Origin of the sequence: Marinobacter sp. M5B, from assembly GCF_042604615.1 — a bacterium.
GTDB lineage: Bacteria > Pseudomonadota > Gammaproteobacteria > Pseudomonadales > Oleiphilaceae > Marinobacter > Marinobacter salarius.
This window is the reverse complement of sequence record NZ_CP156894.1, coordinates 1729516-1787186: the sequence shown is the minus strand read 5'-3', so window position 1 is coordinate 1787186 and position 57671 is coordinate 1729516. Positions and strand designations below refer to the sequence as shown.

General features: G+C 53.5%; 50 protein-coding genes and 1 pseudogene (2 of these 51 only partly in view). 28 read left to right on the top strand and 23 right to left on the bottom strand.

Features of this window, described 5'->3' with window-relative positions; translation table 11 throughout:
• Nucleotides 1-938, top strand: the 3' portion of a protein-coding gene (locus AAGD24_RS08045) for a sensor histidine kinase (protein WP_151981727.1). Its footprint begins 418 nt before the window's first position; the window shows 938 of its 1356 coding nt (coding positions 419-1356); its start codon lies beyond the left edge, outside the window; its stop codon occupies nucleotides 936-938.
• 209 nt (nucleotides 939-1147) lie between these two features.
• Nucleotides 1148-1816: a response regulator transcription factor gene (locus AAGD24_RS08040; RefSeq protein ID WP_072676521.1), complete on the top strand. Its 669-nt coding sequence runs from the start codon at nucleotides 1148-1150 to the stop codon at nucleotides 1814-1816.
• A gap of 59 nt (nucleotides 1817-1875) precedes the next feature.
• On the opposite strand, the gene AAGD24_RS08035 is transcribed toward AAGD24_RS08040, so the two are convergent.
• Nucleotides 1876-2115, bottom strand: coding sequence for a hypothetical protein (locus AAGD24_RS08035; RefSeq protein WP_072676519.1), 240 nt, complete (start codon nucleotides 2113-2115; stop codon nucleotides 1876-1878).
• Between the two features lie 302 nt (nucleotides 2116-2417).
• Between AAGD24_RS08035 and AAGD24_RS08030 the strand changes: the two genes are divergently transcribed.
• Nucleotides 2418-3740 carry a sensor histidine kinase gene (locus tag AAGD24_RS08030; protein WP_273622966.1) on the top strand — a complete coding sequence of 441 codons (1323 nt, stop codon included), beginning with the start codon at nucleotides 2418-2420 and terminating at the stop codon, nucleotides 3738-3740.
• Nucleotides 3741-3827: 87 nt separating this feature from the next.
• On the opposite strand, the gene AAGD24_RS08025 is transcribed toward AAGD24_RS08030, so the two are convergent.
• The 8 genes from AAGD24_RS08025 to AAGD24_RS07990 all read right to left on the bottom strand — a co-directional run bounded on the left by AAGD24_RS08025 (nucleotide 3828) and on the right by AAGD24_RS07990 (nucleotide 17323).
• Nucleotides 3828-7025 carry an efflux RND transporter permease subunit gene (locus tag AAGD24_RS08025; RefSeq protein WP_273622968.1) on the bottom strand — a complete coding sequence of 1066 codons (3198 nt, stop codon included), beginning with the start codon at nucleotides 7023-7025 and terminating at the stop codon, nucleotides 3828-3830.
• A 14-nt stretch (nucleotides 7026-7039) separates the two neighbouring features.
• Nucleotides 7040-8290, bottom strand: a complete 1251-nt coding sequence (locus AAGD24_RS08020; protein WP_273622969.1) for an efflux RND transporter periplasmic adaptor subunit — start codon at nucleotides 8288-8290, stop codon at nucleotides 7040-7042.
• Between the two features lie 24 nt (nucleotides 8291-8314).
• Complete coding sequence (locus AAGD24_RS08015; protein ID WP_085681218.1) at nucleotides 8315-9532, bottom strand: TolC family protein; 1218 nt, start codon at nucleotides 9530-9532, stop codon at nucleotides 8315-8317.
• Nucleotides 9533-9759: 227 nt separating this feature from the next.
• Entirely contained in the window at nucleotides 9760-10104 is a 345-nt protein-coding gene (locus AAGD24_RS08010; RefSeq protein WP_007151691.1) for a P-II family nitrogen regulator, read from the bottom strand.
• 17 nt (nucleotides 10105-10121) lie between these two features.
• On the bottom strand, nucleotides 10122-13229 hold the full coding sequence (locus tag AAGD24_RS08005) for an efflux RND transporter permease subunit (RefSeq protein WP_085681220.1): 3108 nt from the start codon (nucleotides 13227-13229) through the stop codon (nucleotides 10122-10124).
• 14 nt (nucleotides 13230-13243) lie between these two features.
• Nucleotides 13244-14428 carry an efflux RND transporter periplasmic adaptor subunit gene (locus AAGD24_RS08000; RefSeq protein WP_273622977.1) on the bottom strand — a complete coding sequence of 395 codons (1185 nt, stop codon included), beginning with the start codon at nucleotides 14426-14428 and terminating at the stop codon, nucleotides 13244-13246.
• A gap of 49 nt (nucleotides 14429-14477) precedes the next feature.
• Nucleotides 14478-15779: a TolC family protein gene (locus tag AAGD24_RS07995; RefSeq protein ID WP_085681224.1), complete on the bottom strand. Its 1302-nt coding sequence runs from the start codon at nucleotides 15777-15779 to the stop codon at nucleotides 14478-14480.
• A 290-nt stretch (nucleotides 15780-16069) separates the two neighbouring features.
• Entirely contained in the window at nucleotides 16070-17323 is a 1254-nt protein-coding gene (locus tag AAGD24_RS07990) for a DcaP family trimeric outer membrane transporter (protein ID WP_273622979.1), read from the bottom strand.
• Between the two features lie 332 nt (nucleotides 17324-17655).
• Between AAGD24_RS07990 and AAGD24_RS07985 the strand changes: the two genes are divergently transcribed.
• Nucleotides 17656-17952 carry a hypothetical protein gene (locus tag AAGD24_RS07985; protein WP_085681226.1) on the top strand — a complete coding sequence of 99 codons (297 nt, stop codon included), beginning with the start codon at nucleotides 17656-17658 and terminating at the stop codon, nucleotides 17950-17952.
• Nucleotides 17953-18137: 185 nt separating this feature from the next.
• Nucleotides 18138-19451: an ATP-binding protein gene (locus tag AAGD24_RS07980; protein ID WP_273622981.1), complete on the top strand. Its 1314-nt coding sequence runs from the start codon at nucleotides 18138-18140 to the stop codon at nucleotides 19449-19451.
• A 30-nt stretch (nucleotides 19452-19481) separates the two neighbouring features.
• Here the strand turns inward: AAGD24_RS07980 and AAGD24_RS07975 are convergent, their stop codons facing one another.
• The 4 genes from AAGD24_RS07975 to AAGD24_RS07960 form a co-directional block, all read right to left on the bottom strand.
• Complete coding sequence (locus tag AAGD24_RS07975) at nucleotides 19482-21020, bottom strand: hypothetical protein (RefSeq protein ID WP_273622982.1); 1539 nt, start codon at nucleotides 21018-21020, stop codon at nucleotides 19482-19484.
• Nucleotides 21021-21093: 73 nt separating this feature from the next.
• Nucleotides 21094-22500: a hypothetical protein gene (locus AAGD24_RS07970; protein WP_085681232.1), complete on the bottom strand. Its 1407-nt coding sequence runs from the start codon at nucleotides 22498-22500 to the stop codon at nucleotides 21094-21096.
• 248 nt (nucleotides 22501-22748) lie between these two features.
• Nucleotides 22749-23738, bottom strand: coding sequence for a porin (locus tag AAGD24_RS07965; RefSeq protein ID WP_273622983.1), 990 nt, complete (start codon nucleotides 23736-23738; stop codon nucleotides 22749-22751).
• Nucleotides 23739-23883: 145 nt separating this feature from the next.
• Nucleotides 23884-24231, bottom strand: a complete 348-nt coding sequence (locus AAGD24_RS07960; protein WP_273622984.1) for a hypothetical protein — start codon at nucleotides 24229-24231, stop codon at nucleotides 23884-23886.
• A gap of 183 nt (nucleotides 24232-24414) precedes the next feature.
• Between AAGD24_RS07960 and AAGD24_RS07955 the strand changes: the two genes are divergently transcribed.
• From AAGD24_RS07955 to AAGD24_RS07920, 8 genes are all read left to right on the top strand, one after another.
• A complete protein-coding gene (locus AAGD24_RS07955; protein ID WP_273622985.1) occupies nucleotides 24415-25311 on the top strand; it encodes a cation transporter in 897 nt (298 codons plus the stop codon).
• Nucleotides 25312-25315: 4 nt separating this feature from the next.
• Nucleotides 25316-25852 (top strand): signal peptidase II, encoded by a 537-nt coding sequence (gene lspA, locus AAGD24_RS07950; RefSeq protein WP_273622986.1) that lies wholly within the window; start codon nucleotides 25316-25318, stop codon nucleotides 25850-25852.
• Nucleotides 25853-25864: 12 nt separating this feature from the next.
• Nucleotides 25865-26215 (top strand): DUF3703 domain-containing protein, encoded by a 351-nt coding sequence (locus tag AAGD24_RS07945; RefSeq protein WP_228210855.1) that lies wholly within the window; start codon nucleotides 25865-25867, stop codon nucleotides 26213-26215.
• A 101-nt stretch (nucleotides 26216-26316) separates the two neighbouring features.
• On the top strand, nucleotides 26317-27231 hold the full coding sequence (locus tag AAGD24_RS07940; protein WP_085681243.1) for a cation diffusion facilitator family transporter: 915 nt from the start codon (nucleotides 26317-26319) through the stop codon (nucleotides 27229-27231).
• A gap of 14 nt (nucleotides 27232-27245) precedes the next feature.
• Nucleotides 27246-27707: a hypothetical protein gene (locus AAGD24_RS07935; protein WP_151981748.1), complete on the top strand. Its 462-nt coding sequence runs from the start codon at nucleotides 27246-27248 to the stop codon at nucleotides 27705-27707.
• A gap of 208 nt (nucleotides 27708-27915) precedes the next feature.
• Nucleotides 27916-28554 carry a thioredoxin domain-containing protein gene (locus tag AAGD24_RS07930; RefSeq protein ID WP_273622988.1) on the top strand — a complete coding sequence of 213 codons (639 nt, stop codon included), beginning with the start codon at nucleotides 27916-27918 and terminating at the stop codon, nucleotides 28552-28554.
• A 19-nt stretch (nucleotides 28555-28573) separates the two neighbouring features.
• Nucleotides 28574-29416 carry a cytochrome c oxidase assembly protein gene (locus tag AAGD24_RS07925; protein WP_151981752.1) on the top strand — a complete coding sequence of 281 codons (843 nt, stop codon included), beginning with the start codon at nucleotides 28574-28576 and terminating at the stop codon, nucleotides 29414-29416.
• Complete coding sequence (locus tag AAGD24_RS07920) at nucleotides 29413-30036, top strand: SCO family protein (protein ID WP_273622989.1); 624 nt, start codon at nucleotides 29413-29415, stop codon at nucleotides 30034-30036. The genes AAGD24_RS07925 and AAGD24_RS07920 overlap by 4 nt, the downstream gene beginning before the upstream one ends.
• A gap of 65 nt (nucleotides 30037-30101) precedes the next feature.
• Here the strand turns inward: AAGD24_RS07920 and AAGD24_RS07915 are convergent, their stop codons facing one another.
• The gene (locus AAGD24_RS07915; RefSeq protein WP_273622990.1) at nucleotides 30102-31406 is read right to left on the bottom strand and encodes an MFS transporter; all 1305 of its coding nucleotides are present in this window, start codon (nucleotides 31404-31406) and stop codon (nucleotides 30102-30104) included.
• Between the two features lie 112 nt (nucleotides 31407-31518).
• Nucleotides 31519-31797, bottom strand: a complete 279-nt coding sequence (locus AAGD24_RS07910) for a metal-sensing transcriptional repressor (RefSeq protein ID WP_126810364.1) — start codon at nucleotides 31795-31797, stop codon at nucleotides 31519-31521.
• A gap of 80 nt (nucleotides 31798-31877) precedes the next feature.
• On the opposite strand from AAGD24_RS07910, the gene AAGD24_RS07905 reads away from it, so the two are divergent.
• The 4 genes from AAGD24_RS07905 to AAGD24_RS07890 all read left to right on the top strand — a co-directional run bounded on the left by AAGD24_RS07905 (nucleotide 31878) and on the right by AAGD24_RS07890 (nucleotide 34557).
• Nucleotides 31878-32249, top strand: a complete 372-nt coding sequence (locus tag AAGD24_RS07905; RefSeq protein ID WP_126810365.1) for a hypothetical protein — start codon at nucleotides 31878-31880, stop codon at nucleotides 32247-32249.
• A 48-nt stretch (nucleotides 32250-32297) separates the two neighbouring features.
• Nucleotides 32298-33032, top strand: a complete 735-nt coding sequence (locus AAGD24_RS07900; RefSeq protein ID WP_206512133.1) for a HupE/UreJ family protein — start codon at nucleotides 32298-32300, stop codon at nucleotides 33030-33032.
• A 15-nt stretch (nucleotides 33033-33047) separates the two neighbouring features.
• Complete coding sequence (locus AAGD24_RS07895) at nucleotides 33048-33728, top strand: hypothetical protein (RefSeq protein WP_273622992.1); 681 nt, start codon at nucleotides 33048-33050, stop codon at nucleotides 33726-33728.
• Between the two features lie 175 nt (nucleotides 33729-33903).
• Nucleotides 33904-34557: a hypothetical protein gene (locus tag AAGD24_RS07890; RefSeq protein WP_273622993.1), complete on the top strand. Its 654-nt coding sequence runs from the start codon at nucleotides 33904-33906 to the stop codon at nucleotides 34555-34557.
• A gap of 5 nt (nucleotides 34558-34562) precedes the next feature.
• Here the strand turns inward: AAGD24_RS07890 and AAGD24_RS07885 are convergent, their stop codons facing one another.
• Both AAGD24_RS07885 and AAGD24_RS07880 read right to left on the bottom strand, forming a co-directional pair.
• On the bottom strand, nucleotides 34563-35186 hold the full coding sequence (locus AAGD24_RS07885; protein WP_007151771.1) for an L-threonylcarbamoyladenylate synthase: 624 nt from the start codon (nucleotides 35184-35186) through the stop codon (nucleotides 34563-34565).
• A complete protein-coding gene (locus AAGD24_RS07880; protein WP_075194523.1) occupies nucleotides 35183-35527 on the bottom strand; it encodes a BolA family transcriptional regulator in 345 nt (114 codons plus the stop codon). The genes AAGD24_RS07885 and AAGD24_RS07880 overlap by 4 nt, the downstream gene beginning before the upstream one ends.
• 123 nt (nucleotides 35528-35650) lie before the next feature.
• Here AAGD24_RS07880 and AAGD24_RS07875 point away from each other — a divergent pair, with 123 nt between their 5' ends.
• The 4 genes from AAGD24_RS07875 (at nucleotide 35651) to AAGD24_RS07860 (ending at nucleotide 42896) form a co-directional block, all read left to right on the top strand.
• On the top strand, nucleotides 35651-37816 hold the full coding sequence (locus tag AAGD24_RS07875; RefSeq protein WP_273622996.1) for a DNA topoisomerase III: 2166 nt from the start codon (nucleotides 35651-35653) through the stop codon (nucleotides 37814-37816).
• A gap of 114 nt (nucleotides 37817-37930) precedes the next feature.
• Nucleotides 37931-38656 carry a response regulator transcription factor gene (locus AAGD24_RS07870; RefSeq protein WP_075194521.1) on the top strand — a complete coding sequence of 242 codons (726 nt, stop codon included), beginning with the start codon at nucleotides 37931-37933 and terminating at the stop codon, nucleotides 38654-38656.
• Between the two features lies 1 nt (nucleotide 38657).
• Nucleotides 38658-40295 carry a FecR domain-containing protein gene (locus tag AAGD24_RS07865; RefSeq protein ID WP_273622998.1) on the top strand — a complete coding sequence of 546 codons (1638 nt, stop codon included), beginning with the start codon at nucleotides 38658-38660 and terminating at the stop codon, nucleotides 40293-40295.
• A 33-nt stretch (nucleotides 40296-40328) separates the two neighbouring features.
• Complete coding sequence (locus AAGD24_RS07860) at nucleotides 40329-42896, top strand: CHASE2 domain-containing protein (protein ID WP_273622999.1); 2568 nt, start codon at nucleotides 40329-40331, stop codon at nucleotides 42894-42896.
• 46 nt (nucleotides 42897-42942) lie between these two features.
• Here AAGD24_RS07860 and AAGD24_RS07855 read toward each other — a convergent pair whose 3' ends face one another.
• Entirely contained in the window at nucleotides 42943-43404 is a 462-nt protein-coding gene (locus tag AAGD24_RS07855; RefSeq protein ID WP_227517763.1) for a fibronectin type III domain-containing protein, read from the bottom strand.
• A 480-nt stretch (nucleotides 43405-43884) separates the two neighbouring features.
• On the opposite strand from AAGD24_RS07855, the gene AAGD24_RS07850 reads away from it, so the two are divergent.
• Nucleotides 43885-49371, top strand: coding sequence for a hypothetical protein (locus AAGD24_RS07850; protein ID WP_219496095.1), 5487 nt, complete (start codon nucleotides 43885-43887; stop codon nucleotides 49369-49371).
• Here the strand turns inward: AAGD24_RS07850 and AAGD24_RS07845 are convergent.
• Together AAGD24_RS07845 and AAGD24_RS07840 are read right to left on the bottom strand one after the other, a co-directional pair.
• Complete coding sequence (locus AAGD24_RS07845) at nucleotides 49353-50210, bottom strand: hypothetical protein (protein WP_219496097.1); 858 nt, start codon at nucleotides 50208-50210, stop codon at nucleotides 49353-49355. The two genes, AAGD24_RS07850 and AAGD24_RS07845, sit on opposite strands and share 19 nt — an antisense overlap.
• A 361-nt stretch (nucleotides 50211-50571) precedes the next feature.
• Nucleotides 50572-50829 carry an MbcA/ParS/Xre antitoxin family protein gene (locus AAGD24_RS07840; RefSeq protein WP_273623705.1) on the bottom strand — a complete coding sequence of 86 codons (258 nt, stop codon included), beginning with the start codon at nucleotides 50827-50829 and terminating at the stop codon, nucleotides 50572-50574.
• Nucleotides 50830-51114: 285 nt separating this feature from the next.
• On the opposite strand from AAGD24_RS07840, the gene AAGD24_RS07835 reads away from it, so the two are divergent.
• The 4 genes from AAGD24_RS07835 to AAGD24_RS07820 all read left to right on the top strand — a co-directional run bounded on the left by AAGD24_RS07835 (nucleotide 51115) and on the right by AAGD24_RS07820 (nucleotide 52478).
• Nucleotides 51115-51240 (top strand): hypothetical protein, encoded by a 126-nt coding sequence (locus AAGD24_RS07835; RefSeq protein WP_257903138.1) that lies wholly within the window; start codon nucleotides 51115-51117, stop codon nucleotides 51238-51240.
• Nucleotides 51241-51262: 22 nt separating this feature from the next.
• Entirely contained in the window at nucleotides 51263-51508 is a 246-nt protein-coding gene (locus AAGD24_RS07830; protein ID WP_219496101.1) for a hypothetical protein, read from the top strand.
• A 183-nt stretch (nucleotides 51509-51691) separates the two neighbouring features.
• On the top strand, nucleotides 51692-52318 hold the full coding sequence (locus AAGD24_RS07825) for a hypothetical protein (RefSeq protein ID WP_219496104.1): 627 nt from the start codon (nucleotides 51692-51694) through the stop codon (nucleotides 52316-52318).
• Nucleotides 52319-52352: 34 nt separating this feature from the next.
• Nucleotides 52353-52478: a hypothetical protein gene (locus AAGD24_RS07820; protein WP_257903139.1), complete on the top strand. Its 126-nt coding sequence runs from the start codon at nucleotides 52353-52355 to the stop codon at nucleotides 52476-52478.
• Between the two features lie 214 nt (nucleotides 52479-52692).
• Here the strand turns inward: AAGD24_RS07820 and AAGD24_RS07815 are convergent.
• Nucleotides 52693-52810: pseudogene (locus AAGD24_RS07815) on the bottom strand (transposase); the annotation flags it as partial.
• Between the two features lie 89 nt (nucleotides 52811-52899).
• Here AAGD24_RS07815 and AAGD24_RS07810 point away from each other — a divergent pair.
• On the top strand, nucleotides 52900-54045 hold the full coding sequence (locus tag AAGD24_RS07810; RefSeq protein ID WP_219496105.1) for a hypothetical protein: 1146 nt from the start codon (nucleotides 52900-52902) through the stop codon (nucleotides 54043-54045).
• 84 nt (nucleotides 54046-54129) lie between these two features.
• Here AAGD24_RS07810 and AAGD24_RS07805 read toward each other — a convergent pair whose 3' ends face one another.
• Nucleotides 54130-56436: a DEAD/DEAH box helicase family protein gene (locus AAGD24_RS07805; protein WP_379867317.1), complete on the bottom strand. Its 2307-nt coding sequence runs from the start codon at nucleotides 56434-56436 to the stop codon at nucleotides 54130-54132.
• Nucleotides 56437-56548: 112 nt separating this feature from the next.
• The gene (locus AAGD24_RS07800) at nucleotides 56549-56983 is read right to left on the bottom strand and encodes an antitoxin Xre/MbcA/ParS toxin-binding domain-containing protein (RefSeq protein WP_219496107.1); all 435 of its coding nucleotides are present in this window, start codon (nucleotides 56981-56983) and stop codon (nucleotides 56549-56551) included.
• 502 nt (nucleotides 56984-57485) lie between these two features.
• On the opposite strand from AAGD24_RS07800, the gene AAGD24_RS07795 reads away from it, so the two are divergent.
• Nucleotides 57486-57671 carry the 5' end (the start) of a hypothetical protein gene (locus AAGD24_RS07795; RefSeq protein ID WP_219496117.1) on the top strand. Its footprint extends 438 nt past the window's final position, so only the first 186 of its 624 coding nucleotides appear in the window; it begins with the start codon at nucleotides 57486-57488; the stop codon falls past the right edge of the window.

Genomic DNA, 57671 nt, shown 5'->3' with positions numbered 1-57671 from the left:
ATACGCCGATTGTAGTGATCGTGTCCGAGGATCTCGGCGCACTGAAACGCAGCCAGGCAGAGTTGCACGCGTGGACGGCCATCGTCTCTATTCTGCTGATTCTGCTCCTGGTCGTTGTGATCTGGTTCGGTATCAATTTGTCCATGCGCCCTGTCGTCGAGCTAAAGGCTACGCTAAAGCGACTTCAAGATGGCAAGGTTTCTCGGATTCATGTTCAGACGCCTGAGGAGTTTCGACCACTAGTCCAGCAGCTCAACCAATTACTCGATTCGCTTGATCAACGACTGGAACGGTCAAGGGATGCGCTGGCGAATCTCTCTCACAGCGTCAAGACCCCGATTGCGGCCGTCCGGCAGGTTCTTGAGGACACCAGCCGTCCACTCTCCAACGATCTCCGCCTTCAGATGACCGCGAGACTCAATGACATCGACAAACAGCTTGAAGCCGAGATGCGCCGAAGTCGCTTTGCAGGACCACAGGTTGGAAAAAGCGCTTACCCTCTGAAACAGGCGCGGGATCTACTTTGGATGCTGGGGCGGCTATACCCGGAAAAGTCCTTTGAACTGTCGAGTTCTCTGCCGGAGGAAGCCCGCTGGCCGATTGAGGAACACGACCTGAATGAAATCATGGGCAATCTCCTGGACAACGCAGGCAAATGGTCAGAACGATGTGTAGAGCTGTCACTTGTTCAGAATTCCGGAACATTGAAGATCTGCGTGACAGACGATGGGGCAGGCGTCCACGAGGCAGAAATCAGCAAGCTGGGTCAACGGGGATTGCGGCTGGACGAGCAGACCCCAGGCCATGGCCTTGGGCTGGCGATTGTTCGAGAAATTGTCGAACGCTACAGTGGAACCCTCCACTTCTCACCTGCTCCGAAAAGTGGGTTGTCCGTGATAGTTGACCTTCCCAGGGCGGTGCCGGTGATCAATCGTTGACCCGGCCACCTGGTATGTGGTTAAGCGATCACATGTGGATAGTGTTTGTATAGAAAACTTTCCTCACAGTAATGCCTTTTTCAAGCTAGATTCAGCTTCGTCTGTTGTTATAGCGGGTCGCTTGAAGTCCGATCTCTTAGCTAATTTTGATTTGCTCTCGAGAAGGGCGACAGCCACAATTTTCCAACATCCAGAGACGGCGCTTATAGATGAAGGTTCTAATTGTCGAAGACAACGCGGTACTCGCAGAAAAAATCTCCGTTTGGCTTGCGAAGGAAAACTTTACTGTAGATGTTGCCCAAAACGGAAAAGAGGCAAATTTCTTCGTAGAGACAAGCAGTTATCAGGCGATCATTCTGGATATAGGACTGCCCGACGAGAACGGGCTTTCTTTGATGCAAAAATGGAGAAGCAACGGCAAAGATGAAGCCATCCTGATTCTAACTGCCAGGTCCAACTGGACAGAGAGAGTTGAAGGCTTGAATGCCGGGGCAGACGACTATCTTCCAAAACCGTTCGAATTTGATGAACTGAAAGCTCGACTTAGCGCCATCATAAGAAGAAAAGACGGGCGAACAACTGATAAGATAGCGGTTGATGGGTTTCTTCTAAGTTCAACCTACAGAACGCTAACAACCCCTGATCATAAAGAATTCAGGCTAACCGCAACAGAGTATCGCCTTCTTCAATGCTTCCTTCGATCTCCTGACAGAGTCTTTTCCCAGGATGATCTTGTTGAATCACTTTACAATATCGAAAGATGCCCAACGCGAAATGTTGTTCAGGTATATATTGCGAGGCTTAGGAAAATACTTGGGAAAAAAAGAATAAAAACGTTGAGAGGGCAAGGTTACTATTTCGCGAGAGAGACCCACTAAAAAATTTATACTGCGAGTCACGTCAGTAACTCTCACCTGACTCGCAGAAAACCAAAAAATTACTGTTTCTTCAATAGATCAGCAACTAGCTCCTTGATTACTCGATGCTCTTCCTTCAACTTCTTGACCGTCTCGCTTTCTTCAGAACGATAGTCGGAGGACCGTTCATCGATGCTCTTATCAGGGTAGCTTCTTGCCTCATTATACCTATCTGCTTGTCCGCCATTGCTGCCTGCGAGGGCTATGGAAGCCCCGGTTCCTAGAAAAGATGCTATTAAAATTACAGACACTTTTTTCATAAACAGCTCCGATATGTCATTCTATTCAACCAACGAAATTCAATCGCCTCACGCAGTTAGTAGAACATCGAAACCTTAAACACATTTGAATGTGGACGTATTTTAAAGATTTTCACATTCCGTAAACTACAGGCCCACAGCTATTCAGGCAGATTTTGACAAGACTAAACGAACGACCAAAGCACAACCCCTCCAGCGTCAGGTGAGTTGCGACACGCATCAATCCCATCTATGCTTTCAAGCTCAGTCGCCTCTCTAGCCCTCAGCTAGCTCCTCCCGCTCAATCGACCATAACTAATACCATGACAGCGCAGAAAAGCATCCGAAAAACTGCACTCCAATATGGCATCGTTTTCAGCCTCTTGTATTTTCTACTAATTTTTTTCTCGCACACTTATGTAATAGAGCAGCTTTCGAACGAGTCCAGAAAACATCGCCTTGACAAGGAGGTGGAGAGTTTTCAAACCATCATTGAAAACGAAGTTCCGACGCCCGACGAGATTGGCAGCATGATTGATCGATTCCAATTGCTACTGGAGCACGCCCTCGTCGTCGAAATGAAAGACGGAAGCATCATTGCCAGTAGCAACATAGATCAAACAACGTTGCGCATGGTTTCAAGAAAGCCGGCGGGCTTTGTAGAAATATCCCAAGGTGCAGATGGCCTTCTTGGATTGAAACGAGGTGTCGGAATTGATAGTCCGCTTTCGTCAGTCACCATCCTGGAAATGGAAAGCGGACTAGCTGAGCGATCCAGTGGGGCTCACCTGACCTTGCTGGCTGCCTCCGCATTATTACTTGTTGTTCTCTTGGCTCTGGTAGGCACCACTACTTACCTCGCTTTGAAACCGATCGAACACATCAAGGAAGACATGAGGAGACTGCAATCTGGCAAACAACCTCGTTTGAATCCTGACGCACCAGAGGAGTTCAGTCCGCTGATCAAACAGTTCAATAACCTACTTGAACTAGCAAGTCGTCGCCTTGACCGCCATCGCCGCCTCAATTCCGATCTTTCTCACATGGTCAAGACCTCGATCTCTGCCAATCTCGCAATCTTGTCAGACACTGGTTCATTACCTCCGTCCCGCGACGACATAGAGTTCATGACCTCCAACCTAAAGGATCTAAGCCGGTCCTTGAACTACCGCATGAGCAAGGCAGATATCTCCGGCAGGCAGATGGGGCAAACATGTTTGCCGATTGAAATAGCGAACAACGTCATTTCTGTCATGGAAAAAATCTTTCCCGATAAGAGTTTCCGTATTAATACATCCTTGCCGAATAACTTCAGTTGGCCCATGGAGCGTCAGGACCTATCAGAGTTATTCGGTAACCTGCTCGAAAACGGCGGGAAGTGGAGTCAGGCTGAGATTGACGTTTCAATAAGCCAGACCGATTCCGGGCTAACGATAGAAGTTGCAGACGACGGCCCTGGGATTACTCCAGAAGCGGCCTCAAAAGTGATGGATAGAGGTTCCCGGCTTGACGAAACCGTTTCTGGATTTGGATTGGGACTGTCCATCGTGTCCGAAATACTAGAAGACAATTTCGGACGGATGAACATTGGCCCCTCAGAAACAGGGGGCGCCAGAATTACAGTTGTGCTTCCTTTCCCAGAGTAGAGCACAACCATAATTCCTCCGCCCCGCTATGACGGAGGGATTACCCTCCCCTGCTCGCGATCAAAACTGTGTATTTCCACCTCTCTTCTACCGTTGCATATCATCGAGTTTAGCCCTTGAGAAGCGCGTGAATAGAGCCGGTAAAACAAAAAGCGTTAGGAAAGTCGCAGTCACGAGACCACCTACAATCACGCTGGCCAGTGGCTTCTGGATTTCCGCACCCACGCCCGTCGACAATAGCATCGGTATCAAACCGAGTGCCGAGGTTATTGCTGTCATCAAGACAGGGCGCAAACGGGAGACGGCACCTTCAAACACCGCGGCATCCACGCTTAACCCATCCTGTATTCGCTGATTGATGCTTTCGACCATAACGACCCCGTTAAGCACCGCCACACCGAACAGCGTGATAAATCCAACGGAACTGGGCACTGAAAGATACTGACCGGAGATCCAGAGTGAAAAGACGCCACCAATAACGGCAAGCGGCACGTTGACCAGAATCAACAATGCTTGACCGACCGAACTGAAAGCAAAGTACAGCAACAGCGCGATCAGGCCCAGAGATACAGGTACCACAATGGTCAACCGCTCCTGTGCTCGCTGCTGGTTTTCGAACTGACCACCAATATCAACCGAATAGCCGGGGGGAAGGTTCACTTCTGACGCGATGGTATCCTGAATATCGGCAACCACACTGCCCATGTCACGACCCTGCACATTGGACTGAATGACCACACGGCGCTGCACGTCATCGCGACGCACCTGAGGCGGGCCGGACTCAATAGACACATCGGCCACATCACCGAGTCTCACCCAGGCTCCGGACGGCGCCTGTAACCTGAGATCGGCAATGGCATCCCGGTCTTCCCGGAAACGTTTGGCCAGACGCACATAGATATCATACCGCTCATTTCCGTTGATGATCTGGCCAGCGGCGGCACCACCCAGTCCATCCCGGACGACACTCATCACATCAGACACGGCGAGTCCGTACCGGGAGAGTGCCTGACGGTCAGGCTGAACCACCAACTGCGCTTCACCAGCAATCTGCTCCATGGCCACGTCTCGTGTTCCCTGAACTGTTCGGACCGCCGCTTCGATCTGTTGGCCTTTCTCCGCCAATACATCGAGATCCGGGCCAAAGAGTTTGATGGCCAACTGCGCACGAACACCAGACAACAATTCATCAACCCGAGTCGCAATAGGCTGAGAAAAGTTAAACAGTAGCCCCGGGTGCTGTTCGAGCTTCTCCTCAAACAGGGCCTGCAATTCATAGCGATTGCTGGCGCTGGTCCATTCCGAAGTTGGTTTCAAGCCAATATAGATCTCTATATTGTTAACGGGCTCTGGGTCGCCGCCTATTTCTGCTCGACCAGCCCGGGACAGAGCATAAGTCACTTCTGGAAATTCCATCAACATGGCTTCCAGTTTTGGCGCAACTTCAAGCGCCGTATCAAGGCTTGATGAAGGGGCAAGCGTCACCCGGAGGTTGATCGTTCCTTCTTCCAGCTCAGGGACAAACTCAGTGCCGAGTCGAGGCACGACCAGGGCCGCCAGCACCACAAGAACAGCGGCAGCACCGACAACAGATCTGGTGTGTTTCAGCGACCAGTCAAGGCCCTTGCGATAGAGCTTCTCAAGAGGTTTTAGAACGAAGCTTTCCCTCTCCCGAATACCCTTGCGAAACACAAAAGAAGCCAACGCAGGCACAACGATGAGAGCGACGATCACAGCGGACACAATGGCCAGCATGATGCTGATCGCCATTGGCTGGAAAAGCTTGGCTTCCACACCTTCAAAACTGAACAGAGGCATGAAAACGACCAGAATAATCGCCGTCGCGAAAAAGATGGGGCGCGCCACTTCCCGGCCGGCTTCCTGGAGTCTAAGCGCAATGCCATGATCATCGTGTGACGCGTCCAACGGATCGGGGTCGTTTTCAACCAATTCATCCCGATGGGCGTCATGCTCAGCATCGGGATGCGTCAGATGTTTGAACATGTTCTCGACCATAACAACAGAGCCGTCCACCAGCATGCCAATTGCCACAGCAATGCCGCCCAGAGACATCAAGTTGGCCGAGAGGCCGAACCAGGCCATGATCATCAGCGCAATACCGATTGAAATCGGTATAGAAAGCAGCACGAGCGTTGTTGCCCGAAGATTCATCAGACACAGGGCAAGCACGATCGCAATGAACACAAAAGCCAACAGAAGCGCATTGGTCACCGTCTCTACGGCCTTGGTCACCAGATCCGCCTGGTTGTAATAGGGCTCAAAACGAACCCCACTCGGAAGCGCCTGATTTATGCGATCAATGCGGGCCTCGATGCCGTCGATGGTGGCTTTTGTATTGGCCCCCATTCGTTTGAGTACAATGCCAGAAACCACTTCACCCAGTTGTTCAACTTGACCGTCTTCATCCTTCCGGGTCATGGTCACCGCACCCTGGCGAACTTCAGTGCCCAGCGCTACTTGGGCGACATCGCTCACCGTCACTGTAATGCCATCACTGGTTTTAACGGGCACTTGACGGATCTGCTCCAGCCCCTGCTCGCCATTACCCAGCCAGCCCATACCGCGAATAACCAACTGCTCCTGTCCGCGGCCCATATACCAGCCCCCAACATTGGAGTTGTTGTTCTCCAGGGCGTCCATGACGTCGTTCTGTGATAAGTCATAGGACAGCATTCGCGCCGGGTTCAGGTTGACCTGGTATTGACGGACCTCCCCGCCAAACGACAGAATCTCTGTTACCCCTTCGGCGGGTATCAGCAACAGCTTGACCAGCCAGTCGTGCAAGCTGCGTAATTCCATTGCGTCGTACCCAGAATCCGGGTCAGCTATTAGCAAGTACTGGTAGACCTGGCCGAGACCGGACGTATTCGGGCCCATTTCAGGCACCCCGACCCCGTCCGGAATCAGCTCCCGCGCGGCCTGCAACCGCTCGAAAACCAGTTGGCGCGCGAAATAGATATCCGTGCCCTCTTTAAAGACCACGGTGACACCAGACAACCCGGTTTTGGAGATGGACCGAACCTCCTCAACATTCGGCAACGCATACATCACCGCTTCAATGGGATAGGTGATCAGCTGCTCGACTTCCTCAGCCGCAAGTCCGGGCGCCTCTGTATTAACAGCAACCTGGACGTTTGTAACGTCGGGGAAAGCATCAAGGTTCAGTTTTGGTATCTGAAACGCGGCCGTGGCGATAAGCACTGCAAGCGCAATAAGAACCAACAGGCGGTTCTGAACCGCCCAGTCGACAACTCGGTTGAACATAATGGCTCCCGGAATCAGTGGTTGTGTGGGTCAAAGCCGCCTTTGGCAATTTCAGAGGCCACAAAAAACGCGCCCCGCGAAACGATCCGTTGGCCCGCAGTCAGGCCGAAAATTTCACGGAGTCCGCCAATTGAGCGACCCAGTTCCACTTCCACAGGCTCATACTCCGCTTCAGCCTCTTCCACATAAACCGTCCAGTCGCCATCGGCGCCTCGCATCAACGCACTCTCCGGCACCGCAAGCACCGGCTCCGTGGTTTTAAAAAGGAAATACACATCTGCAAACATTCCGGGATGGAAACGATCTTCAGGATTGTCCAGCTCCAACCGAACAATCCGCGTGCGGGTCACAGCGTCAATGGTATGAGCTTCCTGGGATACCGTTGCCACAGCTACACGACCTGCGACTCTTACTTCCGCTTCTGCCCCTTGCTTAAGGACAATGTCGGAGTTTGCTGGCAGGTGAGCCTCTACCCAAAGTTCGCTTTCATTAGCCAAAGTCACCAGCGGTTGGCCTGCCTCAACTCTTTGTCCTTGCTCAAACTCATCGGTCAGCACTGCGCCATCCACGCGAGCCCTGAGCGTGTATTCACCGAGACTACCTACGCCGCTGGCCTTCAACGCACCAATGTCATCATCGTTTAGCCCATAAGCAAGCAGAGTCGCCCTCGCCCCTTCAATATTGGCTTTCGCGGTATTGAACCGTTGATCACCGACCACGGAACGACCCAGCCCGCTGATTCGCTCCCATTCAGGAAAAGCTTTCCTGTAATCAGCCTGCGCTTGTGCCACCGTCTCACTGAACAGGGTTACCAGTTGCTGACCTTTGGTTACGTGCTCACCCAACTCCACGTGACGTCTCAACACCACCGAGGCAACCCGGGGGGACACGTGATAGCTGGTATAGCCGTTGGTCAGCAGCTCACCGGGAGCGTAGATTTCATAGTCAACGCGCTTGCTCTCGAGGGTTGCTACCTCAATGCCGGCGAGCTCTTTCTGTTTGGCATTGATGCTTGCGGTAGCTGCTTCTTCATGACCACCATCGCTCTCCTCTTCGTGGCCATGACCTTCTTCCTCTTCATGCTCACGTTCTTCAGCATGCCCGCCCTCATACTCATCCTCTTCACCGGTGCCTTCTCGATGATTGTCGCCACCGGCGGCATGATCATGGCCCGCCTCGTTATGAGCATCTTCCTCTGCCTGCACCAATGAAGGGGGAGCTATAAACAGCGTCAAAACAAATACTGAAATCAGAGTTTTTTTCATGATGAATATCCAGTTTCCAGAATATTATTGGAAGGGGGTGGTCAGTTCGCCAGACTGGCTCAATAGCTCAATCAGGCCCAGCTGCGCCAGCTTTTCCAGTTCAATACCGGTTTTCAGGCTCTCCGCGCGCTGGCCCAGCGCCTGGAGATACTCAGAGGTGGAGAGGTCGCCGACCTGCCACTGCTTCTCAAGCAAATCGGCACTTCGCTGTACACGCCCCTGGGATAGTTCTTTCCATCGACGGAGTTGCTTGTCGTATCGCTTCCAGGAAGCGCGAGCGCCTGCCAGGTCGTATTGTTGTTTCCGGTAGAGCGCCTGAAACCGCGCTTCGGCCTCCAGAGCCCGTCGATTCGCAGCCCGGATTTCAGCGCTGTAGTTATTACGGACGTTCAGAGGGATCGAGAATGTCAGGCCAACCACGTTCTCGCCGCCGTCACGCCCTCCGCTCAGCCCTACTGTCGGCGATGCTGTGGCTTTGCGTCTGGCAACCTCTGCCTCACTTTTCAGCACCTGCCACTCGGCTCGAGCGGCTGCAATTGACGGGTGTGCCAGCAGATCAGCCTCACCAATCTGGGACTCCAGCGCTGACCATATATACTCAGGGATTCCCCCATCCTGAAACCTCCAGTCCGGCAGACGTTCTCTAACCTGAGTTTCTGCCCGATCAACTGCGGCCTTTGCCTGGGCGACTTCGCTCAACTGACGGGATAGATTTAAAAACAGAAGCTCTGCGTCGGCACGCCCCAGATCACCTGCCTGCTGGCGCTGTTCAACCTGGTCCAGCAAGGCATCCAGGCGCTGCTGTTGGGATTCAGCAATTTCCTCAAACAGCGTAGTAGCGCGCCACTCGACAAGCGCAAACAATGATTCAGACGTTTGTGTCAGAACTGCTTCGCTCAAGCCAGCTTGCGCAGAAAGCCTGATCAGCTTTGCCTTCTCCTTTAATACGCCCTGTTGATCAGACCAATCGATCGTTTGTGACAGTCCTGCCTCAAAGTTATTCTCACTGCCCGTTCTGTCTGCTCCCACGGACAATTCCGGGTTATACAGCGGTTGTTCGCTTGCCTCAGCGTCCTCTTTCCGCGCTGCCGCCTGCTCTGTCGCTGCCAGTACCTCCGGGTGCTTGCTTATCTGGCCATTGAGCCAATTCGCCCAATTAACAGTCTCCGCTTGACCTAACAGAGGAATGGATAATAGTACTGAACACAGCAACGCCCGAGGCGAGTGCTTGCTTGCCTTCATCGTCTTTCTCCCGAAGCGATTAATAGCCAAAAATCATAGGTGTAAGGCGCCTATGACGAGGTAGGAAAAGATCGAGATAATAAGTGCAAACTTTGAAATGAGCTTGAATTCGGAAAAACAGTTCAGATATGAGTCGCTAAAAACTCTTTGTAACGCTTCTCAATGAGGCTAAGAACGGCAGCTCGCGACCAATCGCCGCGATGCCACCGTCTCATTCCAGGAAGGGGCTAGATTGAAGTGGGTTGGAGTGCGCTTTCGTCGGTCGCACCGTCTTCAATACGAACGGCCTGGACCAGGCGGGATACAAGTACCTTGCCATCCCCCGGGTGCCCATCCCGGGTCCTGCTCGTTCGCACAATGATGTCCACAACTTCATCGGCAACAGCATCGGTCGCTACATCTACTTCCAGCTTGACCATCTGCACTTTCTCCAGAGGCGATTCATCGCCAACCAGATGACCAAATTCGTTGAGAGACACGACAGCAATGCTTGCCACCCCCTTAACTTTGGCCAGAGCATCAACCACATGCTCTGCCATCACTTCTCTGACATACGCTTTTATTTCATACATAAACCGCCTCCTGACTATCAGACTTCAACGTCACGACGTTCGGATGCAAACCACTGATACACGCTGGGCAACACTACCAACGTCAGCAGCGTTGACGTGATCAGACCGCCAACCACAACCGTTGCCAGTGGCCGTTGGACATTAGAGCCAATGCCATCTGCCAGCAGCAGGGGAATCAGCCCCAGAATAGCCACAGAGGCTGTCATCAGAACCGGCCGCAAACGGCGTTGAGCGCCCAGCTTGACTGCTTCAATGACTTCGTAGCCTTCGTCCCGCAACTGATTGATGTAGCTCACCATTACCACACCGTTCAGTACGGCTACGCCAAACACCGCAATGAACCCCACAGCAGCGGGCACGGAGAGGTAAAGCCCCGTCACAAACAACGCGACAATGCCACCAGTAACCGCAAAGGGCACATTCATGAAGATCAGCGCCGCATAGCGAAGACTACTGAATGCAGAAAAGAGAAGCAGGAAAATAAGCGCCAGAGTAATGGGCACAACGATCGCTAGCCGCGCCATGGCCCTTTCCTGGTTCTCAAACTGACCGCCGAACTCCACGAAATACCCCGGCGGCATATCCACTTGCTCCTCGATCCGCTTGCGCAAATCCTGAACAACACCACCCATATCGCGACCACGCACGTTCATCTGCACGTACTGACGGCGACTGGCATTGGAGCGTGAAATTTTCTTGGGGCCTGCGTACATTTCAACATCGGCCACCCGTGAAAGCGGGATAAGCTCGCCACTGTTGCCCCTGAGGGGAAGCTTTCTGATTTCATCGATGGACCCGCGATAGGACTCTTGCAGCCGGGCGAAAATCTCAAATCGACGGACACCGTCGAAGACCAGCCCGGCGCCTTTACCACCTATACCGGTTTCAACCGTACTCATCAGGTTATCGACGCTGATGCCGAACTGCGCCAGCACTTCACGGTCGGGGCGAATAACGATCTGTTTTTTACCCGCACTCTGCTGAGCGCGGACGTCCGTTGCACCCGGCACCTCTTGCGCCAGTGCCGCCACTTCTCTGCCGATCCGGCCCAACTCGTCCAGGTCGTCGCCGAAAATGCTGGCAACCAGTTGCGCCTGAACGCCTGACAGGAGTTCGTCGGTTCTGAGCTGAATCGGTTGGGACAGATTGTTGGCAAGCCCGGGAACCCGCTCATCCAAAGCATCCGCAATCCTGCTTTGGAGATCCTCGTAGCTCACGTCCTCTCGCCACTGATCCAGGGGCTTCAGATTGACAAGCGTCGCAACAACGTTCACAGGTTCAGGATCACCACCGACCTCGGCACGACCGATCCTGGCATAGGTGCCGGTGACCTCTGGAAATTCGTCTACAACGGACTGAATCCTTTTGCCATATTTGATGGCGGATTCAAGACTGGCTCCAGGAGGCAATGTCGATCGAATCTGGAACGTGCCTTCCCTGAGCGTGGGCACAAATTCGCTCCCGAGATAGGGAAACAGCAGAAGACTGCCGGCAAAAGCAATGACGGCAACGCCCATCACAATCTTAGGGGCTTTGACGACAGTATTCACTACCGGCTTGTATAGCCGGTTCAGGAACAGAACCAGCTTCGGCTCTTTGTGACGCCCGCCCATCTTGAATGACAGGGAGGCCAGAACAGGCACCAACGTCAATGCGAGTAACAGCGCACCGATCAACGCAAAGCTGATGGTGTAGGCCATGGGCGAAAACAGCTTGCCCTCAACGCCCTGTAGCGTAAACAACGGAAGAAAAACGATGATAATAATGCCAATCGCAAACACGATCGGACGGGCCACTTCCCGGGCTGACTCACCTACAAGCCTCAGAACGCTGATCTTTTCATCGGATCGCTCCTCAAGGTGTCGGAAGATGTTCTCTATCATCACGACAGCGCCGTCCACCATCATGCCGATGCCGATAGCCAGCCCCCCCAGACTCATCAGGTTGGCCGACAGGCCCGACATGCGCATAGCAATGAACGCAAAGAGTACAGACAACGGCAACGTCGCCACCACGATCAGTGTGGAACGAATATTTCCTAGGAACAGATAGAGAAAAACCAGCACCAGAACCGAGCCTTCAAGCAGCGCTTTCTCGACAGTGCCTATAGCCTTGCCCACCAAGTCTGCCTGAGAGTAATACGCTTCTATTTTCAGCCCTTCGGGAAGTGACTTGTTCAGATCATCGATTTTTGCGTTGACATCCTCTAGAACCTTACTGGTGTTGGTGCCAATCAATTTCATCACGTAGCCGCCCACGGACTCCTCACCTGAGGACACCTCTGCGCCACGGCGAATTGCCGGTCCAAGGCCTACCTCCGCCACATCCTTGACGTAAATAGGAGATTCTCCCTCACTCTTGGACACAATGATGTTCCGGATATCTTTGATGCCTGCGGTACCGGAGTTGACCCAGCCGTAACCACGGACAATGTACTCTTCACCTCCTCGAGTAATGAATGAGGCGCCGACGTTACGATTATTCTGGGTGAGGGCACCGCGAACATCGGACACCGTCAGGTTCCTTGCCTGAAGCTTCTGCGCATCGATATTGACCTGGTACTGCTTTACCTCGCCACCGATAGAAAGCACACCGGTTACGCCCGGCACGGTCCTGAGCTGGGGTTTGACAATCCAGTCCTGAATCGTGCGAATTTCCTGCAGGCTGTATTGATCTTTATCCTCAGCTTCCAGGGAATACATCAGGATGCGCCCAAGACCGCTTGCGATGGGCCCGAGTTCGGGTTCCCCCATCCCTTCGGGAATCTGTCGCTTGGCCTCGGATAGCCGTTCGTTAACTAGCCGCCTGGCGAAGTAGATATCGGTGCCATCTTCGAAATAGATGGTCACCCGCGAAAGTCCGAAAATCGACGTGCTCTGCACTTTTTCTAACTTGGGAATACCATACATGCTGATCTCAACGGGATAGGAAATCAGCGTTTCGATATCAACCGGCGACAATCCAGGACTGGTAGTGAATACCTGAACCATGGTCGGTGTCGCGTCCGGAAACGCATCCACCGGCAGTTTTTGAAATGAAAATACGCCGGCAACGATCACGGCGATAGCAAAGACAAGCGTCATCAGACGATTGTTCAGCGCATAATTCACAATTGCGTTGATCATGCTCCCCCCGAGTATTAGTGTCCGTGAGCGGCGCTGCGGCCACTGGCGGTAATGGCCGACATCAGATCAAAAGCGCCCACTGAAACCACTTCCGTGTTTGCGCTGATGCCGGACTTAATCTCTATCCAGTCGTTAGCCTCCTTACCAAGAGTGACTGGAACCGCCTTGTAGGCTCCCCCTTCATTACCCGGAACAAATACAACGGACTCGTCATCGATGGTTTGCACGGCATCGTGTGGAACTAGGGGCAGTGATGCCGCCGATTGAGTCATGACTCTCGCTTTGGCATAGGTATTTGGACGAAGGTCGCCGTTGGGGGATTCGAGTACAACGCGAACCGGAATGGTGCGGGTTTCCTCGTCAAGCTCATTTGAGATCCAGGACACTTCCCCGGTGTGAAAGCGGTCTGCAACCGACTTTGAGAAGACCTGAACTTCATCTCCGACGGATACCCTGCCAATGTCAGTTTCGGCAACTTGCAACATCACCCACACCACAGAGGTATCAGCTACGGTAAAAGGCGTATCTGAAGAGCTTAAGGTTTGGCCCAACCGGGCATCCATGCGCTCAATGCGCCCCTGGATAGGAGAACGGAGCGCGTACTGTGCGAGACTGCTATCTGCGCCTGACGAATCACAGCCAAAAACCGCCAGTTGCTCACGAATCGAATCGTACTCCGCTGTAATCTCAAGATAAGCGGCCTTGGCGTCCAAGAACTCTTCTTCGCTGGTGAAGCTTTCACTCCGCAATTGCTTTTCTCGCTGATACTCCGCAGTCGCGGCTTCTTTCCGAGCTTTCAACGAGTTCAGGCGGGAACGAATGCGGGCCAACTCAACGCTGTTCAACGCGGCCAACAACTGGCCTTTTTCAACCTGTTCCCCCAGATCAACAGCCAGTCTCGTAAGCTTTCCCTGCAATAGCGGCCCTACCTCAGCGACGCGATCCGGAACATAGTGAACTTCAGCTGGCGCAGTGACGATATTGTCAGCACGGCCTCGGGGCACCGTTACAGTCTGCACGGAGAGCAACTCCCTCTGCTCTGGAGTCAGATGAACTTCGCGGGCCTCACTGCCTTCAGCCGAGTGCCCAGCCTCACCCTTTTGGTGCTGCCCTCCTTCGGCTTCTTCGGCGCCGTACGCCAGTGGCTGATAGACCAGAAAACTGATCGCGACAAACAATATCTGCAGATTTCGAATCATCTAAACACCTTCGATAAAAGAGAACGTTCAACCATTAATTTTCTTGTCATCAGGAACCGGATGACATTGAAAGGGCACCGCCGGTGCTTACTTCCAACGCCCGGACGGCGTCGATATAGTCGTGTTGCACTTGGACGTATTCCTTCCTCACCGACAAAAGATTGTCCTGAGCGGACAGGACATCGGAAGCATCGACTTTTCCCGCTTGAAGAGCTTTCTGCATAAGTTGCAGCGTTTCCTCCGAACGCTCGAGAATCGACTCGTTCATCTGGCGCAATCTGCGTACGGCGGATTCGTACTGAGCTACAGCAGATACGACCTGGCGTTCAGTCGCCAAACGCAGCGCCTCGGCCTCAAGCTCGGAGATTTTCAACTGAGCCGAGGCCTTCCTTTTTTCACCGGAATAATCATGAAACACAGTCAGAGGCATCGACACACCCGCACCAAAAAGGTTGGATCTTTCCTCCCGTTCGTAGAACCCGAACACTTTCAGGTTCGGAATACTTAGACTCTTGGCCAGTTCCAGACCGGACTCATTTGCAGCAATTCTGGCTGCTGCCGCCTTCAGATCCCCTCTCTGGCGCTGAGCCATCGCGACAAGCCGATTAGTTGGTGGCAAGTTGGCACGAGCTACATTGAGCTCTCCCGCGACCCCTACCGCATCGGAGGGGGACACCCCAAGAACTTCCGTCAGGTCAATTTTTGACTGCCTAAGCTTCTGCGCCGCTTCGGCCTTTTGGTTCTTAGCTCTTGCCAAGCCAATGACGGCGGTATTGAGCTCAATCCGGGTCTGTTTGCCCCGCTCAACGGACACCTCGACCAGCTCTTTGGTTCGGTGCATCAGCTCAACGGTGCGGGTTGCCGTTTCCAGCTCTTTCTGTGCAAGCAGTATTTTGAAGTAGGCTGACCGCACTCGGGCCTTGGTCGCCACCTTCAGGTATTCAAGTTCCTGCTGTTGAGAAGTGAGAGTGCTCTGAGCACGCGACTGACCGAGATCGCCCCGATTGCCCATCCAGACTTCCTGAGTAACCCGAACCTCGTAATTCAGTGACTGATCCGCCTGATCTGGATTGTCGCGGCCACTCATCTCAAGCTCCGGGTTGCTGGGCGCCCAGCGGCTGGCATGATCGAGCTCAGCTTCCTGCATGGACACCGCAGCCCGCCTCAAAGCCAATATCGGGCTATTCTCAAATGCCATTACCATTGCCTCATTTAAAGAGACAGCCTGCCTGGCCTTGGCTTGCTGGTACTCCTTGAGTGAAACGCTCTCCCCGGCGGTGGCCGCCGCCGAAGGCATGACGTTCAAGACTCCGGGTACTATCAGCACCCACAACAACAGTCGTTTGTTCATTCAATATCATCCTGGCTATTTGACTGAGATACATGAATCAGCGTTTTCGCCGTAAATGCCAGGACGACCCTACAGACAGACCTTTAAATCAGTCTGAATTCGGCGCCATCAAACCTAAACTCGTACGGAGTTCAACGAAACTATGGCGGGGTATACGCCAAAAAGAGGTGAAAGAAAGAGACAAAAGAGGAGGGCATCGTCCAGCGCATCGGAGGGAGCGCAGATAAAAAACGACGGGCCTATTTCAGCCCGTCGTTGGGTCCAATTATGTGAAGCAACACTATGAACGATTAAAAATCGAACTGCGCAGCCAGTTGCAGGCGAGTGTTATCAGCAGATTCTCCATTGGCCAACTCTTTGTCTGCGAAGGAAAGCTCCAATCCCAGCGTTACCGGGTCAGCAACTTTGTAGAAGTTGCTGAAGTGAACGCTTTGCAGGGTTTCAAAGGAGTTCGGGAACAGATCTGCTGGCTGATCGCCCTCTACGCGCCCATAGGACAGACCAGAGGAGAACTTCGGCGTCCACTGCTGACTGATAGCAACGTTGGCACCGTATGCCTCAATGGTTTCAAGATCGCCGTTGGCGTCGATGTATGCTTCACCAATACCAGTGCGGCTAGCGCTGCTGTCATTATTGCTGAAGGAACTGTAGATGTAACGACCCACGCCGTCACCAAAGATCGCCCCTGCCATGACCGTGGTGGCGTCGGTCAGGTTTAGCCGACCAGCGATCAAAACGCCATAACCAAAGGCGTTATCGTCGCCCGTAGCAGCTGCAGAGTCAGTCTGAAGCGAACGTGCCAGACCGGCAACTTCAATGCCACCAGCACTGCCGGCCCACTTGTACTTGGCAGTCAGATCCGGCGCATTATCGCGGGAGCCGTCAAAACCCGTTGTTTCCGGATTCTCAGCAGAAACGGAAAAATTAGCACCGCCGCCAAGAGGCATGGTGTAGCGCAACTGTGCCTGACGAATAAAAGAAACACCTACTGGACCGTCGAAATCAACCGTGGACGGATAGGCGGTAAATTGCATGAAGTTACTCCAGGTTTGACCGGCGAGCAGGCCGTTCAGCTCACCATAGGCGTGACGAAGACGCAGCCCTCTGGAGTTGGAGAAAATTTCATTACCGCCACCACCGTAGAAGTCACCTTCAACGGTCGTTTTGACATCACCCACTTCTGTTGGCGTGGTTGTCTTAATGCGAACCCGTGATTGTCGAGCATGGGCTCGAAATGAAGGGTCGCTATCGCTATTAGCAGTATCAAGGCCTGCTACGAACAGGCTGTCACCCATGTCCTGATCAAAATCATAGATCATGTCCAGCTTGACATAGCCACCGATTGTTACAGTGGTGTTGGTGCCAGGCACCATCCAACCTTCCGACCCCTTACTTTCCGACATGTCATCCAATTGGCGCTGCAAATCATTAATCTGTGTCTGAAGTTCAGTTGCAGATTGCGCATGAACAGACGGGGCCAGCAGACCCGTAACCGCAAGCGCTAGTGTTGCTCTCATCGCTAACCTGAGTTTATTAGTTTGCATTGTAAATCAGTCTCCATGAGCTTTCGTTGTATGTCATCTGACCGGTATTTGGCCCTGAACAAACAGACAGCTAATGCGCTTCAGTTGTCGGCCACTACCGGTAAGTTGTTCATTGATCTCGCACTTTCCGCCAGAACAACGACTCGCCATTGATAGCAGATGAACTTGAAACGAAATTGAAAAAAAGCCCCCTTAATACCTTTGTATTAACGCCCCATCGCAACCGCTCTTCTAACTGAGCCCTTTTCATCATCTAATTTTATTTTTTCAAGCTGAGTTAAAGTTCATCTGTTTCCATCGGGATGCAGACCATTCAACTTAAAGGTGACTCTATGAGAAAACATCTCTTGCTCACATCTCTCGCATTAACCTTGACGGCAGGAAGTCTCCATGCCTCTGAGGCTAATAACGGTAGGCTGGCACAAAACATGCTCTCCGAAAGCGGCATTCAGGACATGAAGAGGCAGCATAGAGTAATGACACAGGCAGCCGCATCTGAAGTGGGCATGGAGGCTCGCCGGAAATTGATGCTATCGAATAAGGACGATATCTATCACGAGATGATCAAATCGGGAGGTATCAATCTCTCTGAATTGGACCAGTTTTCAAAAGATCAGTTTAGTCATTAGAACAAGTTTCGCACTAAGCGCCTGTGGATTTAAGAAGAAAATTCTTCCGATAAATGACGTTTCAAAACCAGTTGCATCGTGAATGGTCTCCACCATTCCGTCTTGCCGCACTACTTTTGTAGTGCGGCTTTTTTAGGCCTAGATTTAGTCGATAACAAATTCTAACCACCTGCTTGGCAGACAACATGCCCAGAAAACAACAACGCCCTTCAATAAAACGGAAACTGCTTACTTTCCTGACACTAACGGGTTTCGCGTGTACCGGGCTAATATTCTTCTCACACACCCTTTTAATCGACTATATCCATGACGAGCTTCACAGGCAGCAGCTAGAGGCTGCAGCTAACCGACTCTCAAAGATGTTAACAAATGATAAAGAAGAAATTACAAAATCCTCTCTCAGAAATTTTTCATTGTCTCAATATTCTGTTCACATCGAAGACAGTCAAGGTCGGAGTTTTACAAGCGAGAACATTAAACCGAAATTACAGGTGGTAGAATCGTTCAAAAAGCCTGGAATTTTTCACATATCGGATGATGATCGCTCAATCCTTGGCTACTACAAAATATTTAATAACAGACAAGATAAACTAAGCGTTACTATAATTGAAAAAAGCTCCTACTCACCAAACACGCTTGACAAAATTCACGTTCTTATATGGATAATATCTTTTGCAATTCTCGTTACGATATCAATGATCATATTTATTGGGGTAACTATCGCACTAAAACCCTTAAAAATGATGAGTTCCCAATTAACGTCGCTTAAAAAGGGTGAGCGTAATAGACTGGATGAGAACGTACCTGAAGAATTCAATGAACTTGTCAAACATCTTAATCGTCTATTAGAGTCGTACGACAAAAAACTTACCCGTTCACGCCACCTAGCCGCAGATATTTCTCATAGCTTAAAAACCCCCCTTGCCGTCATAAACTCCATGATCAATGACGAAGCCATTCCCACCACAATCGTGAGTCAAATTAAGTCTCAACTGTCTGAAATGCACGAGCTGATCGACACTCAAATGAGAAAAACCGAAATGTCCGGTCAGTACATTGGAAAGGCGACACCGATCATTGAGAGAACTCTGGCACTGGTGGACGTAGTCAGTCGAATCTATCCTTACAAACAGATCCATCTTCAAGAAACATTACCCAGAGAGCTTGTCTGGCCAATTGATGAGCGTGATTTTAATGAGATCTTGGGTAATGTGCTTGATAACGCAAGCAAATGGTGCTCTCAGGAAGTTCATCTACACTTGAAACTTCACGATGACACTTTGACCATTCTTGTTGAAGATGACGGCCCCGGAGTAGCGTCACACCAACTCGCCGATCTTACCAAGCGCCAGAAAAGACTGGACGAAAAAACCCCTGGCTATGGCCTTGGCCTATCAATCGTTGAGGAAATCATCAATGACTACGGTGGCGCCATGCATTTTTCTATATCACCCAAAGGTGGTCTTCGGGTTCTAATCGAGCTTCCCAGAAGCATTTGACGACTACAAGGGCAACTTATCCAGCTTTCGTCAGCGACCAGTAGGCATAGCAGCCCGATACACCAACGTCTCAACGTCAAAACTGTCACTTTGAACTGAGTTTTCATCCGGCGACATAAAGAATAACTCTGTATTGCCTGATACGGGGGACACCGGAGCCGACGTTAGAAGACTTGTTGACTGAGTTTTGGGAGATTTCCCGGATCTCAGCGTCAACCAATCAACTCGAGTATCATAAACACCTATCATATCTTCGGCTGCACTGGATTCCTGTGGAATCCCGATATTAACTGCGTCCCCACCGGAGCGTACGAGCAGGTTCGGCAAAAATAGTGTTTGCCTCGGACTAAACACCAACTCAGGCGACACGTCGTAAGTCATACTCGTGCCTGACACCCGTTTTCCAATCTCATAGTCCAGATGTGGGCCCTCAGTGCCAGCAGGGAAAAATGAAACCTTCCCTTGGGAGACGGTCACCATATTCAAAGGTCCCGGTTTGTTCTGAACAACGGCACCGATTACCCGAAACACCGGCGTGTATCGGCTTAACTTTTCATGATCGGCCTTATCAAGGTCAGGCCCGTTCGGTGAGATTAATATCTCATAAACCTCTGAACCAAACCCCTGCTCTGAGTAGAAAGACTGCCCGAGAATAGTTTCCCGGCGACCGTTAGCATCCAAATCCTGCAATCCCAAAATTAAGGGAATGAAACCGATGGCTTCGGCCTCCCCCTCGGCCAACTGGATCAAAGAACTTGAAACGCGACGGCCATTCCACTGATTTAAAATGAGGTAATATGAGTTCTCTGAAACGTACCAGTCCATTCGGATAACTTTCTCCCGACGGGGCACCTCAATGGACGCCAGGCTCTGAACAGCCCCGCTGGAATCAACAAGGAAAAAGCTGAGTTTGTTTCCATGCTCCGCCGCAAAATAGTAATCGCTGCCAGAACGAAACGCGGACAACGACTTTGCGTTGATGGGCAGTCTGGCAAATGGAGACGCTAAAACCTCCTCCTCAACTGAACCTACCCGACGTTCTTCAGCATCGGTCTGTACGATGCCGACCAACCAGGTGTTATTGTAGGTCGCAACGGCTTGACCTCTCCCGGTAACTTGAAAGCGCACCAATGGCACATCGTTTGACGCCTCTGGCTCGTCCCGCCACAAAAGATCAGGAAATCGGGCTTTCAACGCCGGCGTTACCGCCCTGGGGTCGCCGGCTCTGTCAGTAAACACTGCCGGGATACCGTAAAAGCGTTTCGATACAGCGCCAACGGAGGGCATCGTTCCAAACAGCACTTTCCCTACCGCCTGATCCTTTCCGATACTCTCGATACCGATGACTGCAAGGTTTTTCTCCGGGATGCCTGCATGATCAGGCTCCCGCAACACAACAAATAAATCACCTACCTCAACAGTGGCATCGTCGACTGTGAGGGAAAGCACTTTTTGATCACGATCTACCTGAGTGACCTTTGCCTTTGCTGGATGCTCACGCTCAACCGCCTGTACCGCACCAGCTAGTAGTAGCATCAGGAACACAAATACTGCAGAACGAGTCATCATAGGAAAAAGTCACTTAATGCGGATTCATTTCGTATAACAAAAGCGGGGTGGCGCTCCCACCACCCCGTTCTTGTTAGAACTTGTACCTTACCCGACCGGCAACATGAACAATGTCCTGATCGCTTTTGCCGTCCTGTAAGGCAGTTTCCTCCAGCGCATCCATGGCATCGCCTGATGCCAGGTATGCAGCTTCTGCCGACAGCTCAAGCGAAGGGTATGGGAAGTACGAGACCTTGGAGCCAAATTCCAGTCCGAGATCTTTTGAGGACGATCCATCGGCAAGTGCAATGTCCTCAGCCAAGCGGTTGTAGACAATCATTCCGCTGACCGTAATATTGGCCGCTACTTTATGATCGAGCTGTAGCTTGTTCATGAAATACCCTTTGTCGAGGATATAGGGCGTTTCGGCGAAGTAGTCATCGCTCGTCATGTTTTCCTGAAAAATCATACTGTCGCTGAAGTCGACATCCGTGGCGATGAAGGCGTCGAAGTCCCCGTCTTGCTCATTGCCATCGCCCGATGCGTAGAGCACGGTGTACGTCAGTTGGTTTGGTCCAAATTGCAGCCCGAGCTCGCCGCGTCCCAGAAAGGTCGAAAGGTCATAGTTCGTATTGGGATTCGTAGCACCATTCAATGGGACGAAATTTACACCTTCTATTGTTCCGCTTTGGCCAATCACCGTACCCTTCACGAACATGCGGCCTAGCGACGTCTCTTGACCATAATCCATCTCCACCCCAAAGCTGGAAACGGAATATTTGGAGTTATCAGCGATACTCTTCAGTTCATACTCCCTGCTATTTACCGTACCTACTCCCTCAGCAATTTGATCATTCATCTGATAGAGATAGAATAGGCCCGCGCTCAGGTTCGGTGAGTAACGCTTGTTCAGGTTGATCGCGAAGTTGTCCGCGCCATCCCAGCCTTCGTCCTGTTCTGAGTCGACGCCGCTCTCATTGGAAGAGTCACCTCGCCCCCATAACAACTGATAGTCAAATCCAGAGCCCAGTGAGCCTTTCCAAACAGCGGCTGTGGCGGTTTCAGTCCAGACATGTCGGTTCACTGACACTGGCTGCAAGCCCAGCGATACGCGCTGGTCTAGCGTGTTGGGCACCAAGAAATCCACATAAGCCCACCGTGTTTCGATGTTCACACCATCACCGGAATAGTCGCCACCCGACCCCTCACCGTAGCGGATGCCACCAATCTCCGTCGCGAATACACCGGTAACTTTCTTGTCGTCAGAAGTTGCCTTCGCCCAGAAGCGATATTTGACCTCGCCGAAGCTCTCGGTCGGCTCGTCATCTTTCAGCGTACCGCCACCTGAGTTACCACCAGAAAACCAGTCTCTTTGATTGGTGTAAGCCTGAAAGCGGTTATCCATATCACCGTGGAATTCAATCTCCGCTGCCGTCGCGGCCCAACTTCCCGACAGTGTTGTCATCCCTGCAATCGCAGTGGCCAGAATGTTGCGTTTCAATGTAATCCCCTCCAGTTTCTTTCTTGATTGTTTGTGATATCCGATTCGTACGGATCGTGGCGTAAATCTTAAAACCAGCTAGAACAACGGACTAAAGGTCAAAAAAAAGGCGGGAATGAAGCATTCCCGCCATTAAATAACCTTAGTTAACTCACAAGTAGGCTCTCACACGAACCTTAAATGAACTTGAAATCCGGAAAAGATTTCAGATACGTCGGTCTCCCTGTATTCAGCGATCACGCTCGACCCTACATGGAAAACTTATGCTCGAAGCCCACACCAAATGTGGAGTCCTCAGAGTCAGCCAAGTCCGCCTCCACCTGAGACACGTAAGCATAAACCTTACTCTTGCTAGCCAGTTTATAATCGAGCCCCAAGGCCACCAGGGTTAGCTCCTCGTTTGTTGTCTCGGCTTCTGTCAGTCCGTACTGCGCCTTGATCTTCCAACGCTCAAGGTTAACGGCACCGCCAACCAGATAAGACGTATCTTCTCCAGGGCCATCGCTTTCTTCTGCCAACTGGTAAACTGCGCCGATCTCGAAGTTGCTTAATCGGACCTTCCCTACGGTTCGCAGGATATTGAGACGACTATCGCCACTTGAATCGGCTTCCAGTGAATCTTCAATCTCAGAATCGTAGGCAATACTTCCGTAGAAATGGTCATTCTCAAACGTAAAAGAGCTGGAAACTGCATCCGCAGGTCCGTCGTTCTCTGCCCCAGCTGACTGCTCTTCACCCGGGATGACGGCAACACTAACGCCCACAGCATCAAACAGACGTGGAGAACTGTATTGAACAATGTTGCTGGTCCGATTTTCACCAGCCATGATATTTTTTATATCCGCCTGTAGGTCGTTGAACTGGTCAACCTTGCCCTGCGCTGACTTTAAAGGTGTGTCAAATTTTCCCGCAATCAGTGCACCGAGGTTCGCCTGCTTGAAGCCACCGTAAATATTACGCTGCGAGAAAGTCTGGCCATCCTTATCTCCATCATCAATCGATATTTCAAATTCTGCCTTGTAGATCGCCTCCAAGCCTTCGAGGTCGGTATTGAGCGCCCCTTTTACCCCCAGACGGGACGCATTACTCTGGAGCTTCCAGGTATCGCTATTACCGTCGTCCTGGTTTTCATACGAAACATTGGCTTTGCCGTACAGGATAGGACCTTCCGCCGCTAGTGCATTCATTGAAGTTACTGCAACCCCACCAAACACCAACATTGATAGACACTTTTTCATGGACACCTCTTCAGATTAGATAGATTCAAAATGACACTTGAAGTCTTTCAAATGCTGAGTAGATGGTGCTTTGCACTTATTGCAGAGTTGTTACATTTTTAAATTTTTTCTTTGTATTTCAACAATCTAAAACAAAAACCTTTTATTATACCCTTTGACACTGAATTGAACTTGAATATAAGCGGCTGTCTTCGTACATCGCGTCGTGGGCACGGAAGCGCTTTCCGTCTGACGCCAGGTCATTCACTAAATTCTTCTGTTCGCTCCCTGTGGTGGCCCCCGCTAAACCGGACACCACCTTGTTAATTTGATGCCAGCTCTGCCCGGTATTCCCCGGGCGATCTAATTGTTCCGCCCGTTCACGCCCTTTTTCCAGCGACCGGCCTGCCAAGACAATGTTGCCGTCGATCCGTTGCCCCAAGAGCGTTGCAATAGCCGCCCCTGCAGCTCCGTAGCTACCAAGGATAAGTACGCTCTTGTTGCTCTGTCTCATCGTTGCTCAAGCTCCTTTTGATGTACTCCAGTTCAACCCGTTAGTTACTACAGGGTTGAACCGCAAGTCGTCGAATCGCCGTGGGTTCACCAGTGTCGTCAAAAACTAACAACTTAACGTTGACCCTGTAGTGACTACAGGGTTTTAAATAACGGAACTTGTGTGAGAACCGGAGCCGCGAAAATGAGCAAACCCTGCGATGGACAGTGCGGCAGCGAAGATTCTGTCGTAAACAATGAGCTTCAGAGACCCGTCACCGCCGAAACAGACAGCCAGCTCAGCACCTACAGCGTGCCAAAAATGGATTGCCCCTCAGAAGAGCGAATGATTCGAATGGCGCTCACGGGTTTTGACAACATTCAGTCACTCTCATTCGACCTATCGAATCGAAAGCTGGAAATTATCCATCAAGGCGAAGTCGAACCTATTACCAGCAAACTGGAAACCCTGGATCTGGGCGCTTCCTTGCAGAAGACAGAAGACGCCAGCCCTGAGTCCGTCAGGGCGGCTGAATCGTCTCATGCCAACGAGACTGAGGAATCCGGCACTTTATGGATACTGCTGGCAATCAACGGCCTGATGTTTCTGGTCGAGATGACGATGGGCCTGATCGCGCAGTCTGCTGGCCTAATTGCAGACTCGCTAGACATGCTTGCCGACGCTGCCGTCTACGGTCTTGCTCTTTACGCCGTTGGGCACGGCATCAAAATGCAGGTCAGAGCTGCGCATGTGGCTGGCATTCTCCAGCTTATCCTTGCCGTCGGTGTACTGGTTGAGGTTGGCAGGCGTTTTCTGTTCGGCAGTGATCCCCAGTCGTCAATGATGATGACCATCGCCTCTCTTGCTCTCGTTGCCAACATCAGCTGCCTTCTTCTGATCGCAAAACACCGTGAAGGCGGTGCTCACATGAAAGCCAGCTGGATCTTTTCGGCCAATGATGTGGTTATCAATCTGGGAGTTATCCTTGCGGGGCTTCTTGTTGCCTGGACCGGATCAAACTATCCGGATCTGGTTATTGGCGGCGTTGTGGGAGGCATTGTATTCATTGGTGCCAAGCGCATCCTTGCACTAAAAGGATAATTCGATGTCTGAACACCGTGCTAGTTTTTCTACGTTTATCTTTCTCGGCTTTTCCACACTGGTAGCGCTGGCCGACCAGCTTATTAAATGGCTCGTCCAGCAATCCATGGCTTACGGGCAATCGGTTGAGATCACTCCTTTCTTTAATTGGGTGCACGTATGGAATAAAGGCGCTGCCTTTAGTCTCTTCGCCGATGGCGGGGGCTGGCAGCGATATTTTTTTATTGCGATAGCCGTTGTCGTCTCGGCTGTTCTGGTCAAATTGATTCGGGACAGCCATAAGCGAACAGAAGCCCTGGCCTATGCGATGGTACTTGGCGGTGCATTCGGAAATGTCATCGACCGAGTTTTCCGAGGCTACGTTGTCGATTACCTGGATTTTCATTGGCAATCCTGGCACTGGCCGGCGTTCAATCTTGCCGACGTCTTCATAGTCCTGGGCGTGATCATGATTTCGGCCACTAGCTTTAGAACCCAAAAAAGTCCCGACGAACAAGTGGAAGACTCGCGCTCAAAAATGGGCAACTACGGAAGGGAGTAGGAGGAGGAATCAATGCACAGTGAATTGAAACGCTTCTTTCGTGCGGAACTTCAGGCTGCCCACGAGGCAGAAAAACGGGGCGATATCCAGTCTGCCTTCACCCATCTTGAACGCGCCCATATCCTCAGCCAGAAATACGCTCTGGCGCACGCCGCAACTCATATACGGATGCTCAAACTGGGTTGGCGGACGAGAGATGCTCGCGAAGTCGTTGGGCAGTTTACTCGAGCGATCGCTGCCTTACTCTTCTCCCGCATCTGGGTTCCGGCTGGGAACACAGGGCGCGCAAACGTCAGCGCATTCGCGCCCATGCCGTTACCTGAGGATTTAGCACGCGTACTAAAGGAAACCCACGAACGGTAGGTTTTCTCCCCAAGCAAGAGAAAAACCGACCGCAAATATTTGACCCTGTAGCTACTACAGGGCTCATAACTGTGTACAAATCCTTGTTGATAGAGGCAGACATGCACGACCACAGTCACGACCATAGCCATCATTTCGACACTCATAACCGCTCATTTGCGATTGCGGTCATACTCAATACGCTGTTTGTCGTCATCGAAGCGGTGTATGGGATTATTTCCGGCTCTCTGGCGCTGCTGGCCGACGCTGGCCACAACCTCAGCGATGTGATGGGTCTGATTCTGGCCTGGGTGGCGAGTTGGCTCGCCAGTAAAGCCGCAACATACGGCAAAACCTATGGTCTGAAGAAAACCACCATCCTGGCGGCACTTTTCAACGCCTTGATTCTGATCGCCGCTGTTGGTGGCATCACCTGGGAAGCTATTCAGCGCCTGACGGAGCCTGCTGATGTCGCTGGCTTGACGGTGGTGATCGTGGCTGGCATTGGTGTGCTGATCAACGGCGCCACCATGATGCTTTTCCTCAAAGGGCAAAAAGGCGACATCAATATCCGCGGCGCCTTTCTACATATGGCCGCAGATACTGCAGTGTCAGTGGGCGTGGTAATCTCCGGTACGGTACTGATGTTCACCAACCTGGCCTGGATTGACCCCATCGTCAGCCTCATTATTGCCGTTGTGATCTTTATGGGCACCTGGCAGTTGCTGAAAGATTCCGTAAAACTGGCCGTCGATGCTGTTCCCAAGGGCATTGATCCTTCGGCCGTCCACGAACGCCTGGAGAATTTACCTGGTGTTCAATCGGCCCATCACCTTCACATCTGGGCACTGAGTACCACTGAAAATGCACTAACCGTTCACTTGGTGAAACCGGACCCCGAGAGTGACGACCGGATCATCAGCGAGGCCGCTGACATGCTGAACGAGCACTTTGGCATCCAGCATACAACCATCCAATGGGAGCGCGGTGATGATCAATGCCCGAACACTGCCCATTGCGGGGCGCAGACTCACTGACAAGGAATGTGAGCGTGAGGTTAAGACTAACAACAACCTTTCCAGCGCCGGCTGATCATGTCTGGGCGTTAGTCAGAAAAAGCAGTACCCTGCTGTTTGTTTGCAGGGGGCTTCTGGGCTTTAGAAGAGCCGAGGATTTTCCGCAACAATGGCGAAATGGCGACACAGAGGTTGCACGCTTACTGTTCTTTGGCTGCATTCCTGCGTGGAAGCATTCACTGACGTTTGAAAGGATCGACGACGACGCGCGAATTCTTTCCACCAGAGAAGGCGGAGGGCTGGTCCCCGTCTGGGACCACATCATTCGAGTTACACCTAACGGAAATCAGGCCTGCACCTATCTGGACGAGGTAGAAATCAAAGCGGGCGTTCTCACGTTCGTGATGTGGTTATACGCTCAGACTTTCTATCGGTATCGCCAGCTTCGTTGGCGAACCTTACTGCGAAAAGTTCCCCAAAATGCAACATCGAATTGATTATTGAATCACCAAGACAGAAGAAACCCATGCGAGACAAAGTTAAACGACATCAGGCCTTGGCGGCGGCCGTCGTGACGATTATCGTGCAGTCCCTAGTGTAACTTATTGAAATGATGCTTTATCTAAGGTAGGTCCCCAATCGGCTACTACCGAATACCGGAAAACCTGACACTCGTTAAACCCATCTAAAATAGGAAGATCTTACGTGCGTACCCGAACCCTGGTCACAAGCCTCGTTCTTTTTTGTCTGGTTGTCTTCGCTGGTGCTTTTGTTATTTACGATCGCTCTCAGGGCACTAATGAGCCCGCTGTTGTTGAAAAAACGCCACTGGTGAGGGATTACTCTCCCGTTATTGGCCCTGAGGACGCGCCGGTAACCATTGTCGAGTTCTTCGACCCATCCTGCGAAGGCTGTCGCGCCATGTACCCTTATGTGAAACAGATTATGGCGGCATACCCGGACAAAGTGCGCCTGGTATTGCGCTACGTGCTATTTCACAAAGGCTCGGAAGAGGCCGTCAGAATTCTGGAAACCGCCCGCGAACAGGGGATCTACGAGCCGGTGCTTGACGCTGTCATGGAAGCCCAGCCCCAGTGGAATGACGATCCCGATGTCACCGCAGCATGGGATGCGGCGGAGTCAGCCGGGCTGGATGTAGAAGCCGCTCGGGCCAGTATGACCTCGCCTGAAATAAACGGCATTATTCAACAGGATGCTGCGGACGTTAAAGCGGTTAAAATTTCCGGAACTCCAACATTCTACGTCAACGGAGACTCCTTGAGCCGGCTGGGGCCTCAAGAACTGTACGACCTGGTGACATCCAAGGTAGAGTCACTGGAATAACAACAAAACCGGCAACGCTATGTCACTGCTTGACTACCTTCTACCCTACGATTTCTCGCCGCTGACCGTGCTGAGCTACATGCTCGTGATGGGGTTCTATGGCATCGGTCTGCTTCGGATGCCGGATCAGGATCGGCCTGGCGCGCTGCGGATTTTTGCTTTCACCCTGGGGGTGCTGATCTGTTATGCGGTGATGCAGACCCGCTTCGATTACTACGCGCAATACATGTTCTTCGTCCATCGGGGCCAGCATCTGATCCTTCATCACATCGGGCCTATCCTGATCGCGCTTTCCAATCCCTTGCCGGTCATGCGGTTCTGGTTTGAAAAAATCAGCCCGGGCTGGAAGCGCACGCTCCGGCCTTTGGGTTGGGTTTATCAGGTCCTGCAACAACCCTTCATCGCCCTATTCCTGTTTGTCGGGCTCATTTATTTCTGGCTGTGGCCATCAATCCATTTCGACGCCATGCTCAGCCGGGACCTGTACTGGGTCATGAACTGGAGCATGTTACTGGATGGCCTGCTGTTCTGGTGGTTGATCTTCGACCCGCGACCGCCTGCGATCACCTCATCGCTGGGGTATGGCAGACGCATGTTGGTTCTGGCTGCCGCAGGTGTGCTTCAGATGTTTCTTGGAGCGTGGATCGTGTTCTCACGTGACATGGTCTACGACGTTTACGAAGTCTGTGGCAGGGCCTGGCCGCTGGACCCGGAAGTCGACCAGCTTCTGGGCGGCATGCTGACCTATATCCCTCCGGCCATGATGAGCATCCTTGGCATTCTTCTGATGCTCCGGCGAGCCATGCATCAGGACGGAAAATATACCAATCAATCCAAACAACTTGAGGAAACAGCGTCATGAGAACTCGCTTCTGGCGACAGCGCAACAAAATCATATCGGCGACCTTAACGCTGATAGCATCCCTATTGCTGACTGGTTGCCTTGGCAATGACGCGGAAGACTGGAACGGTAAAAACATCAGTGGCTTGATGCCTGAGCTGGAATTCGACCTGATCAATAGCCGGGGCGAGTCGGTATCTGGCGATGATTACAGTGGCCGCGTGAGAATGCTGTTTTTCGGGTTCACCTCGTGCCCCGATGTTTGCCCGACCGCCCTGCAAAAACTCAATCAGGCAACCAGTGGCCTGGACCCCGAGCTTCAGGATGAAGTACTCACTTTGTTCGTGAGTGTCGATCCGAAACGTGACACGCCTGAGCGTCTCGCAAAATACGTGGATTTCTTCGGCGACAATATTGTAGGACTCACTGGAAAAGAACCCCAGCTTCGTGAACTGGCAAAACGATATAGAACAACCTTCGGTTATGACGAACCTGCCGCTGATGGAAATTATGCGGTGTCACACAGCAGCGCGATTTATGTATTTGATCGCGAAGGTAACCCCCGCCTCTTAATGCGGCCCGATCTGAGTAGAGAAGAAATTCGGCATGACCTCGTTGCTCTTATTCAGGAGGATTCCTGAATCGAGTTGGAGTTGATCTTAGGGCACATTTCCATCAGCTTGACGCCTAAAGGCGACGAAGTCATTTAACCCGGCCACCGCGGATGCAGTTCATCAATCACATACCGGTGGGAATGCTCCGCTCCCGATTCCGTTCTGTGCGGGTGGTCGCGTGGCAGGTCATGATGGCTATGGGCAATCACCAATGGATCATCGGCGGGCCACAGTCGGCTGGCTGCAATCAGGAAGACAAGCCCCAGAACCGCCAACACAATCAGCGTTGGCTGAATGCCGGCAGATGAGCCAAGCCATCCCGCCAGCGGATAGGCGACCAGCCAGCCGGCGTGAGACAGCGAAAACTGGGCGGCAAACAGTGCTGGGCGGTCTTCGCCATGAGAAGACTGGGTGAGCAAACGACCTATGGGTGTCTGAACCGCTGAGAATCCGACACCAAGCAGCGCCCAGACTGGCATCAGCTTGTAGAGGCTGTCGGCAAACCACGCCGCGCCCAAACCGCCGAGCAACACCCAAGCCCCTGCCAGCATCACCGGACGGTCCTTCCAGCGTTTGAGCAGCGCGGGCAACGCCAGTGCCGCCAGCATGGAACCCGCGCCGAATGCCGCAAAAGCCATAGCCGTGTGCTGATCGGTCAGGCCAAAACCACCTTGCACGATCACTACGGTGTTCACGATCACCATGGAGCCGGCCATGCTGACCACCACATTCAGCGCGATCAGCCCCCGAAGGCGCGGTGTGGCCATAAAAATACGAAACCCACGGCGGGCACGCTCGTGAATACTCCGGCGCTTCTCCGGTGCAGAGCCAGAAGGCAGAGCCACCGATACGACGAGCAACGCGGATGCGATGAAGCCAACCACCGTGCCGGAAAACAGCCCTTGCCAACTGGTGACCAACAACAGCATGCCGGCCAGAGCCGGGCTGATCAGGTTTTCAAGATCGTAGGCCAGACGGGAAAGGGACAGCGCCCGCGTATAGTCGTCCTCGTTGGGTAAGGTGTCCGGGATGGTGGACTGGAACGTCGGCGTAAAGGCCGCAGATGCAGATTGCAGCACGGCGATCAGTACATACACCTCCCAGACTTCCGTCACAAAAGGCAAGGCAAGTGCAACGGCAGCCCGCACCAGATCCAGCGATACCAGCATCAACCGTCGGGGCACACTCTCGGCAAGCGCCGAGGCCAGCGGTGCAATCAGCACATAGGCAACCATTTTGATGGCCATCGCCGTGCCAAGTACCTGCCCCGCTTTATCTCCAGCCAGATCGAACGCCAATAGACTCAAGGCCACGGTTGCCAGCCCTGTGCCGAGCAAGGCGACCACCTGGGCCAAAAACAGATGACGATAGGTTTGGTGTTTCAGGATTCCAATCACGGGTCACCCACCGCTTACAAAAACCGCATTCAGAACCAGTGTCAGTCGCTGGTACATGTAAAGATTGAACCGCTACGGTGTGACTGAATCCGGGAATTGGTTACTGACAGGATCACAGATACCGGGCAATGGCCTTAAATTCGTCCACTCGGCGTTGCTGATCCGGTGCCAGAGGTCCGATGGCATCATCGAGGCAGTGCTCTATATGATCCTGAACCAACACTCGCTTGGCCTGTTGAATGGCCTTTTCCACGGCGTGAAGCTGTTGGGCCAGTTCCAGGCAGGGTTTTCCCTGATCAATCATACCAATCACGCTTTCAAGATGGCCGTTAGCCCTCTTCAGGCGTTTGATAATATTCGGGTGAGATTGATGCGTGTGATTATTTACCATGTTTAATTCCTATCCCCCATGGGGGGATGTTATCCTCTATCTCCCTTGAAATCCAACCACAGATTCGACGCATTAGATTGATGATTTCGGCCATCCACCAGAGAAAACTGCTTCCGACGCTCGTCATGCTGTTTGCATTGGCGGGTCTGTCACTGTCGGTGATTGGCGAGTCATTCTCTCACGGTGTGGCTGAGCTGGCTGGCGATTGGGAATCACTGCATGACGGCCACCCAGGCAATGGACACACCCACGATTTTGACGAAGAGCCAGAGGCGGCGTCACTTCATCATGATGCTGGCAATCATACCCACGAGACCGTAGATCAGCTCAGGGTTCCGTTTGTTTCCCAAAGCCTGACCGTTCTCCGGCAGCCCGTGCCCTTTGCCGGAGGTTCTCCCCGCAGTTTGCGCTATCGGCTTGAACGCCCTCCAAAAGCTCTCCTTTCCGCTTGATTCTTGCCGCTTGCGCGGCCCGAAAAAACACATTCGATTGGAGTCTTTATGTTGTCAAACTTGCCTGGCCGATGCCGTGGTGTGTCCTCAATGGGCACAGGCAATCGTCTACTCTGGATATTTCTGACTTTGGGCTTGCTGGGCCTGAGTACCGATGTACTCGCCCATGCCGTCGCCCAGGGCGACAAGGGGTACATCCAGGAAATTACCGGGATAAACCTTATTTCGTTCATCTATCTGGGGGCCAAACACATGGTCACCGGCTATGACCACCTGCTGTTCCTGCTGGGTGTCATTTTCTTCCTCTACCAGATGAAGCACATCGCGATCTACGTGAGCCTGTTTGCCCTGGGGCATTCCACCACAATGCTGCTGGGGGTGTACTTCAACGTGGGCATCAACAGCTACATCATTGATGCGATTATCGGTCTGTCCATCGTCTACAAGGCACTGGACAACATCGGTGCCTATCAGCGGTGGTTTGGCTTCCAGCCCAACACCAAGGCCGCCACGTTGATTTTCGGGTTCTTCCATGGCTTTGGTCTGTCCACCAAGATCATCGAATACGACATCTCACAGGACGGCCTGATTCCGAACCTCCTTGCCTTCAATGTGGGCGTGGAAATCGGACAGTTAATCGCCCTGGCCATGATCCTGATTGCCATCAGCTTCTGGCGAAAAACCGACGGCTTTTTCCGCCATGCCTACACCGCCAACGTGGCCATGATGAGTGCAGGTTTTCTGCTCTTTGGCTATCAGCTCACCGGTTACTTTGTCGCCTGATTCTGGAGATTTTTTATGTACAACACCGATATACCCAACCGTGAAGAACTGCCCAGCACTGCCAAACTGGTTCGATCCACCATCATTGCCGCTATTGTGGCGCTGTTTCTGCTGGTAACCGTGGTCATGCCCGCTGAATACGCCCTGGACCCAACCGGCGCAGGTCGCCTTTTGGGCCTGACTGAAATGGGCGAGATCAAGGAGCAGCTTGCTGAAGAAGCAGCTGCTGACGAGGCTGCCCAGATGGTTGCTGTGCAGCCTTCAGCGGAACAAAAAGCAGCAGAAACTACCAAACCTGTTCAGGAAACAGCATCGGCTCCCGAGCCTGAGCTCGCGCCTGCCGAGAAAGAGCCTGCATCAGAACCGACACCTGCAGAGTCGCAGTGGCAGGATGAAGTGCGCGTGGTTCTCACGCCGGGAGAAGGCACTGAGTTCAAACTCACCATGGAAGAAGGTGCGACAGCCCGATTTTCCTGGGTTTCTGAAGGCGGCCCAATCAATTTCGACACTCACGGTGACGGCGGTGGCCAATCCATCTCTTACAAAAAAGGCCGGGGCGTTCCGGAAGATGAAGGCGAACTTGTGGCTGCATTCACCGGCAACCATGGCTGGTTTTTCCGAAACAGGAACGACAACAACATCACCCTCGTGCTGAGAACGAGTGGAGATTATGGCGAGTTGCGAAAAGCGTTATAAATCCGGGTGATCTTACCAAGGGAGGGCCGGTCTCGCGGCCGCCCCTCCTGCCAACTATTCAGGGTATTAAGAAGTGCACTGCAGTAAGTCGCGATGGCCCGCTTTATGCTTACACCTCCCCTAGACACCAAAACCGTCAACATTTTCTCATTGGCCATGGGAGGGAACCAACGCCATGTCGCTACTCACATCGCTGATCAAAGCCAGCACCCAGTTCCAGCAGGCCATGGAAAAGAAACAGCCGGCGGCGCCAGGCAATGCGCCGGCAAAGCCCGCTGCTCCGGAGGCACCGGGCTCCGCAACCGATGACCGGTTCACCCTGTCGGAACGGGCGAGCTTCGATACCGGCCGCCCCAAGTCCACCCGATTGCAGATGGCGGAATACAAACAAACCGTCGGGCAGGACCTTGCCTATATGCGAGAAACGCTGCGGCATAAACTTGCCGAATACAAACTCAACCCGGCAACCAGTGTGGAAGTTTCGAAGAACGACGAAGGCAAGATCAGCGTTGGTGGTGGCATCCCAGAGGAAAGCCGTAGCCGTATCGAACAGGACCTGAACAACAGCAAGCCGTTCGGGGAGGCATTCAGCCGGCTCAGCGCCAGCGAGCCCACCCTGCATTTTGTGGACAACGCGCTCAAACTGAACAAGGCATACGGCGTGAACAATTCACTGCTGGACACCCTGGTCAGCGATAACCAACAATTCAACGGCCTGCAGGACCTGGCGCACCGCTACGACAGCCTGCGCAGAACCATTAATACCGATCAGGCGACCAACTACGCAGACCGCAAAAATTTCGCCCTGAGCCTCAACACCCGGGCCTGATTCCGCTAAATCCGGAAGGGCTCTGGGTCCCCTTTACCGACGCGAGTCACCTCCGGTGCATCCCCAGTCATGTTCACCACGGTGGTCGCCTCCAGGCCGCAAAAACCACCATCGATGATCAGATCCAGCTCGTGTTCCAGAGTTTCCCGGATGTCATAAGGGTCGGTCATCGGGTCCTCGTCACCCGGCAATATCAGAGTACTGCTCATGATGGGTTCGCCCAGTTCCGCCAGCAGCGCCTGCACAATCGCGTTGTCTGGCACCCGCATGCCAATGGTTTTACGCTTGGGGTGTAACAGACGGCGTGGTACTTCACTGGTGGCGTCCAGAATGAATGTGTAAGCCCCCGGCGTGAAGTTCTTGAGCAGCCGATACTGGGTGTTGTCGACCTTCGCGAACACACCGATATCCGACAAGTCCCGGCACATCAGGGTGAAGTTGTGCTTGTCATCCAGGCGGCGAATGCGCTTTATCCGGTCCGCTGCCTGCTTGTCACCGAGGTGGCAGCCAATGGCGTAGGCGGAATCCGTCGGATATACAATAACGCCTCCCTTGCGGAGAATATCCACGGCCTGGTTGATCAGTCGTTTCTGGGGCGTTTCCGGGTGAATCTGGAAGAACTGGCTCACTGGCCACCTCCGGATGCAAAGGCCGGATCGTTCTTGGAGCCGCCCATGCAATTGGGAGAATCAGGCGCAGCCTGGCCGGAACTCTCCCACTCCTGTGGTGAATACACATGCAGCGCCAGGGCGTGGACGCCACCGGCCATTTCGTCCGCCAGTATTTTGTAGATGGCTTGGTGCCGCTTGACCTTACCCTGCCCCTCGAACTCTGAAGACACCAGAGTCACCTTGAAATGGGTTTCAGAGTTCGGCGGCACGTTATGTTTGTGGCTCTCGTTTTCAACCATGAGGTGTTGGCTGTCGAAAGCGCTTGTCAGCTTTTGCTCAATGGCTTGTTGTGTGGACATAAACAGGCCTGCTCCTGATTGAATGTGTTATGGAACAGTCTACTACACCAAACGCTGTGTTACCTTGACAGGATACAGACAAAGCGCCATCTTCCATCCCCACCCGAAAACTGCTTCCGACTTATGCGCCTGTACATTGCTGAAAAACCAAGCCTGGGCCGGGCAATTGCTGCTGCCCTCCCCGCTCCCCATCAGAAGGGGAACGGATGGATTCGTTGCGGCGAAGGAAGCAACGCCAGCACCGTTAGCTGGTGTATCGGCCATCTATTGGAACCGGCGGAACCCGGCCAGTACGACCCGCGCTGGAAAAAATGGCGACAGGAAGATTTACCCCTGTTTCCCGGGCGTTGGGAGGTGATGCCTAAAGACAGCGTACGCCAGCAGCTCAAGGTATTGGAGTCTCTGGTCCGCAGGGCGGAGACCATTGTCCATGCCGGCGATCCGGACCGGGAAGGCCAACTGCTGGTGGACGAAGTCATCCGCTACACCGGTGCCACCTGTCCGGTGCAGAGAATCCTGATCAACGACCTGACTCCGGCGGCCGTGGCAAAGGCCATCCAGGCTCCCAAGGACAATCGTGAGTTTCGCCGCCTGTCCCATTCCGCCCTCGCCCGCCAGCGGGCGGACTGGCTCTACGGCATTAATCTTACTCGTTTCTATACCCTGTCCTACCAGCAGCAGGGCCAGCAGGGCGTATATTCCGTCGGCCGTGTACAAACCCCGGTGCTGGGATTGGTGGTGGAGCGGGACAACACCATTGAGAACTTCCAGCCGAAACCTTTTTTCCGCGTTCAGGCGACGTGCCACGCGATAGATGAGGAATCGGACCAGCAATCGTTTACGGCACGCTGGCAGCCCTCGGAAGCCTACCGGGAATACCTGGACGAAGAAGACCGTTTGTTGGACAGCGATGTCGCCAGACAGATCGCCGAGGCCGTAGAAGGACGGCCCGGCAAAGTTACGGAATCCCGTTTCCGCGACAGGAACGAAACGCCGCCTCTCCCATTCTCACTCTCAGCCTTGCAGATCGAGGCGGGGCGACTGTTCCGCATGGGCGCGAAAGACGTGCTGGACACCGCACAAAACCTGTACGAACGCCACCAGTTGATTACCTATCCCCGTTCGGACTGCCGTTATCTGCCGGAAGGTCATTTTGACCAGCGTCAGAGTGTGGTGCAGGCCATTGGCAATGTCGCCGGCGAACTGGCGACAGCCTGCGAGGCAACGGACCTCAACCGCCGCACCGAAGCCTGGAACGACAAGAAGGTGGATGCCCACCACGCTATCATCCCGACGGCCAGAAAGGCGCCCAATGGACGTCTGAGCGAAGCTGAGAGAAACATTTACGAACTGATCAGCCGGTATTACCTGATGCAGTTCAGCGCCGACGCCATTCACCGGGATGGCAAATTAACTGTCGGGATTGGCGAACACGCGTTCAGGGCAACGGAAACCGCGGTTCTTCAGCCGGGCTGGAAAACCCTGGAGATTCGCCAGCGGGAAAGCCGACAGGAGGCCGCCAAAGCGCCCCTCCCTCGCCTGGAGAAAGGTGACCCCATACTCTGTGACTCGATGGACATCGCCGAGCGCAAAACCCAGCCACCCCAATATTTCACCGACGCGACGCTGCTGTCAGCGATGACCAATATCGCTCGCTTTGTCAGCGATCCAGAACTTCGGAAAACCCTGCGTGAGACCGATGGGCTGGGCACTGAGGCCACGCGGGCGGCGATCATTGATACCCTGTTCCGGCGCGACTATCTATACCGGGACAAGCGCCACATCCGGTCAACGCCGAAGGGAAAAGCGTTGATTGATTCATTGCCGGAATCCGTCAGCAAGCCGGATATGACGGCCATCTGGGAAGCCACCCTGGAAAGTATTCGCCGCGGCGAGGGCAATCCCAAGCAGTTTATTGCAGACCTGAAAGAACAGATACGCGGGTTCATCAATACCCCAGAGCAGGAAGCCAAGACTGCCCCACCAAGCGAGGGGCAGCCGCACTGCCCCAAGTGCCGCGCTCCCATGCGCCAGCGCGAGGGCAAGTTTGGTGCCTTCCATGCCTGCACCCGCTTTCCTGACTGCAAAGGCACACGGCCCATTGAGGACCAGTCTCCGGCGGATGGCACGGGAGAGAAACCCATTCCCTGCCCGCACTGTTTTTCGCCCCTGGTGCGCAGACAAGGCAAAAAAGGCTGGTTCTGGGGCTGCAGTAATTTCCCCGGCTGCCGACAAACACTGGATGACGACAACGGAAAGCCTGCGATCCGTTTACGCAACACTACATAACGACACTGAAGCGAAATTGCGGATTTGTAATAATATGAAGCTGAATTCAATACCCATTCCCCGCCGTCGGCCGGGAAGCCTGAATATGACAAATTTGATGTCGGGAGACGTTTGATGCGAATTGCCCTGCTTGAGGACGAACATGAACAGGCTCAGCACATTCAGTCTGTGTTGTCCGAGCGCGGGCACCACTGCGACAGTTTTCCGTCAGGCCAGGCATTCCTGAGCGCGGTCCTTCACCGCAGCTATGATCTGCTGGTGATGGATTGGCAAATACCCGACATGACCGGGATTGAGGTTCTGGAAAGCGTACGTGCGCAGTTGAACTGGCAGATTCCGGTGGTGTTTCTCACCCAGCGCGACAGCGAGACGGACATCGTACGTGCGCTGGATGCTGGTGCTGACGACTACCTCGCCAAACCCGCTCGCGAGGCAGAACTGGTGGCGCGCATCAATGCATTGGCACGTCGCACCAGCCCCGATACCGAAAAAGAATCGTTGCAGTACGGCCCTTTCGAGATCAATACCCAGCTTCGGACCATTGCGCTTCACGGCAACGTGCTGACGCTGACCGACAAGGATTTTGACCTGACCCTGTTCCTGTTCCAGAACCAGGGCCGCCTACTGACCCGCGAGATGCTGCTTGAGCGAGTATGGGGACTGGCGAAAGACATCAATACCCGTACCGTGGACACGCACATGAGCCGGCTTCGCCGCAGACTGGGCCTTAATCCCGAAAACGGCTTCCGCATCAAGACCATTTACCAGCGCGGCTATCGTCTTGAGGCCATGAAAGCCTCTGGCCCGGATGAGAACGTACCGGTCATGGAACAAGCCTGACATGAGTCAATGCGTCACCCTGCGAACACTCATCGGTTTGCTGCTCCTAATCAGCTCCCTGGCGGCGTTGCCAGTACAGGCGGAACTTTCGGTCACCCGGGGTTCCCAGGCGGCCACTGCTACCCCTGAATCCAATGCGACGCCGGAGTGGATCTATACGGTACGACCCGGTGAACATTTTGCGGAGATCGCTGACGCATTGTTGTCCAAGGGTATTCCCGCCATTCGCCTGCTACAGCATAACGGCATCGATAACCCCGCCAAGGTGGGCAGTGGAGACAACCTGAGAATTCCCCTTGCCTGGCTTCAGCGCCAACCCAACCCTGCGCGGGTCAACTCGGTGACCGGGTCGGTGCAACTGATTTCCGGTAGTGACGGCACCAAACGCCCCCTGACCAGCGATTCCCTGATTCGGGTGGGTGATGAAATCCGGTCACAGGCTGGCACGGCAACCATCGAACTTGCTGACGGCTCTGTAGTGCGGATATCACCGCATTCCCGCCTCGCCTTCAATCGCCTGACGCAGTATGGGAAGTCCGGCATGGTGGACACCCGCCTGCGCCTCAATCAGGGCGAAATTGAAACCCAGGTGAAACCCGTGATCGAGGGCGGTTCACGTTTTGAGATCGAAACTCCCTCCGCGGTGGCGGCAGTCAGGGGCACCATGTTTACCCTCAGGACTGCGCCCGGCATGACCGATCTACGGGTTACCGAGGGCGAGGTATCGTTTGGCCCGCCGGGGCAAACACGCCGGATTCCAGCTGGTTATAGCGCCAGCGTTTCAACCGCAGGTGTGGGCAGAATGAGCATCCGCCGCCTGCCCCCAGCTCCGGAGATTAACCCCCTGCCGCAGCAGTTGAAGCAACTTCCTGCACAGTTGAGCTGGACGCCCAACGGAGCCAACAGCCATCGCGTGGATATCTTTGATGCCGAGTCCGGCCGCTGGATTAACAGCAGCGAAGTCAGCGACAATGATTTCGATATTAACCTGCTGGACAATGGCCGCTACGAGATTCACCTTGCCGCCATCGACAATCGTGGCATGGCAGGCATGCCCGGCGTCATGTCTTTCGAAGTCGACCTACAGGCCCGGACTGCCGCACTGGAACAACCGGAACCAGGCGCGACCGTTAACGACGACATGCCCGAGTTCCGATGGCAGTTGCGCGGCGAAAACGAAGTCGCCCGGGTGGAAATTGCGGAGGACAAAGACTTTGGAAACACGATTGCCACCAGCGAGTGGGCGCCGGATGAAAGCGCGCTGCCTTCTCGACCACTGACACCGGGACAATACTACTGGCGGGTGGTCACCGAGGCCGGCGGCAATTCTGTGGCCACGAGTGAGGCACGCTCGCTGGTCGTGAACGGGACCTTGCCACCGGTTCGCATCATCAGTGTCAACTACGTCGATAGCCAGGTAAGGGTATTCTGGCAGAAGGTGGATACTGCAACCGATTATCGCCTGCAGCTGTCTGAAGAACCGGGATTTAACAACATCATCAAAGAGGCTACGCTGTCGGATACCACTGCGGCCTTGCGCCTCATTCCCGGAAGACGGTATTTTGTTCGCCTGAAAGCCCTCTCTGACGGTCCGCTCGAAAGCCGGTGGGGACCAGGGAGGGAATTGTTTCTGGAATAACCCACAATTTCCTGATACCCGACAGCAGGCCCCATGACCCGGAACTGGTTTCCCATTAAAACAACACCTTGGACGCTGGGCCTGCCACTACTGACATTTTTGCTACTGCTCCAGACGACCTCTGCTCCGGAGCGCCTGGACTTCTGGCTTTACGACACCCTTATCACCGCAACACCCGCAGAACCGGCCGATGACGTCGTTGTTATCGCCATTGACGAACTGAGCATGGATCGCCTGGGGCGCTGGCCCTGGCCACGGACAACCCATGCACAGCTCATTGAGAAACTCCATCAGGCCGGCGCCAAAACGATTGTCTTCGACATCCTGTTCCCCGAACCATCGCCGGCAGACCAGGCAATGGCCAACGCCATGCAGAAACACGGCAACGTCATCCTGCCGCTTCATCTGTCACCGCCCTCCCGGCACTACCTGATCAGCGAACAACTTCCCGCCCCTGCGTTGGCGTCCGCAGCTGCAACGCTTGGGCACGCCCACGTGGAGCTTGACGAAGACGGCTTGGCGCGAGGACTTTATCTGTTCAATGGCCTGGGCGATCAGCTATGGCCCAGCCTGGCACTGGCGGCCTCTGATACACCGTCACCGGGCCCGGAAATATCCAGTGTGCCGCCCTACACAAACGTCAGACAGCACTACCGCGCCATTCCAATGGCTGGCGGTGCCGGGACGCTGCCTTCCCACTCCTATACCAAGGTGCTTGATGGGCAATTCGCAAAGGATGCTTTCAAAGGGCAAACCGTGTTTGTGGGTGCAACCGCACCGGGTTTTGGCGACATCCTGCCCACCCCGTTTTCGGGCCTCAATCAGCCCATGTCCGGCGTTGAGTTCCACGCCAACAGTTATTCCGCATTGGTGAAAGACGAACTGATATCACGGGTATCGAAGCCTATTGCGATTGGTCTCGCCGTTTTTATCATCGCTCTATTGTCGTTCACCCTACCCCGCATGCGACCGGCACGTAGCATTTTGCTCTGTTTGACGAGCCTCGGCTTATTGGCTCTCCTGCATGCGCTACTGTTGGTCGGAGCCAAGCTCTGGCTACCGATCTCCCACGCCATCGTAATTCCCCTGCTGGCGCTGCCCGTATCCAGCGCACTACGGCTGGCCATGACCAACAGCTTCCTCAACCGGCAGCTTGACGAGCTTGCCCGCGGGCCCACCATGACCCTCGAAGAGCCGTCACTGAGGCACCCACCGCAACTGCTCAGCCATTTCCAGGCCCTGCTTCAACCAGAGGGCTGGCTGTTAGCTGAAGGTGATGACGTGATGACGTCTTCTGGTCTGGCCGCCGATGATATCCCGCCACTGGACACCCCGGGCCAATGGCATCACATTGATGGCCAAAGCTGGGTCAGCCTGATACGCAATGGCGTTACCTACAAAATCGGGCTCAAGCTGCCCAACGACCTGAGCCGGGAGGCCATCCAGCGCTACCTCCGCCGTTTGCCGCTGTCCAGCACCCAGGAGCCGGTGCGTAAAACGGGGCCAAGGGAAAACATCTCCGCTCGAATCGAGCGAGTACGCCTGGCGACCGAGCGCATGAGTCAGATGCAGAGGTTTATCAGGCGCAGCTTCGAACGCATGCCGGACGGCATTATCGTAACCGACGAGTTAGGCGTTATCCGCTTTGCCAACGGCCACATTGAAGAATGGTTTCGTGAACCCATGCCAAGCCTCAGCGGCCTGCCCCTGGCCAGACTTCTGGAGGGACATGACCCACGAGACAATCCGCCCTGGCATGAAACCGTCTCGGAAACCCTCACGCTGGCTCAGAGCCGCACAGTGGACCTACGGATTCGCGATAAGGATTTCCTGATTCACTTCGCGCCGTTTTCACTGCCTGACAGCGATCAGAACGGCATTATCGCCAACATATCGGATATCTCGGAACTCAGGGAACAACAGCGCCAGCACCGGGAGGCCATCGACTTCATTTCTCACGATGTTCGCTCGCCCCTGGTTTCACAACTTGCACTGATCGAACAGCTCAAGCGGAATCGTGGCCATATCGAGCCGGAACAGCTCGACCAATTGGGTCGGCTAGCGAAGCGCAGTTATCATCTTGCTGAAGAATTCGTGCAGCTTGCCAGGGCCGAACAGTTAACCGAAACCCGCTTTTACGAATGCGAGTTTTTAGCCATTGTTGAGAACGCCCGCGACAGCGTCAGCGAGCAGGCTGCCGAGAAAGGCATTCAGCTGTTACTTCAGGGAACAGAGGATTTATGGCTGAAAGGAAATGCGGAACTGCTTGAACGTGCCGTGATCAACCTTCTGACCAACGCCGTGCAGTACAGCCCATCCGGATCGATCGTCAATATTCAGGTTTTTCAGGCCGGCCACCAGGCGTGCCTGACTGTAAGCGACGAGGGGGAAGGCATTGCTCCGGAAGAAATCCCCTATCTGTTTGATCGCTATCAGCGCCAGAAAAGCAGCGAGCTGTCTGGCAATCATGGCACCGGGCTCGGGCTGTCGTTCGTGAACGTTGTGGTCGAAAAGCATCGCGGTGAAATAACCCTTCGCTCCCGACCCGGGGAAGGGTCGGCCTTTACCCTCAAACTGCCGATTGCGCATCCATTGGGGTAACAGCAAGGCCGAGCATACACTTCATGTCAGAGATCCGTTGTCTGAACTAGATGGTTTTGCTGACCGGCGCCGATGGCGCGCTCATCAGGCCATCAACATCTTCCACCTGAATCGTGAAGTACCAGGTGCCCGCCGACAAGTTCTCAACGTCATAGCTCATCGTTTCCAAGCCTCCGACATTGTCGACTTGAACTTGTTTGTCGAGGTTATTCCTATCCGTTCCGTACCTGATAACGTAGCGCTCCAAATCGTACGGACTTAGATCATCGCCGTTTTCACGATCGGTGGGCGCATTCCAGCTGAGCGACGCCGAGCGGTCAACCACTCCCTCGCCACCACCGCTCGGTGGTGGATTGCCCTCGGAACCACCTGAGCCAACCCCCGTGCTATCGCCTGTACCTGCAGTGCTCTCTGAGCTACCAGAAGAACCGCCCCCACAGCCTGTGAGGACCAATCCTAAAAACAACGCGGCAATCCATGCCTGTGACACTTTGATGACGCGTTTCATATGTATTTCACACCAATAAATTGCCGAATTTGTTAAATTGTATAAAACGTGGGCAAGTATCGATGTGAATGGTGTCATTTCCCAAGTTACGATTTTGTCAATTTTTCGACAGATAACCGTAATGAAACAACTGAGGATACTGATTAACCGGGCAATTTTTTGCCCGAAAGGCGATAAATGGCGGTTATTTTTGGTACGAAAGTATTAGATTTAAGGAAAGCCGACTGGATAGGAGTTGCAAAAGGGTCGAAAAATATGCAGGGCGGAACTAAATCCTGAAGTAGACTGAACAGGCACAAAAAAAGCCGGTCAAAGACCGGCTTTTTATAAGTGGTAGCGGGGGCAGGATTCGAACCTACGACGGTTATGAGACTGAAAATTATCACCCACTTTTTTTGTGCCAAATTGTATTAAAATGTCTTAAATTGATGTATGAATTAAAGTTTCAGGAGCAAGAGGCTTTGGAGACTAGGTACATTAATGGGGAAAGACGACCATCAGAATTGGCACAGGATTGAGGAATCAAACGACAGCAATTCGACCGTAAGGCTCGCTGGACGTCATTTTAAAACGCTCAAAACCTGGGCGGAGCAACACGACGTATCCGAGATTTTTGAGGCCATTGCTCTCACCTTTGGCTTTACCGAGAACTTCACGATTATCGGTAACCTTTCGCGCGCACTGTCCGATTCAGATTCCCAGGCCATACTTACACAGTGGGCTGATAACCCATACATCTATCAGCTGAACAAGCTGATCACGGCCTACAACCAAGACATAAAAGTCTCTTCAGACTTCGCAGGCATTCCTCAAGGCGTATCTCGAGCCAATACCAAAAGTACTCTCCGCGCTGCCGGGGCCGATATCAAGCACCAGCACTTCCTGCTCGAAATGATCGTGCAACCGTTGGCACTATCCGGTTCTGAATCATTGGGCCGCCTCCGCAAAACCCTGAGAATCTGGCTCGTCGTGCAGGCCCTTGAACGGTCGGTCGAGCATTCCTGTTACCACGACAACGAAATACGACAGGTCGCCAGCGCACTCTGTTTATCCGGCCAGGACGATAAATGGGGAGCTATTGACTCAGTCCTTGCGATGTCTTTGCAGACTTGCCCGTCGGATCGTTATTTCTACGGGCAGTTCACCCTTGCGATCCGACACTCTGCCATACAATTGCTACCTCTTCATTCAGAGCCAACCCAACGCAAACAACGTCTGTTACTAAATTCCCTTCAAAGGGTAGCCGAAGGTCAACGAAATCCAATCGTAACTCACCGAACAGAACGCTTGTCCGCATCGTCTTTCAGCGGACCATTCAAGAGTAAAGCCCCATCCCTCATCCTCGATAAGCAAACTGGAGCACCCCAAGTTCTGGCTCTTTCAGACAGAGAGAGCAGCTCTGGCGATGAAGAAGGGCTTGAACAGCTGATCCTGTTCGACGTCAACCCGCAAGAGACTCCAGAACAGCAACAACTGTCCGGCCGAAGCATTCTGCTGCAAACGTCAGAGCTATCGCATTACCTGCCATGGTCATGGGACAAGCCGCTTCCCCCGGAAACGCACCTTCTTGAGCAGTGGCTAACAAGCACCCTTGCTAACGATGAACTTCCGGAACAACTCGGCGCAGCCCTGGTATGGCTGGCGCTTCACTTTGGGCGATCTTTGGAGTTTGTATTGGAATTCCAGATTACCGATGGCGCTCAGGCGGAGTGGAGCCTCTCCAGTGACTTTGAGTCAGCACATCGCCAAACACCCAGGCGCCATAGTTCCTGGACTCCCGGCAAGGCAGATGAGTCACTCATTGAGTCATTTGAGAAATCTTTATGCACTGCTCTGCCCGAACGGATCCAGGAAGTACTTCGGAAAGCGAGTCAGTCATATCAAGAGAGCTCGTCACTGCGACAACTATGGGGGCAGGCTTGCCCGGATACCCTGCAAACCTGGTTCAGACAACATGCGCGCCAGCACTTTCCCAGGCTCTCCAGCGCCAAACTCGCCAATGCCCAACCTCAACGGGTTTTTAACGAACAAGGCGACCACTCTCTCGCAAGACTGATCTCAGCCCACCCCCGCAGTGCCCTTCCAGCAGCCTGCGGCTACGCCAATTGGAATATTCGGCAAGTGCAGAATGGGTTTGCGCTGCCGCTTAAGCACTCATCTGTTAGCGATGAACGGGTTAACCTGCTCGGCAGCCTCCTAGCGCCGCTCGAATCGTTACTGGTTGAGGGAGTTCGAAAAGGCACCAGAAGACTATTAGACAGCGCCAAGGGAGATCCAGTCTCATTCCACAACACTCTGGTGCAATACACGGTCACCGCGCTCTATGCCGCTACGGGATGCCGTCACCTTTCCGAGCCCTTTGAATCTCTCGACCATTTTTGTGATGAGCCTCCTGCGGTCTTCATTAATGACAAAACCGAAGACGGTCTTCACAACGGCCGAATGGTGCCTCTGGCCGATGGTGCCAGAGCACTTGTTAGCGCGTATTGCGAACATCTTCGTCGTCTCCAGAAGGGTCTGGCAAATCAAGACGCGGAGCTTTCTGGTCGTATCGACCACGTACTGCAAGGCACATCCAGTTCGCTACCATTGTTTTTCTTACTGGACTCTTCTGGCTCATGGCATCCACTGAATGACGGAACCGTGCAGGGCGCCGGGCTATTCCAATGGTCTCTTCCCCAAAACCTGTTCCGGCACCGATTTGCCCAGCAGTTAGCACGATGTGGTGTCAATCCTGAAGTCATTGACGGCTGGATGGGACACGGTGAACGAGGGGCAACCACCTACAGCGATCATTCAGCACGGTGCTGGAAGGAGGATGCTGAGCGATATCACCAGACATTGAATGACTGCTTTGACCGATTAGGTTTCTTGATTCAACTACCCGAGACAACATACGACGAGATCCAGGTTCAACCCCGGAGCCAAACAGACGACTACCGTGAGCCGACGCATTTCGGTCAAGCGAAACGTCACATGGAGCGGTTGCAGGCCCGGGATCAGGCTCGCGCATTGGCCCGCAAGGATCTCGATTTGATTCTTAAAGCTAATCCACCCAACGGGGATGAGCAGCTCACCCAAACGTATGTTGATGGTGTGGTGAAAGGCATGATCTTACGCGAGAACGGGCTACCCCATCCCCGCGCTGCCATCCGTATGGAAGTGCTGATTCAATGGTTGGAGAGTTCGGGGCCACAGGCACGGCAATTTGTCCGCCACCGGCTGGCCCGTCTGGGGACGGAGCGTTCACTGTTCCGCAGCTCCTGTCCCCGGGCACTGCAAGTAATGCCTGAACTCCAGCGCTGGGCGAGCCAAACCAGACAAGCCCTCCGCCAGAGGCGACTGTCAAAATCCGATGGGCTGGCGCTGGCTGTCGCCTTCCTCGCCATCGAAAAAAGAATATCCTACCCGCAGCTACTGTCAGACCTGGTTCAGGGACTGAATTACCGGGTGATCCAGCACAAACGGCGTGTGTACCTCGAGTACAGTGAGGCACTGGAGCCTGACGACTTCGATCAGCCCGTTCAACGCCATGAGATCGACCATACCACTGCCCGACTGTTGGCAAGAGGATCGGGCATAAAGGACACAAAGGATCTCACTCGAACGCCCTCCCCCAAGCCACTGCGATCACTTCAACCTATCCTGAAAACGTCTGGACCTGAACACTGGAAGAGACAAGCAGACCTGACGCTTGCCGAGGTACTCAAGTCGTTACACCGACTTGTGGAGCAGGCTAACCTGGTCGATTTTCCCGGCATAGTCGCCGGCGCCCTGAGCGAACGAAACCCTCCGACAAGCGTCTGTTTGTACGATTACCTGAGGCTTACCGAAGGCCTCCGTTATCAAATACCGGGAATTGATACACGCGCCCCAATTTCGGCGCCGGAAGCTTTTCCAAACATCCCGGCAATGGCCTCCGCCAGCTACCCCAACGCCTTCTACGATTCATCAAAGGCATTTTTCCGGGCATTGCATGACATCCTGAATCGCTACACAAAAAGCTCCTCACAGGAAATTGCCAAGGAAATCGAGCGGCACTGTAAGTCCAATGCCCACGGGGTCAGCAGTGCCGTTTTAATGCTCGGCTACTGGATCGCCCATCTGGTCCGCAGAGGCAAAGGAAGGCCCAATCGTGCCCACAACCCCTATGCCGCCAACTCAATAAAACGTTACCTGAGTGCGCTGTCCCCGTCTTTCGGTGGCCTGGCCTATAACGCCGATCTAATGATTATGACAGAGGAGGATGTCACCGAACTGGGCGCGAGAATGCTCTCCCGGCATGCGGAAAGACAGAAGGACCTGAACTACTTCTCGGCCCGTCTCATCGAGTTTTTTGACTGGGCTGGGGAGCGTGGTGTTTCAACTCCGGACTGGGATGAGCTCGATCTGGGCGGATCACGCCGATCCGTTCGCCCCCGGCTTTTTTCAGAAGATGAATATCTGGACGCGCTTCGGATACTGCTCCGCGCTAACTCGGAAGATCCGGACCGTGGCAGGCAAGCTGCCTTTGTGCTTTTTCTTGCCTTCCGATTCGGCCTTCGGGCCCAGGAGGCCCTGGGCTTGCTGCGCTCCGATTGGTGCCAATCCGGAGAACTGACCTGGGTACTGATTCAGAGCAATGCCATTCGGTCCTTAAAGAACACCACAAACAGCCGGCGTGCGATACCCTTGCTTTTCCAGTTGGACGCCATCGAACAGACACTGATTGAAACGACACTGACTCGTTTTACAACCCGGTTTGCAGATGCCACCAATAAGCCAATATTAGGAGCTAACGACGGGACGCTCACACCCTTTGCTCGCACAATTCCCACCGACATTGCGAAGGCGCTCAAACTGGCCACTGGCAATCCGAGAACGAGCCTGCATCAGGCAAGGCATGCATTCTGTAACGTATTGACCACCGCGTTGTTTGGGATTCATACACCACTGGCTGCCAATTTGTGCAAATCCATTGATCGAGAAGCCATCATTCATATCATGCTGGGGCAACATGAGCAGCCATCTCGTCGCGGTGCAATGGCAATCGGCCGGGCACTGGGACATCAGAGCCCACGCACGCAGTTCCGCTCCTACAATCACCTCCTCACAGAGTGGGCCGATACGCTCACCCCGGTCAGATCCCACTATGCCAGCTCCATTGCAAAGGCAATTGATACCAACGAGTGGGCTGTTGAATCTCTGCCGGATCACGATGCTTTGCCAACGATCTTCTCCCAAAAGGCAGAACTGACGCCTTCGATCGTGATCGAGGCTTTACGACTTATGGCACTTGGATATCCTACAAACCGGATTGAGCACCTGTTGCGTCTTGAGCCCGGGGAATTGACAGATGTTGAAACCCTGGTCGACCGAATCAATGCGGGCATTCGATTCAAGGTATTCGATCCTGAAAAGGGGAAGAAGGCGTATGTCTATGGTCAGTCTCTACCGCGTTTTCTTCTTAAATCCCGACCCTCTGGCGTCTGGCCACGACTGCTGGAACTGGCTGAAAAACTGCCGCCCAGAAACCAACTGGCCAACTGTCGGCCTCTACCCTCATTGGATCAGGCCTCAAACCTGGTGGGCAGAAATGGCCATTTGCTCATGAACCTTCCGGAGGAGTCATACCTCCTGCGCCTTGTTGTCGACAGCTTCGAGCTACCGGAAACCTCTTTCATGGTGATGATAAAAAGTCCGCCCAGCGCTGTGCCACGCGCTCAGAATTTACTGCTCGAAGCGCAATTTGCGCCGGCAGTTGGTGTTACGACTCAATTGGATACGTTCAATGAAGACCACAGCAAAACCTTCGGACGGGCGCGATCCTACGCTGGTCTGGTTCTGGCAAAACCGGCTAGTGGCCCTCTTCACGACAGTCTTGAATTGGTGCTGGCTTACATCGCTATCGCCGCCGCCTACTGCCCGCGGACGGGCCCAATGCAGCCTTTAGCCGACTCCCAGCCAATTTACTCAAGCTTAAACTGATCCTGATCATTTGCCGCGACCTCCCTTAACTCCAGCAGCGTGATAACCGGTTTCTTTTTTTTCGGCTCGGGCTGGCTGAGCGCCTTAAACTCGAGCAGGTTTCGATTCGCAAACGCTCGCGCGACCGTGCGCAGGAAATCCAGGTTATGACAGACAATCTCGAGGCGCCCTTCATAGGGCACTTTACCGCCATCATTTGCCGCCTTTGAAAACCAAAATATTGCCGTACTTTTTTGTTCATCAAACCCCAGCGGTCTGCCCACGCCCTCAATAGTGCCGTGCGCACTTTGCTCCAACGCCAATGGCGGCATTACGCCCTGCACGGTTATCCCATGAAGATCGGTGGCACCGAACCTCACCACAAAACCCTGGGTAATCGATTTACTCGCAAACTTCGCGGCAACGTCGCCTCCGAGCTCGTTCAAAAACAGTTTTTCCTCTTCCGTGAGAACATGGTCGGTCTCCTGCTCACCAAATGATCGCTGTGAAATCAATGCCGTGAGAATGACCTGTGCAGCCGCTCGAAAGACCATGACCTCGGCTGGAGTCGTTCCAGACCCAACGAGCCGGATGACATGGGTCGCGGGATATTCAGTTCCATCCTGAGGTTCAACCCGCAACCGGGACTCGACTGCGATTGCAGGTGTTTTTCGGAAGCTCACAAAATCATTGAGAACCCGAACCATGGTGTCTTTCAATTGTTTCTGCGACGGCAAAACCAGCGCACCCTCCTCTTCAAACTCTAATGCACCGCCTGAATGAACCACGTTGGGCGCGCTTAATGGGTGTAGCACCAAGATGGCAGCATTGAGAGTCTCGCAGGATTTCTGGTTGGTCATAACTGTTAGCCCTTTACAATTTTCTGATCCCAGCCCGACCGCCACCTGTCTGTGCACAGTTGGCGTTAAGCTAACGCCTGAATTTCCATCAGAGCTTTTTACACAGCTCAGACCGGAATTTTGGCGAGAAGCCTAAAACAGTTGAAAAGTCAGGCCATTTCGGCGACACCTGTGATCTACCGAGGTAAACCAAGGGCACCCTCAGACATATTGTTTCAGAGTTGAATGGGGCAGATTTGCAGTAAAGCGGGGTTTTTTGCGCACTTTTCGGTAACTATGACGAGATTTGCCAGGAATTAGTTGACTTACACACATTTCAGAAGAGCGATCGGCTGTGGACGTACGAGTCACATATGTCAGCTCAGCTGAAATCACCCTGCTCAATTTTGTAAAGCACTTCCGTGAGCCACCGCCTACCCTCAAAGGTATCCAGCAGGCTCATGGGAATCTGATCTGCTAACGCATGGACCGGATGACTCAGCCATTCCACGGCCTGGTCATGGGATTCCCACACGGATACGCAGTACGATAGTAACCTTGCCAGATCGAGCACGTTTTCTGACGTTCTGGCATCCAGAGCATCCGCCTGACAGGCTGCTCGCAGTTGGGATGAAGTCATGCCAAGTGCTATCGCAATCTCATGTTCCAGGCCAGTCTCACCCACTAAAGAGGCCAGCCAGTCACCGGGTATACCCCTGCGAACCCACTGAACAAAAGTCACAGGGTTCGAGAGCACATCTTCAAGCATGCCGCGAGAAAAGAGAGTTTCTTGCGGGCGCTCAGGTACGAGGGCAAAGTAAGGCGTGTGACTGATGTACTTGGGCCTGACTTCACCGTGTGGACGGGATGACTCACACAACCCTTAGCCTACAATATTCAGTACCACTTCTCATGAGGATAAATCATGGACCTCGAGACCGGTATACTCACCGCGATGACTATCGGCGTTGCTGGTGCCGGGCTGCTGACCGCTTGGTGCCTCTGGTCACGCCGCAAGGAACTCAAGGATCACGAAATGAACAAAAAGTGACAGTGCTTCCGAAGGAGGGGATATGGCCAAAAAACCCACGACTGAAAACCAACTCCTACAAGACCTCAATGCCCACACGGCCCACACCGACGAGCTAGCGCAACCGCTTCCTCAGGAGCTGACACCACTTGAGCGTTTGAAAGGCTCCGTCAAACGCTACGAGCGGCCCCTGGATCCGGTCTGGGAGGAATGGTTTGAGTCCGAGGAACGTGTGACCGAGGATTTCATGGACGACCGGGATCAGCCACCGAAAGATCGGAAGGAGTGACCGCGCCCGACAGCGATTAGATGGTGAGTTTACTTAGCCAATACTCGGCACAACAACGCCTGGACTGGGGGTCAGGCTTAACTGGCCAAGCCGCTCCAGGAGTCCGGGCACAGCATCCTATAATATGTTGACAGCTGGACTTGGGGCTGACTCAAAGATCGCACCGGAAGGAGGGGGGGAAACGTGGTATCAGACGAAGATATGCGGAGCCAACTAGCAGCGAGCGTGGGCAGGGATTATCTGAAATACATGCTGTCCGGTGACACTATTAGAAACGCCCCGACAATCCCGGAAACAAATACTGCGCCGCGCGCCGCGCGCCAGCCACTGACACCTGAAGAGAGGGACATCCTTGAGAGCGGTGGCGCCCGGTTCGGCGACACTCTCGGGCACACTCGTGACGAACTCATCCACCATCAAGTTCAACGAATTCAGGACGAACTTCGTGCCATGATTCAGCAGGCGCTCACCCTCAACGAGGTCGCGCAACGGCTTTCCGTGTCAAAAGAGGCTGCCCTCCAGCTTCTCACGAAGAAGCACCCAGGCCTACACGCATTTAAAGCACCCAATGGCGTTCTGCTATTTCCAGGCTGGCAATTCACAGAACAAGGTCTCATGCCGGTTCTTCAGAGTATCCTGAAGCACATTGATCCAAAAGTAAGCGCACTCACCATCAACCGTTTTATGACCAGCAAACACTGCGATCTACCACTCGGCAATCGCTGCCTAAGCCCTCAGGAATGGCTTGCCTCAGGGCATGATCCAGTAGAAGTGGAGAGGCTCGCCAGGGATATCTCGGGACAGATATAATTCTCTTAAAGTTCATAAAAATTCCGGAGGCGATATGAACATGATGGCAGCCCTTATCGGCTATGGAGGCTTTGCTTTATCCCTCTTTACAATTGGCATCATTGGTTACTGGAAAGCCGATGCGCTGGAGGCTTGGGCAAAAAGGAAACTGAAATCCTGACGTTATCAGGCTCAGCCACCACTTCAATAACGCCCAGGCGGCTCCAAAGGCTTCAACCACCGCTGAGGTAAGACGCGGGTTCCGAGTAGATCGCACAAGCAAGAATACCCGGGGCCACACTGGCGGCTGTGCGCCTTTAGCTGCTTTAACAGCCATACGACTTTAACCGCCGCATGATCATTGCGATAGCTCCTTAAGGGGCTGCAATTGGAAGCCCCACCCATTCAGCCAGCGTAGCGAGAGATCGTGAGCCCGGCACGGCCGAAAATGCGTTCCTGATGGTACAGCGAGAGATGGTCGGCGTACTTGGCCACCAGCACCTGAGCCAGCAGGCAGGGCGCCTTTAGTAGCATTTAGTAATTTACTATACTAAAATAGTTTTTTATTTACTAATCTCGACTACTGGCCGCCGAGGCGCTTTATGAACGCACATGTGGACTGGCACTTTCCTCGCCGCGAGCTGACGGATCAGTTTCTGTCGACTTTCGCCAGTGGTGTCTCCAACACCCTGACGCTCTTTGCACCTCGGCGCATGGGCAAGACGGAATTCATCCTCTTTGACCTTATCCCGGAAGCACATGAGCAGGGCTATCGGCCCATCTATGTAAGTTTCTGGGACAACCCCCGGAACCCGGTTACCTGCCTCAAAAAAGGCCTTGAAAGGAGCATCGGGGAAATGACCTGGCTAGAACGCCGGCGCTGGGCTAACTCCCACCTCGGAGCTCTGAAGCTGGGTGGCGAGGTCGGCATAGACGGGACGGTGAAGGCCTCGGCCGAGGTCTCTGGACGAAACATCCCGCCACAGGAGGATGACCTGAGCCAGCTTCGCAGCCGATTCGAGACGTTGCTGAGCGGAAAGAGGAAGATATTGCTGTGCCTAGATGAAGTCCAGCATCTGGCCACCGACCGGGCTTTCGAGCCCCTGGTGTTTTTCCTCCGGACCCTGCTCGATGAAAACAGGGACAAGCTCTATGTTGTCTATACTGGTTCGTCCAGAGACGGTCTGTACCGCCTGTTCAATCGCCGAAAGGCACCGCTGTTTCGCTCATCGTCCCAGATCGACCTGCCAGAGCTAGGGTCAGGCTTCGTCAAACACATGCTTGATGCTTTTGATCAGGCCACGGCCAGGACTCTATGCTACACCCGCGCTTTGAACGCATTCCATACCCTGAACCGGGTTCCGCGGGATTTTCGAGCCGTCATCGAAGGTATGGTGCTCTCCGGCGAGACGGACATAACCTCCGCGACGGAGCGCTACCGGCAGTTCACCAATGATGCCAATGAGTACGAGAAAATCTGGTCCCAGCTCAAGCCCATCGAGCAGGCCATCCTCGCTGTCATCGCCCAGAACATTGCCGGCCCCTACCACGAGGATGCTCGCCGATTCATTGCCACCTGGCTGGGTGTGACAGAGCCCGATGTGGCAACGCATACGATCCAAAATGCGCTGAATCGGCTTCGGGGAGAGTTCCTGGCGCCGGTTGAGAAAGGCGTCTGGGTATTTGAGGACTTAGATTTTAAAATCTGGGTTGCTGAGGCTTTTGCAAAGGATCCGACTGAGCGCTAGGTTTACGGTCGTCGATATTCGACGCCTCAACGTTGCGCCGGGCCAAGAAGGCTACCAGGCAAGGCGCAACGATGACGTAAAAAGCTACAGCAACCTTTCTTGCCCAGACGAGGTAAACTGATAACCCATCGCCTTGTAGCCTTTCTCCCGTTTTCGGAACATGCGCTCAAGCATGGGTAGGCCAGCGTCCAGATAATCATAGACAGTGACTTCCTGTTTGCCATGGGCATCCCTGTGGATCCTGCCAGCGTACTGCGAGAGCGTTCCTTTCCAGGCGATCGGCAAGGCTAGAAACAATGTGTCCAGTCGAGGCAAATCAAAACCTTCCCCGATGTATTTCCCGGTTGCAACGATAACCTGAGCTTCTTGTAACTGTGCTTCCGCCGCCCGGCGTTCTCTGATGCGCATCCCTCCCCGCAACACCACCGATGATATGGATTCTGCGTCCAGCAGCGTTGCCAGCCTCTCAGCATGCTCTCGTCGTTCCGTAAGCAGAAGACAATTTGCTTGGTTTTGTACACACCGTACGACATCCTGAACAATATCCTGATTCCGGGCGCTACTCTCAGCAAGCCAGCGGTAAACTGAAGCTATGTGAGGCCGTTCACCACCCTGAGAGAGGTCAGTGGGTGGCGTTTCGTGACGCTCCCGAACGATCACGCGTTGGACAAACCTGGAACTATGATCAGCCCGAACTTTATGACGAACAGGTCCCGCAACCATAAACATGATTCTCTGGTGACCATCTTGGCGGTCAGGCGTTGCAGTAAGGCCTACGACGTATCGGGCGCTGACTTCGTTAAGCAGCATCTCGTAGCGGGGCGCTGAGACATGGTGACACTCATCGATGATGATCTGGCCATACTCCCGGACCAGGCTTGAGACCGTATTATCTTTCTTGTTGATCAGGCTTTGATAAGTCGCGACGTCGATCTGACCGGTAGGTTTCTTCTTGCCACCGCCAATCACACCCACCGATGCACCCTCCATGAAGGTTTCCAGACGCTCCTTCCATTGATCGAGTAACTGGCGACTGTGAGTGAGGATCAGCGTGTTAACCTGCCGCTTGGCCACAATGCCAATGGCGGTTACGGTTTTGCCGAAAGCGGTTGGAGCATGGAGTATTCCGGTATCGTGGTTGGCAAGCGCCTTCACAGCCTTCTTCTGATCACTACGCAACGTTGCTTTCAGGCTGATAGCGTCCAGAAGTTCGCCCCGGGTTCTGCGGTCATCGATTTCTACCGCTATTCCCTGTTCCAGCAACAATGCCTGGAGCTCATCAAAGCAGCCCCTCGGAACCGATAGATAACCTTGCTCAATCCTCGCACAAGAAATGTAACGAGGGATGCCATGAGTTGAGAAGCGAAGTGCCTGGGATTTGAAAAACAACGGGTTGGCAAAACTCGCCATACGCTTTATGCGTGCAGCCAGTGGTCCCGGTATGTCTGACAACTTCATATAAATGTGATTGACCAGAGTGAGCGTTATGCGCTCGGGACATCCTTCAATCATCCCAGTCTCGACTGGCGAGGATTGCTCCCACGGTAACGCAACTGGCGCTGCAGCATCGGAATCAGGCTCCTTACCAACCATCTCTCGAAGCGCGTCCGGCGAAACGGTCTCTTGCCGACTGAGCAGCCCCCACTGATCGGGATGCGGATTCAGCTCATCATCGACAAACACCGTACACCCACGACTTCGTGCCTGGTGCTGAAGCGGCAGAGCAATCAAATTGCCAAACCCACCATCGGGCATCGTATCCTGATTGGGGAATAAACGGTCATAGGAATCAAAAGACAAGCCAGGGTGGCGCTCCATAGCTTTATCCAGCAGATTGAACCCCAAAGCTCTCGCGGACCATGCCGGAACTGCGTCGGAAAAGAAAACCCATAGATGAGCACCAGCTCCTGATTGGGAGATCTCTACAAGATAAGGAATGCCTTCATCACGACAAGCCTGGGCCAGCGCTCGAATGTCTGCCCGCCAGTCCTCCTTATCAAAATCGACGGCCAGAAGATAACAGGAGTTGTCCGGCAACAAAGGATATAACCCAGCCACATGCTTGCCAGACAGGTGGTCATACACCGCATTGAAATCCAGGGGCTTAAATTTTTTGTGCGGACACTCCCCGCATTTGATTCGAGGTTTCTGACAGATCCCCGGAACCCACTCATTCTCACAGGCGACCGCATAGCCGGAACGGCCGCCGGATCCCTGCCAGCGGACCGCATAAACATCCTGTCTGCCGCCAAAGAGGTTCCGGAACAGTTCTGCCTTTTGGTCGGGAGTCAGTTGCGTTGCTGCGGGTCGTTTCGCGGAGGCATGAAGCTCGTTCTTCCTAGAAAGAAGGGCAGCCTTTTCCCTCTCAAGCTCGGATAACTTTCGTGCAATGGCCGCGAGCTCGTCTTCTATTCGGATACCTGCCTCCTAGCCAGTGACATCAGTTAATTCGCTGATAGTACCCTGGCGATCTTTACTCCACCGAACCTTTCAGCGTGCGGCACTAGCTGAACTGGCCACCCTCGATTTTTCGGAGGACCTCAATGATCCAACGCCGGCCTTCATGGGTGTCCAATAGGCTGACGGGACTCTCACCGCCAAGAGCCGGCACCCCACTCTTCAACCATTGATTTGCTAATACCGGAGACTCCCAGGTGGCTGCGCATGAATAAAGCACTCTCGCGATTTCCAAAACTGCTTCCGAGGTTCTGGTATCCAGGACATCCATATCGCACAAAACCTCAAGCTGCTTTTGCGGCGCGCCAAGCGCCTTAGCAATACTCTCATCTAACCCGGACGACCGGATGATCGAAGACAGCCAATGTCCTGGAATACCTTCCCGAACTGCACGAATGAAGGCCGGAGGGTCAGCGAACAAGTTCTCGGGCACACACCCAACAACCATCTCAGGACATTGTTGTGAATTATTCTGCTTCATAAAGTTGCCCAGCATCGTTGATAGGGTCGAAGTTGATTCGTATTCGCCAAAATTTCACTGACTAAATTATAATCGTATAGTAAACACGCCACTCACGCATGAGGCAGCAATGGATTTTGAAACGGGTATTCTGATGGCTATGGCGATCGGAATTGCGGGGTCAGCTGTACTGACTGCCTGGTGCCTTTGGTCTAGATATCGAGAAGTCAAAGATCTCGACAATAGGTAGCTACCTTAATTCCCCCCCCCCCTCAAAGGCCGGCCCGGAAAATCAATGCGGATAGTGATGCGCCGGATATCAAGCATGCCAGTGCACTATGGCAGTTGGCCGAAAGACTCACGGTGGCGAATCGCCCCATTTTTCAAACCTATTGCGCGAGGTCATCGGGCTCGCCGATTCAACTCAAAACTATGCTGACATTGAAATCATTGTCCAAAGAAACTCAGGATTTGTGCAGTTTGCAGAGTAGGGTCGAAGAACCGCAACGGAGAAAACAGTGACATGGCTCATTCAAACGCCCCCAACAATGACGTTTCCGAGGTAATGATTCGCCTAGGTATTTCTGAGACAGATCTTTCGAAATTGCTGAAAGTCGCAGACATTGATTATCCTGTTCACGCTTCGCCAGAACGATCTACGGACACTCATCCATTGTCCGAGAAAGAGGTTGAGGTTTTAAGGTCCGGA

Coding starts and splice junctions, on each gene's coding strand:
- AAGD24_RS07845 (WP_219496097.1), bottom strand. CDS start 50,210: ATGACCAACCAGAAATCCTGCGAGACTCTCAATGCTGCCATCTTGGTG.
- AAGD24_RS07840 (WP_273623705.1), bottom strand. CDS start 50,829: ATGACTTCATCCCAACTGCGAGCAGCCTGTCAGGCGGATGCTCTGGAT.
- AAGD24_RS07875 (WP_273622996.1), top strand. CDS start 35,651: ATGCGCCTGTACATTGCTGAAAAACCAAGCCTGGGCCGGGCAATTGCT.
- AAGD24_RS08010 (WP_007151691.1), bottom strand. CDS start 10,104: ATGTATGAAATAAAAGCGTATGTCAGAGAAGTGATGGCAGAGCATGTG.
- AAGD24_RS07900 (WP_206512133.1), top strand. CDS start 32,298: ATGTTGTCAAACTTGCCTGGCCGATGCCGTGGTGTGTCCTCAATGGGC.
- AAGD24_RS07895 (WP_273622992.1), top strand. CDS start 33,048: ATGTACAACACCGATATACCCAACCGTGAAGAACTGCCCAGCACTGCC.
- AAGD24_RS07830 (WP_219496101.1), top strand. CDS start 51,263: ATGGCCAAAAAACCCACGACTGAAAACCAACTCCTACAAGACCTCAAT.
- AAGD24_RS07925 (WP_151981752.1), top strand. CDS start 28,574: ATGTCACTGCTTGACTACCTTCTACCCTACGATTTCTCGCCGCTGACC.
- AAGD24_RS08035 (WP_072676519.1), bottom strand. CDS start 2,115: ATGAAAAAAGTGTCTGTAATTTTAATAGCATCTTTTCTAGGAACCGGG.
- AAGD24_RS08015 (WP_085681218.1), bottom strand. CDS start 9,532: ATGAAGGCAAGCAAGCACTCGCCTCGGGCGTTGCTGTGTTCAGTACTA.
- AAGD24_RS07980 (WP_273622981.1), top strand. CDS start 18,138: ATGCCCAGAAAACAACAACGCCCTTCAATAAAACGGAAACTGCTTACT.
- AAGD24_RS07890 (WP_273622993.1), top strand. CDS start 33,904: ATGTCGCTACTCACATCGCTGATCAAAGCCAGCACCCAGTTCCAGCAG.
- AAGD24_RS07960 (WP_273622984.1), bottom strand. CDS start 24,231: ATGAGACAGAGCAACAAGAGCGTACTTATCCTTGGTAGCTACGGAGCT.
- AAGD24_RS07995 (WP_085681224.1), bottom strand. CDS start 15,779: ATGAACAAACGACTGTTGTTGTGGGTGCTGATAGTACCCGGAGTCTTG.
- AAGD24_RS07835 (WP_257903138.1), top strand. CDS start 51,115: ATGGACCTCGAGACCGGTATACTCACCGCGATGACTATCGGCGTTGCT.
- AAGD24_RS07865 (WP_273622998.1), top strand. CDS start 38,658: ATGAGTCAATGCGTCACCCTGCGAACACTCATCGGTTTGCTGCTCCTA.
- AAGD24_RS07910 (WP_126810364.1), bottom strand. CDS start 31,797: ATGGTAAATAATCACACGCATCAATCTCACCCGAATATTATCAAACGC.
- AAGD24_RS08025 (WP_273622968.1), bottom strand. CDS start 7,025: ATGTTCAACCGAGTTGTCGACTGGGCGGTTCAGAACCGCCTGTTGGTT.
- AAGD24_RS07800 (WP_219496107.1), bottom strand. CDS start 56,983: ATGAAGCAGAATAATTCACAACAATGTCCTGAGATGGTTGTTGGGTGT.
- AAGD24_RS07975 (WP_273622982.1), bottom strand. CDS start 21,020: ATGATGACTCGTTCTGCAGTATTTGTGTTCCTGATGCTACTACTAGCT.
- lspA (WP_273622986.1), top strand. CDS start 25,316: ATGTCTGAACACCGTGCTAGTTTTTCTACGTTTATCTTTCTCGGCTTT.
- AAGD24_RS07850 (WP_219496095.1), top strand. CDS start 43,885: ATGGGGAAAGACGACCATCAGAATTGGCACAGGATTGAGGAATCAAAC.
- AAGD24_RS07940 (WP_085681243.1), top strand. CDS start 26,317: ATGCACGACCACAGTCACGACCATAGCCATCATTTCGACACTCATAAC.
- AAGD24_RS08005 (WP_085681220.1), bottom strand. CDS start 13,229: ATGATCAACGCAATTGTGAATTATGCGCTGAACAATCGTCTGATGACG.
- AAGD24_RS07820 (WP_257903139.1), top strand. CDS start 52,353: ATGAACATGATGGCAGCCCTTATCGGCTATGGAGGCTTTGCTTTATCC.
- AAGD24_RS07945 (WP_228210855.1), top strand. CDS start 25,865: ATGCACAGTGAATTGAAACGCTTCTTTCGTGCGGAACTTCAGGCTGCC.
- AAGD24_RS08000 (WP_273622977.1), bottom strand. CDS start 14,428: ATGATTCGAAATCTGCAGATATTGTTTGTCGCGATCAGTTTTCTGGTC.
- AAGD24_RS07860 (WP_273622999.1), top strand. CDS start 40,329: ATGACCCGGAACTGGTTTCCCATTAAAACAACACCTTGGACGCTGGGC.
- AAGD24_RS07985 (WP_085681226.1), top strand. CDS start 17,656: ATGAGAAAACATCTCTTGCTCACATCTCTCGCATTAACCTTGACGGCA.
- AAGD24_RS07810 (WP_219496105.1), top strand. CDS start 52,900: ATGAACGCACATGTGGACTGGCACTTTCCTCGCCGCGAGCTGACGGAT.
- AAGD24_RS08030 (WP_273622966.1), top strand. CDS start 2,418: ATGACAGCGCAGAAAAGCATCCGAAAAACTGCACTCCAATATGGCATC.
- AAGD24_RS07855 (WP_227517763.1), bottom strand. CDS start 43,404: ATGAAACGCGTCATCAAAGTGTCACAGGCATGGATTGCCGCGTTGTTT.
- AAGD24_RS07965 (WP_273622983.1), bottom strand. CDS start 23,738: ATGAAAAAGTGTCTATCAATGTTGGTGTTTGGTGGGGTTGCAGTAACT.
- AAGD24_RS07920 (WP_273622989.1), top strand. CDS start 29,413: ATGAGAACTCGCTTCTGGCGACAGCGCAACAAAATCATATCGGCGACC.
- AAGD24_RS08020 (WP_273622969.1), bottom strand. CDS start 8,290: ATGAAAAAAACTCTGATTTCAGTATTTGTTTTGACGCTGTTTATAGCT.
- AAGD24_RS08040 (WP_072676521.1), top strand. CDS start 1,148: ATGAAGGTTCTAATTGTCGAAGACAACGCGGTACTCGCAGAAAAAATC.
- AAGD24_RS07955 (WP_273622985.1), top strand. CDS start 24,415: ATGAGCAAACCCTGCGATGGACAGTGCGGCAGCGAAGATTCTGTCGTA.
- AAGD24_RS07990 (WP_273622979.1), bottom strand. CDS start 17,323: ATGCAAACTAATAAACTCAGGTTAGCGATGAGAGCAACACTAGCGCTT.
- AAGD24_RS07905 (WP_126810365.1), top strand. CDS start 31,878: ATGATTTCGGCCATCCACCAGAGAAAACTGCTTCCGACGCTCGTCATG.
- AAGD24_RS07880 (WP_075194523.1), bottom strand. CDS start 35,527: ATGTCCACACAACAAGCCATTGAGCAAAAGCTGACAAGCGCTTTCGAC.
- AAGD24_RS07870 (WP_075194521.1), top strand. CDS start 37,931: ATGCGAATTGCCCTGCTTGAGGACGAACATGAACAGGCTCAGCACATT.